The organism is Bifidobacterium sp. FKU, from assembly GCF_026016385.1.
GTDB classification, from domain to species: domain Bacteria; phylum Actinomycetota; class Actinomycetes; order Actinomycetales; family Bifidobacteriaceae; genus Bifidobacterium; species Bifidobacterium infantis.
Genome location: NZ_CP092888.1, coordinates 1,787,434 through 1,845,104 on the forward strand (window position 1 = coordinate 1,787,434; position 57,671 = coordinate 1,845,104).

44 protein-coding genes, 1 tRNA gene, 7 pseudogenes and 1 riboswitch (2 of these 53 only partly in view) are annotated in these 57,671 nt (G+C 60.1%); of the genes and pseudogenes, 21 read left to right on the forward strand and 31 right to left on the reverse strand.

Going from position 1 to position 57,671, the window contains the following annotated elements:
* The 3 genes from MMB48_RS08160 to glnA form a co-directional block, all read left to right on the forward strand.
* Nucleotides 1-753 carry the 3' portion of a dihydrolipoyl dehydrogenase family protein gene (locus tag MMB48_RS08160; protein ID WP_032744417.1) on the forward strand. The gene continues 738 nt to the left of window position 1, outside the view, so the window shows 753 of its 1,491 coding nt (coding positions 739-1,491); its start codon lies beyond the left edge, outside the window; it ends in the stop codon at nucleotides 751-753.
* An 83-nt stretch (nucleotides 754-836) separates the two neighbouring features.
* On the forward strand, nucleotides 837-1,619 hold the full coding sequence (locus tag MMB48_RS08165; RefSeq protein ID WP_032744418.1) for a DUF4191 domain-containing protein: 783 nt from the start codon (nucleotides 837-839) through the stop codon (nucleotides 1,617-1,619).
* A gap of 319 nt (nucleotides 1,620-1,938) precedes the next feature.
* Complete coding sequence (gene glnA / locus MMB48_RS08170) at nucleotides 1,939-3,375, forward strand: type I glutamate--ammonia ligase (protein WP_007051181.1); 1,437 nt, start codon at nucleotides 1,939-1,941, stop codon at nucleotides 3,373-3,375.
* 77 nt (nucleotides 3,376-3,452) lie between these two features.
* Here the strand turns inward: glnA and MMB48_RS08175 are convergent, their stop codons facing one another.
* The 9 genes and pseudogenes from MMB48_RS08175 to MMB48_RS08215 all read right to left on the reverse strand — a co-directional run bounded on the left by MMB48_RS08175 (nucleotide 3,453) and on the right by MMB48_RS08215 (nucleotide 14,893).
* The gene (locus tag MMB48_RS08175; RefSeq protein ID WP_014485062.1) at nucleotides 3,453-3,728 is read right to left on the reverse strand and encodes a glycoside hydrolase family 2 TIM barrel-domain containing protein; all 276 of its coding nucleotides are present in this window, start codon (nucleotides 3,726-3,728) and stop codon (nucleotides 3,453-3,455) included.
* Between the two features lie 107 nt (nucleotides 3,729-3,835).
* Nucleotides 3,836-4,924 (reverse strand): AEC family transporter, encoded by a 1,089-nt coding sequence (locus tag MMB48_RS08180; protein ID WP_032744419.1) that lies wholly within the window; start codon nucleotides 4,922-4,924, stop codon nucleotides 3,836-3,838.
* Between the two features lie 251 nt (nucleotides 4,925-5,175).
* Nucleotides 5,176-5,642, reverse strand: a pseudogene (locus MMB48_RS08185) (maltose acetyltransferase domain-containing protein); the annotation flags it as partial.
* 39 nt (nucleotides 5,643-5,681) lie between these two features.
* Nucleotides 5,682-6,227 (reverse strand): PadR family transcriptional regulator, encoded by a 546-nt coding sequence (locus MMB48_RS08190; RefSeq protein ID WP_032744505.1) that lies wholly within the window; start codon nucleotides 6,225-6,227, stop codon nucleotides 5,682-5,684.
* Between the two features lie 399 nt (nucleotides 6,228-6,626).
* Nucleotides 6,627-7,334: an endonuclease III domain-containing protein gene (locus tag MMB48_RS08195; protein WP_050496264.1), complete on the reverse strand. Its 708-nt coding sequence runs from the start codon at nucleotides 7,332-7,334 to the stop codon at nucleotides 6,627-6,629.
* Between the two features lie 245 nt (nucleotides 7,335-7,579).
* Nucleotides 7,580-8,938, reverse strand: coding sequence for an MATE family efflux transporter (locus MMB48_RS08200; RefSeq protein ID WP_032744420.1), 1,359 nt, complete (start codon nucleotides 8,936-8,938; stop codon nucleotides 7,580-7,582).
* 57 nt (nucleotides 8,939-8,995) lie between these two features.
* Nucleotides 8,996-11,584, reverse strand: a complete 2,589-nt coding sequence (locus MMB48_RS08205; protein ID WP_265074930.1) for an excinuclease ABC subunit UvrA — start codon at nucleotides 11,582-11,584, stop codon at nucleotides 8,996-8,998.
* Nucleotides 11,585-11,933: 349 nt separating this feature from the next.
* Nucleotides 11,934-13,691, reverse strand: coding sequence for a DUF4012 domain-containing protein (locus tag MMB48_RS08210; protein WP_032744422.1), 1,758 nt, complete (start codon nucleotides 13,689-13,691; stop codon nucleotides 11,934-11,936).
* Between the two features lie 407 nt (nucleotides 13,692-14,098).
* A complete protein-coding gene (locus MMB48_RS08215; protein ID WP_235685095.1) occupies nucleotides 14,099-14,893 on the reverse strand; it encodes an ATP-binding protein in 795 nt (264 codons plus the stop codon).
* Between the two features lie 199 nt (nucleotides 14,894-15,092).
* Here MMB48_RS08215 and MMB48_RS08220 point away from each other — a divergent pair, with 199 nt between their 5' ends.
* The gene (locus MMB48_RS08220; protein WP_032744424.1) at nucleotides 15,093-15,836 is read left to right on the forward strand and encodes a dioxygenase; all 744 of its coding nucleotides are present in this window, start codon (nucleotides 15,093-15,095) and stop codon (nucleotides 15,834-15,836) included.
* A 16-nt stretch (nucleotides 15,837-15,852) separates the two neighbouring features.
* Nucleotides 15,853-16,506 (forward strand): MarR family winged helix-turn-helix transcriptional regulator, encoded by a 654-nt coding sequence (locus MMB48_RS08225; protein WP_032744425.1) that lies wholly within the window; start codon nucleotides 15,853-15,855, stop codon nucleotides 16,504-16,506.
* Nucleotides 16,507-16,635: 129 nt separating this feature from the next.
* Here the strand turns inward: MMB48_RS08225 and MMB48_RS08230 are convergent.
* From MMB48_RS08230 to MMB48_RS08260, 7 genes and pseudogenes are all read right to left on the reverse strand, one after another.
* Nucleotides 16,636-17,100: pseudogene (locus MMB48_RS08230) on the reverse strand (MerR family transcriptional regulator).
* A 124-nt stretch (nucleotides 17,101-17,224) separates the two neighbouring features.
* Nucleotides 17,225-18,586, reverse strand: a complete 1,362-nt coding sequence (locus MMB48_RS08235; RefSeq protein WP_032744427.1) for an ATP-binding protein — start codon at nucleotides 18,584-18,586, stop codon at nucleotides 17,225-17,227.
* A 416-nt stretch (nucleotides 18,587-19,002) separates the two neighbouring features.
* On the reverse strand, nucleotides 19,003-21,168 hold the full coding sequence (locus tag MMB48_RS08240; protein WP_235685096.1) for an ABC transporter permease: 2,166 nt from the start codon (nucleotides 21,166-21,168) through the stop codon (nucleotides 19,003-19,005).
* Nucleotides 21,169-21,321: 153 nt separating this feature from the next.
* Nucleotides 21,322-22,023 carry an ABC transporter ATP-binding protein gene (locus MMB48_RS08245; RefSeq protein WP_032744429.1) on the reverse strand — a complete coding sequence of 234 codons (702 nt, stop codon included), beginning with the start codon at nucleotides 22,021-22,023 and terminating at the stop codon, nucleotides 21,322-21,324.
* On the reverse strand, nucleotides 21,996-22,619 hold the full coding sequence (locus tag MMB48_RS08250) for a TetR/AcrR family transcriptional regulator (RefSeq protein ID WP_032744430.1): 624 nt from the start codon (nucleotides 22,617-22,619) through the stop codon (nucleotides 21,996-21,998). The genes MMB48_RS08245 and MMB48_RS08250 overlap by 28 nt, the downstream gene beginning before the upstream one ends.
* A 399-nt stretch (nucleotides 22,620-23,018) precedes the next feature.
* Nucleotides 23,019-23,970, reverse strand: a pseudogene (locus MMB48_RS08255) (relaxase).
* The gene (locus tag MMB48_RS08260) at nucleotides 23,853-24,599 is read right to left on the reverse strand and encodes an integrase core domain-containing protein (RefSeq protein WP_168928607.1); all 747 of its coding nucleotides are present in this window, start codon (nucleotides 24,597-24,599) and stop codon (nucleotides 23,853-23,855) included. Before MMB48_RS08260 ends, MMB48_RS08255 begins: the two are co-directional and overlap by 118 nt.
* Before the next feature lie 16 nt (nucleotides 24,600-24,615).
* Between MMB48_RS08260 and MMB48_RS08265 the strand changes: the two are divergent.
* A pseudogene (locus tag MMB48_RS08265) lies at nucleotides 24,616-25,379 on the forward strand (transposase).
* A gap of 208 nt (nucleotides 25,380-25,587) precedes the next feature.
* Here the strand turns inward: MMB48_RS08265 and MMB48_RS08270 are convergent.
* On the reverse strand, nucleotides 25,588-26,631 hold the full coding sequence (locus tag MMB48_RS08270) for a zinc-dependent alcohol dehydrogenase family protein (RefSeq protein WP_032744431.1): 1,044 nt from the start codon (nucleotides 26,629-26,631) through the stop codon (nucleotides 25,588-25,590).
* 205 nt (nucleotides 26,632-26,836) lie between these two features.
* Nucleotides 26,837-26,906, forward strand: a riboswitch (Fluoride riboswitch).
* A gap of 62 nt (nucleotides 26,907-26,968) precedes the next feature.
* Between MMB48_RS08270 and MMB48_RS08275 the strand changes: the two genes are divergently transcribed.
* The 3 genes from MMB48_RS08275 (at nucleotide 26,969) to MMB48_RS08285 (ending at nucleotide 28,439) form a co-directional block, all read left to right on the forward strand.
* The gene (locus MMB48_RS08275) at nucleotides 26,969-27,505 is read left to right on the forward strand and encodes a fluoride efflux transporter FluC (protein ID WP_032744432.1); all 537 of its coding nucleotides are present in this window, start codon (nucleotides 26,969-26,971) and stop codon (nucleotides 27,503-27,505) included.
* On the forward strand, nucleotides 27,505-27,870 hold the full coding sequence (locus MMB48_RS08280; protein ID WP_010081079.1) for a fluoride efflux transporter FluC: 366 nt from the start codon (nucleotides 27,505-27,507) through the stop codon (nucleotides 27,868-27,870). The genes MMB48_RS08275 and MMB48_RS08280 overlap by 1 nt, the downstream gene beginning before the upstream one ends.
* A gap of 80 nt (nucleotides 27,871-27,950) precedes the next feature.
* Nucleotides 27,951-28,439, forward strand: coding sequence for a GtrA family protein (locus tag MMB48_RS08285; RefSeq protein WP_032744433.1), 489 nt, complete (start codon nucleotides 27,951-27,953; stop codon nucleotides 28,437-28,439).
* A gap of 84 nt (nucleotides 28,440-28,523) precedes the next feature.
* Here the strand turns inward: MMB48_RS08285 and MMB48_RS08290 are convergent, their stop codons facing one another.
* The 8 genes and pseudogenes from MMB48_RS08290 to MMB48_RS08325 all read right to left on the reverse strand — a co-directional run bounded on the left by MMB48_RS08290 (nucleotide 28,524) and on the right by MMB48_RS08325 (nucleotide 37,207).
* Complete coding sequence (locus MMB48_RS08290) at nucleotides 28,524-29,588, reverse strand: YeiH family protein (RefSeq protein WP_032744434.1); 1,065 nt, start codon at nucleotides 29,586-29,588, stop codon at nucleotides 28,524-28,526.
* Between the two features lie 169 nt (nucleotides 29,589-29,757).
* Nucleotides 29,758-30,576, reverse strand: a pseudogene (locus MMB48_RS08295) (LysR family transcriptional regulator).
* A gap of 136 nt (nucleotides 30,577-30,712) precedes the next feature.
* A complete protein-coding gene (locus MMB48_RS08300) occupies nucleotides 30,713-31,444 on the reverse strand; it encodes a DUF4391 domain-containing protein (RefSeq protein ID WP_032744435.1) in 732 nt (243 codons plus the stop codon).
* Between the two features lie 217 nt (nucleotides 31,445-31,661).
* On the reverse strand, nucleotides 31,662-32,861 hold the full coding sequence (gene tuf, locus MMB48_RS08305; RefSeq protein ID WP_012578201.1) for an elongation factor Tu: 1,200 nt from the start codon (nucleotides 32,859-32,861) through the stop codon (nucleotides 31,662-31,664).
* A gap of 172 nt (nucleotides 32,862-33,033) precedes the next feature.
* On the reverse strand, nucleotides 33,034-35,157 hold the full coding sequence (fusA, locus tag MMB48_RS08310) for an elongation factor G (protein WP_032744436.1): 2,124 nt from the start codon (nucleotides 35,155-35,157) through the stop codon (nucleotides 33,034-33,036).
* 32 nt (nucleotides 35,158-35,189) lie between these two features.
* Complete coding sequence (rpsG, locus tag MMB48_RS08315; RefSeq protein ID WP_012578203.1) at nucleotides 35,190-35,660, reverse strand: 30S ribosomal protein S7; 471 nt, start codon at nucleotides 35,658-35,660, stop codon at nucleotides 35,190-35,192.
* A 5-nt stretch (nucleotides 35,661-35,665) separates the two neighbouring features.
* Entirely contained in the window at nucleotides 35,666-36,037 is a 372-nt protein-coding gene (rpsL, locus tag MMB48_RS08320; protein ID WP_003813881.1) for a 30S ribosomal protein S12, read from the reverse strand.
* Nucleotides 36,038-37,033: 996 nt separating this feature from the next.
* Nucleotides 37,034-37,207, reverse strand: coding sequence for a helix-turn-helix domain-containing protein (locus MMB48_RS08325; protein WP_032744437.1), 174 nt, complete (start codon nucleotides 37,205-37,207; stop codon nucleotides 37,034-37,036).
* A 190-nt stretch (nucleotides 37,208-37,397) separates the two neighbouring features.
* On the opposite strand from MMB48_RS08325, the gene MMB48_RS08330 reads away from it, so the two are divergent.
* Both MMB48_RS08330 and MMB48_RS08335 read left to right on the forward strand, forming a co-directional pair.
* Complete coding sequence (locus tag MMB48_RS08330; RefSeq protein WP_050496265.1) at nucleotides 37,398-38,276, forward strand: Abi family protein; 879 nt, start codon at nucleotides 37,398-37,400, stop codon at nucleotides 38,274-38,276.
* Nucleotides 38,277-38,369: 93 nt separating this feature from the next.
* Nucleotides 38,370-38,531 (forward strand): hypothetical protein, encoded by a 162-nt coding sequence (locus tag MMB48_RS08335; RefSeq protein WP_155270631.1) that lies wholly within the window; start codon nucleotides 38,370-38,372, stop codon nucleotides 38,529-38,531.
* A gap of 76 nt (nucleotides 38,532-38,607) precedes the next feature.
* Here MMB48_RS08335 and istB read toward each other — a convergent pair.
* Nucleotides 38,608-39,385: pseudogene (istB, locus tag MMB48_RS08340) on the reverse strand (IS21-like element helper ATPase IstB).
* Nucleotides 39,386-39,572: 187 nt separating this feature from the next.
* A pseudogene (gene istA, locus MMB48_RS08345) lies at nucleotides 39,573-40,392 on the reverse strand (IS21 family transposase); the annotation flags it as partial.
* A 408-nt stretch (nucleotides 40,393-40,800) separates the two neighbouring features.
* On the opposite strand from istA, the gene MMB48_RS08350 reads away from it, so the two are divergent.
* Nucleotides 40,801-41,547 (forward strand): ABC transporter ATP-binding protein, encoded by a 747-nt coding sequence (locus MMB48_RS08350; RefSeq protein WP_032744438.1) that lies wholly within the window; start codon nucleotides 40,801-40,803, stop codon nucleotides 41,545-41,547.
* Nucleotides 41,540-42,304 carry an ABC transporter permease gene (locus tag MMB48_RS08355; protein WP_136527134.1) on the forward strand — a complete coding sequence of 255 codons (765 nt, stop codon included), beginning with the start codon at nucleotides 41,540-41,542 and terminating at the stop codon, nucleotides 42,302-42,304. Before MMB48_RS08350 ends, MMB48_RS08355 begins: the two co-directional genes overlap by 8 nt.
* 118 nt (nucleotides 42,305-42,422) lie before the next feature.
* On the opposite strand, the gene MMB48_RS08360 is transcribed toward MMB48_RS08355, so the two are convergent.
* The gene (locus MMB48_RS08360) at nucleotides 42,423-43,484 is read right to left on the reverse strand and encodes a bile acid:sodium symporter family protein (protein ID WP_032744439.1); all 1,062 of its coding nucleotides are present in this window, start codon (nucleotides 43,482-43,484) and stop codon (nucleotides 42,423-42,425) included.
* A 337-nt stretch (nucleotides 43,485-43,821) separates the two neighbouring features.
* On the opposite strand from MMB48_RS08360, the gene MMB48_RS08365 reads away from it, so the two are divergent.
* Both MMB48_RS08365 and MMB48_RS08370 read left to right on the forward strand, forming a co-directional pair.
* A tRNA-His gene (locus MMB48_RS08365) sits at nucleotides 43,822-43,897 on the forward strand.
* 123 nt (nucleotides 43,898-44,020) lie between these two features.
* Complete coding sequence (locus MMB48_RS08370) at nucleotides 44,021-45,046, forward strand: threonine aldolase family protein (protein WP_012578212.1); 1,026 nt, start codon at nucleotides 44,021-44,023, stop codon at nucleotides 45,044-45,046.
* Between the two features lie 146 nt (nucleotides 45,047-45,192).
* Here MMB48_RS08370 and MMB48_RS08375 read toward each other — a convergent pair whose 3' ends face one another.
* Together MMB48_RS08375 and MMB48_RS08380 are read right to left on the reverse strand one after the other, a co-directional pair.
* Nucleotides 45,193-46,353 (reverse strand): glycosyltransferase, encoded by a 1,161-nt coding sequence (locus tag MMB48_RS08375; protein ID WP_032744440.1) that lies wholly within the window; start codon nucleotides 46,351-46,353, stop codon nucleotides 45,193-45,195.
* 96 nt (nucleotides 46,354-46,449) lie between these two features.
* Nucleotides 46,450-47,640: a pyridoxal phosphate-dependent aminotransferase gene (locus MMB48_RS08380; RefSeq protein WP_050496266.1), complete on the reverse strand. Its 1,191-nt coding sequence runs from the start codon at nucleotides 47,638-47,640 to the stop codon at nucleotides 46,450-46,452.
* Between the two features lie 466 nt (nucleotides 47,641-48,106).
* Here MMB48_RS08380 and purT point away from each other — a divergent pair, with 466 nt between their 5' ends.
* The gene (gene purT / locus MMB48_RS08385; RefSeq protein ID WP_032744510.1) at nucleotides 48,107-49,444 is read left to right on the forward strand and encodes a formate-dependent phosphoribosylglycinamide formyltransferase; all 1,338 of its coding nucleotides are present in this window, start codon (nucleotides 48,107-48,109) and stop codon (nucleotides 49,442-49,444) included.
* Nucleotides 49,445-49,456: 12 nt separating this feature from the next.
* Here purT and MMB48_RS08390 read toward each other — a convergent pair whose 3' ends face one another.
* Entirely contained in the window at nucleotides 49,457-49,822 is a 366-nt protein-coding gene (locus MMB48_RS08390; RefSeq protein WP_029679175.1) for a VOC family protein, read from the reverse strand.
* Nucleotides 49,823-50,144: 322 nt separating this feature from the next.
* Here MMB48_RS08390 and purC point away from each other — a divergent pair, with 322 nt between their 5' ends.
* The 5 genes from purC to MMB48_RS08415 all read left to right on the forward strand — a co-directional run.
* Nucleotides 50,145-50,897, forward strand: a complete 753-nt coding sequence (gene purC / locus MMB48_RS08395; protein ID WP_032744441.1) for a phosphoribosylaminoimidazolesuccinocarboxamide synthase — start codon at nucleotides 50,145-50,147, stop codon at nucleotides 50,895-50,897.
* A 207-nt stretch (nucleotides 50,898-51,104) separates the two neighbouring features.
* Nucleotides 51,105-54,839: a phosphoribosylformylglycinamidine synthase gene (locus tag MMB48_RS08400; protein WP_032744442.1), complete on the forward strand. Its 3,735-nt coding sequence runs from the start codon at nucleotides 51,105-51,107 to the stop codon at nucleotides 54,837-54,839.
* 137 nt (nucleotides 54,840-54,976) lie between these two features.
* Entirely contained in the window at nucleotides 54,977-56,275 is a 1,299-nt protein-coding gene (locus MMB48_RS08405) for an alpha/beta hydrolase (RefSeq protein ID WP_032744443.1), read from the forward strand.
* Nucleotides 56,248-57,618: a hypothetical protein gene (locus tag MMB48_RS08410; RefSeq protein WP_032744444.1), complete on the forward strand. Its 1,371-nt coding sequence runs from the start codon at nucleotides 56,248-56,250 to the stop codon at nucleotides 57,616-57,618. Before MMB48_RS08405 ends, MMB48_RS08410 begins: the two co-directional genes overlap by 28 nt.
* On the forward strand, nucleotides 57,615-57,671 hold the beginning of the coding sequence (locus MMB48_RS08415) for a DUF6320 domain-containing protein (protein ID WP_032744445.1). 603 nt of this gene lie beyond the right edge of the window; the window shows 57 of its 660 coding nt (coding positions 1-57); its start codon is at nucleotides 57,615-57,617; its stop codon lies off the right edge, out of view. Before MMB48_RS08410 ends, MMB48_RS08415 begins: the two co-directional genes overlap by 4 nt.

Below are 57,671 nucleotides of genomic sequence, written 5' to 3' on the forward strand. Positions count from 1 at the left end.
CGTGAGCTCAAACGTCATGGCGTGAACATCATCACCCGCGCCAACGTCACCCACGTGGACACCGGCGCGAACCTTGGCGCCACCGTGCACTACACGCGCGAAGGCCAGGATGGCGAACAGAGCGTCTGGGGCGAAATCGCCCTTGTCGCCATCGGGCGTGACCCGATCACCGACCCAGCATGGGGCGTGACGATCGACGACCACGGACATGTCGCCACGGATGCGTACGGTCGCACCGACAAACCGGGCGTATGGGCGGTAGGCGACGTGACGGCCGGTCACGCGCTGGCGCATCGTGCTTTTGAGCAAGGCATCGTCATCGCGGAGACCATCGCCGGACTCAATCCCAAGCCGGTGGACGAAGCCACCGTGCCGCAGATCGTGTTCTCCTTCCCCGAAGCGGCGTCGGTCGGGCTCACCGTCGAACAGGCGCAGGCGAGGGAGGATCTCATTGAAATCAAGGAGACCAACTATCCGATGCTGGCGAACGCGCGCATGCTGATGAGCGGCACGGCCGGCTCATTGACCATCGTCTCCGGCTGCGACGCGGCCAACCCGGACACCCCGCGCGTGCTCGGCGTGCACATGGTCTCCCCGATGGCCTCCGACATCATCGCCGAAGCCGAACAGCTGGTCGGCAACCATGTGCCGCTCGCCGACGCAGCCCGCCTCGTTCACCCGCATCCCACATTCAGTGAAACGCTCGGCGAGGCGCTACTCAAGGCCGACGGACGACCATTGCACACACGCTGAGACCAACCAGCACAAGCAAGTTCGGACCAGCGCACCTGATAGGATATTGCCCAGTGTGTTTCGTCCCAACAAAGGAAGAAGTGATGGCGGAGAAGGACGCGAAGCCGAAGAAGCAGAGCACAATCAAGCAGATCATCCAGATCTACAAGTACACGGCTAAGGAAGACAAGGCCCTGCCGTGGCTTGAGGCCGGTGCTTTCCTGCTGCCTGTAGTCGTGACGATCATCATCGGTCTGATTGTCAAGTGGACCTGGCTGATCTGGATCTTCACCATGATCACCGCCATCATGCTCGGCATTCTACTGGCCACCATGATGCTCACCCGCCGCGCGGATGCAGTCGGCTACAAGCAGATTGATGGCAAGCCTGGTGCCGCCATCGGCGTGCTGAGCAACATGCAGAAAGCCGGCTTTGACTTCCCGCAGGAACCGGCGTGGATCGACCCGAAGACCAAGGATGCCATCTGGCGTGGCACTTCGATGAACGGCATCTACCTGATCGGCGAAGGCGAATACGGTCGCGTCATGAAGGCGATGGATCGTCAGGAACGCGATATCAAGGGCGTCACCGCCGGCTCCTCCATTCCGGTGTACCGCATCGCCGTGGGCCACGGCCCCAAGCAGGTGCCGCTGGCCAAGCTGCGTAACACGGTGATCAAGTCCAAGAGCTATGAGCCCACGCACCACAAGAACGCACTGATCGCCAAGATTCATCCGCGCCGTCGCTTCCTGCTGACCAAGGCCGAGATGGAAACGCTGAACGATCGTCTTCGCACGCTGCAGGCCAAGAAGGGCTATGCCATCCCCAAGGGCATGGATCCGAACCGCCCGCAGAAGATCTCCCGCCGCGCGATGCGCGGTCGCTGATCGGCAGCACACAACCAAATCGCACAGAAGCTCCGGAATCCGTTCAATCGGTTCCGGGGCTTCGTCATATGTCTCATAATCGCGTCCACTTACATCCACCTACGTCACCTGTCAATACCCACTGTCCACGTTGCGGACATCTCTACCTACTCCCCCGATAGCCTCCGTTTCCATTCTGTAATGATGTTTCGTTGAAATAACGCGCCTGCGCGATTGTCGGCCACAGTCACGAAACATTCTCGTAACCCAAGTTTCGAGCCGGCGAAACGCGCTATTTTACGATATATACCGTTATATCTCATACGAAAGGAGCGGTCCCGTGACCGAACTCAAGTCCAAGGAAGACGTCGAGGCCCTTATCAACAAGGAAGGCATCGAGTATGTCTCCGTCCGTTTCACCGATCTTATCGGCGTTCAGCAGCACTTCACCGTGCCGGCTAGCGAATTCCTGAAGGACGCTTTCACCGACGGCATGCCGTTCGATGGTTCCTCCGTTCAGGGCTTCCAGGCCATCAACGAGTCCGACATGAAGCTGGTCCCGGACGTTGAGACCTCTTTCGTTGACCCGTTCCGCAAGCACAAGACCCTTGACGTGGCCTTCTCCATCGTCGACCCGCTGACCGACGAGCCGTACTCCCGCGACCCGCGTCAGGTCGCCGGCAAGGCCGAGGCCTACCTGAAGTCCACCGGCATCGCCGACACCGCATCCTTCGCTCCTGAGGCCGAGTTCTTCATCTTCGACAAGGTGCGTTTCGAGAACTCCATGCAGCGCTCCTTCTACGAGGTCGACTCCATCGAAGCTCCGTGGAACTCCGGCGTTGACGTTGAGGAAGACGGCACCCCGAACATCGGTTTCAAGAATCGCGTCAAGAAGGGCTACTTCCCGGTTCCGCCGATTGACCACACCCAGGATCTGCGCGACGATATGGTCGCCAACCTGCAGAAGGTCGGTCTGATCCTCGAGCGTTCCCACCACGAGGTCGCCGGCGCTGGCCAGCAGGAGATCAACTACCGCTTCAACACCCTGCAGCACGCAGGCGATGACCTGATGAAGTACAAGTACGTCGTCCACGAGACCGCCGCTCTGGCCGGCAAGGCTGCGACCTTCATGCCGAAGCCGATCGCCGACGACAACGGCACTGGTATGCACTGCCACCAGTCCCTGTGGAAGGACGGCAAGCCGCTGTTCTACGACGAGAAGGGCTACGCTGGTCTGTCCGATCTGGCTCGCTGGTACATCGGCGGTCTGATCAAGCACTCCTCCTCCGTGCTGGCCTTCACCAACCCGTCCCTGAACTCCTACCACCGTCTGGTCCCGGGCTTCGAGGCTCCGGTCAACCTGGTGTACTCCGCTCGTAACCGTTCTGCCGCCATCCGTATTCCGCTGGCCGGCACCTCCCCGGCTGCCAAGCGCATCGAGTTCCGCGCTCCGGATCCGTCCTGCAACCCGTTCCTGGCCTTCTCCGCTCAGCTGATGGCTGGCCTGGACGGCATCCTGAACCACATCGAGCCTCCGGAGCCGGTCGACAAGGACCTCTACGAGCTGCCGCCGGAAGAGCACGCTGGCATCAAGCAGGTGCCAAGCTCCCTGGCCGAGGCTATGGACGCCCTGGAAGAGGACCACGACTTCCTCACCGCCGGCGACGTGTTCACCGACGACCTGATCGAGACTTGGATTGGCCTCAAGCGCGACGAGATCGACCAGGCTCGCCTGGCCCCGACCCCGCTCGAGTACGAGCTCTACTTCCACATCTGAGTTTGAGAGCTTAGCAACGTTGGGATTTCGCCATTGCTCTTCTCTTGTGGGAGTCTAATGGGAGTCATTCAGCGTAACTAGAAAGAACCTCGTGAAATTCGTTTTACGAGGTTCTTTAGGCTGGACATAAAGCCCACGGCCGCACATTCATCGATGACCAGGAAGCCCTCGCGGTCAGCCATCCTGAGGTTCTCTTCGCTATACGGGTAGTGCGAGGTACGGAAGGAGTTCGCGTTGACCCATTTCATGAGTTCGTAGTCGCGCTTGATGACGGCCGGATTCTCGCCGCGACCGTTGATAATGCTGTCTTCGTGGCGACCGAAACCCTTGAGATTATCTTTCGGCCAGAACAACAGAAAAATGGTTCTGATTCGTGGTAAAAAGAATAGCCAGCATTTATTTATGAATGAGATTCCAAGCGCCGGAGGCCCCCGGCATTCTTTTCATCGAAGGGGACAATTCAGAACACGACCGCCGACACAATCGTCAGGGAGGCCAGCGAGAACAGCGTGCTTACGAGCACGAAGCCGACCGCATACTCGGTCATGTTGTTCTTGCGACCGGTGAACATGGCGATGGTGGTCATGGTCGGCAGTCCGGCGATGACCGTGATCATCAGCACCATGTCATGGGTGATCGGCAGTTGCGGCGATGCGCCGGTCAGCGCGGTCAGTAGCGCATAGAAGGCGAGCGGGAATGCGATCATCTTGGCGACTAGGCCAGCATAGAGTTCGTAGCGTTTGAGGACGCCCCACCACTTGGTCAGTGCGAAGAGGCCGCCCAAGTAGATTAGCGACATCGGCGTGGCCATATTGCCGATGGTGTGCAGCGGCTTCAGGATGATGTCCGGCACCTTGACACCGAGCAGAATCAGAATCAGGGCGAGCATCACGCCGATGAAGGCGGGATTGACGAATCGTTTAAGCAGACCGAGGACGCGGGTACCTAGCGAGAGGCGGACGACGGCCGGAGAACCACCGTTTGCGGCATTGCTCGCCGAACCAGCCTCCCCCACCGAACCGGCGCCGTTCACCGAACCGTTCGCGACCGCCCCTCGCGCGCCAATCGCGTTGCCGTCAGTCGTTTCGACGACCGGCTCGCACAGCCATACGCCGTACGTCCAGAGCAGCGTCTGGTCGATGATCGACATCAGCGCCACGTAAATCGCGCCGTTCTGCGGCCAAAGTGCCATGATCAACGGAATGCCGATGAATCCGGCGTTGCCGAAAATAAGCGACGCCTGAAATACATGGCTACGCGAACCTTTGAGCCGCAACAGTTTGGCGACCAGCCAGAACACCAGGATGAGCAGCGCGTACATCACGGCGGTCAGCAGCATCACGCCCCAGTTGGCGGCAAGCTGCGCGCGGTCCGCGCCGTCGACGGCGTTCGAGAACACGAGCACAGGGATGAGCACGTTGAGCAGCAGCGAACACATGCCGTCCAGCGCCGTCTGACCATAGAACCGGAGCCTTACACATCCGTATCCGACCATCAGCATGATCAGGAATCCGACCAACTGGCCAATCATGACACCGAACTGCCCCATGCACACTCCTCTCGTTTGCTCTCCCGCGATTTCCTGTCACTGGTTCATATAGGCAGCCATCTGGACAGGCTCGGCGGCACACGCATCAGTATGTTCGATACCACCACATGCCAATCCACTTCTCGTTCAACCGTTCCCCGTGCTAATGAGCCGCCTGCCACCCCCGTGTTGCCGGTGCTGCGCGAGCACCGCTACATGTATTGCATTCCGGTGGCCCTCGGGCGCAACGTGTGGGTCGGCGCGAACGTGTCGATCCAGACGTTTTCGCCGATGTGGATCGGACACGAATACTGGGCGCCCCGGTAGCGCAGGTCCGGACGCACAGGATGGCCGGCGGCTACAAGCGTGACGTTGGGGCCGAGCATGGTGTGGGAGCCGATGAAGATATCACCATCGTCGACCAGCGTCAGGTTGAAGTTGGCGTAGCAGCGCTCGCCCCAGTACGTATTGCTGCCCCAGTTCGCGTACACCGGGCCTTCGAGGTACAGGCCCTCCCCGCAGCGCCGAAGAACGCCTGCATGAGTTCGGTACGGCGCTTCGGGTGGGTCAGCGGCGTGGCGTTGAGTTCGAGCTGGAGGTCGCGCTGGGCGGCCTGCAGGTCGAAGAAGCCATCCACATCGTCCGGCAGATAGACTTCGCCGGAGAACATGAGCGCCATTTTCTCACGCGTGGCGTCATCGATCATCGGCTTGGCGATCGGCTTGCCTTCGGTCATCATCGTCTCCTGTTAGTTGCTGCGGCGACTGTGCCAGTCGAACTATTGTGCCACAGACTCGTCTTCGATACCCAGCATTGAGCGCAACCAGTCGAGCTCGGCGGCGATTTCGGCGTCATGCACGGCGATGATGCCGCGGCGGTAGGGGTCATCGATCTGCTCGATGGAGAGCGGGTTGCCGGCGTCGCAGTAGAAGAAGTGCACGTCATGGCCGTTCAGCAGGTCGTAGCGGCGGCGCAGCACCGCGTCACGGTCTGATTTATCCGGAACAACACCAAGGAAGGTGAGCACGACGGTCCAGCGGGTGATATCGGTGAGGTTGAATCCGCCGGTGTTGCGCAGTTCCTCGATGAGTTTGTTGCGGCCAGCCTCAAGCAGGGTGAATACGCGGCGCTGACGGCCATCGCGGATCTCAGACTGTTCGGAAATCAGGACGGCTTCGACGAGCCGGTTGGTCGCCGGATATACCGTGCCGTCGCTGAATTTGCGCGCGTAGCCCTGCAGCTGTTCCATCTTCTTGCGCAGTTCGTAGCCGCACATGGATCGTTCGCTTAAGAACCCCAGAATCATCATCTCAATCAAGCTCATGATCACCAGTCTACCTCGTTTCGACACGCCACGTTTAGATATATGTCGTTTCGATGTATAGTGTATCTCAACAGCAAGAAATACCTCGAAACGAGATATATCGAATTAAGAGTAAGCGCAGTAATCGTTCATTGAAAGGAACCATCACCATGAGCAACATCACCATCTTCGGCGCAGGCAACATCGGATCCGCCGTTGCGGACATCGCCAATCAGACCCCGTGGACCGGCGGTTTTAAGGTTGTCAAGTAAGCGGCATATCGCAGCGAATCATTCTCAATAAGAAAAGTGTGAGGCAAACGCACAATACCAATCAATCGCACATTCGACGGAATGGCATCGGACCGCCGTTCCCAGGATTTGGATGTGCGATTGGCGCTGTGCGAGCCTCACACTTTTCTTATTGAGCACCATTTTGTGTGAGGCTTACACCCAAGAACGACTCACTTTTTGCCGCGTCATCGCGGTATGCCTTGCCGAACTCGTCGATAAGCCCATGGAACTCCTGCAAATCCCCAACGCTGAGGCTCGTGCTCAGCACCACGGGCGAATAGGCCTTGTGGAATGCCGGATAGCCGCCCGGCACGTCGAATCCGAGGAAGGCGAACAGCCGCCGCGCGTAGGTATCGGCCACGAATGTGCGGCGCGAGAACACGTACAGCATCAGATCGTCGGCCGTCTCGCCGCCAATACCAAATAATCCAAGCAACTCGGCCCGTAATTCGGCATCGGAAATAGCCGCGGCACCCTCGGGCGCGGCCCCGCAACGCTCCACATACCACCGACTCAGCGACTGTACGGTCTTGGATTTGTTGACATAAAAGCCTGACGGTCGAATCAGTTCCTGCAAACGCTCCGGCTCCATGGCCGCCAACGCATGGGGTTCGAGCACATCCTCCGCTTTCAACGCCGCAAGCGAACGATCCACATTGCTCCACGCTGTATTCTGCGTCAGCACCGCGCCCACCATAATCTCGAACGTGGTCTCCGCCGGCCACCATCCGGTCGGGCCGAGTGCGTCAGCCATGGTGCGGTACAGCGATTCGATGCGCTCCGGCACAGGCCACTTGTGTGCCTGGTTGGCTTTCATACGTTTCATATTCTGCATTCAGGCTCCGTATTAGCCATCCGCCATTCATTTATTAGGTCGATTATGCGTTCATTAGGTCACTTGTGATGAACACCGCCTTCAAGAATGGCTTCATTCCAATGCTCATTATCTCATGCTAAGCAGGGCACCGACCTAATGAACGCATAATCGACCTAATGAACGCAACGGTAAGGAAAAACTACAGAGATTCAGCGAGATATGCTCGGTCCACCTGGTCTGGAAGTCGAAAATCTTGATGACATCTACCGCAATTCGTGCAGGATTCGCCGCATGAACGGGATGGTGACCACGAATGTCAGCACGTCGGACACCGATTGGGCCATTTCCACGCCGAGCACGCCGAACATCATCGGCAGAATCAGCACGATTGGCGCCAGGAACAGGCCTTGCCTGCACAAGGCCAGGAACGAGGCGATGCCGGTGCGGCCCATGGTCTGGGTCATCATATTGCCCATCATGTTGAAGCCATTGAGAATCACCGTGCAGCATTGAATATGCAGCGCTGCCACGCCCACCGCCACCACGGCCGGGTCGGAACGGAAGATCTCGACCAGTTGCGGCGCGAAAATCCACAGCAGCGCTGCCAACGCCACAAGCACGCAGGTGGAGAGCCGCACGCAGAACCAATATCCCTCTTTGACTCGCGCGAACAGGCCGGCACCGTAGTTGTAGCCGCACACCGGCTGAAAGCCTTGGCCGAGACCCACGATCACCGAATTGGTGCCCAACATAATGCGCATCACGATAGCCATGCCGGCGATGGCCGCGTCGCCGAACGGGTTGGCGGCGATGTTCACGCAAGTCACGGAAATCGAGCCGGCGCCTTGGCGGATCAGCGAAGGCAGGCCTCCGCCAGCCACTTCGCGCATGAGCAGCACATCCGGCTTGCAATTGCGCAGGGACAGTTTCATCACGCCGAATTTGCGGCTCATCGTGGTCAGAATCGTAAAGCTCACCGTCTGGCAGATGGCGGTGGCCAGGCCGGCACCAAAAATCCCCAGACCGGCCACGAAAATGAACAATGGCGCAAGCAGGAAATTCAGCAATGCGCCGGAAACCAGCCCGATCATGCCGAACGTCGATTGCCCTTGGTATCGCAGCAGTCCGTTGAGCGCGAACGAACCGCACACGCAGGGTGCGGCGACCAGCAACGGCGTCAGATATTGCACGGCGTATGGGGCAATCGTCGAGGTCGAGCCCAGCATGACGACAAGTGGCCGCAGGGTCAGCAGCCCGATTGCGGCAATCACCAAACCGGAGATCACCGCGCCCGCAAAGCCCACGGCCAGTAGTCGGGAGGCGCGATCATTGTTCTGCTTGCCGAGTTCGCGACTCATCGAGTTGCCCGCGCCGTTGCCGAAGAAGAAGCCGAGCGCCTGCATCACGGTCATGATGGAGAACGCGATGCCGATAGCACCGGACTGCGCGGTGCCGAGCTGACCAATAAAGAACGTGTCCGTGAGATTGTAGGCGGTGGTCACCAAGTTGGAGATGACGGCCGGCAAGCACAGTTTGAGAATCAGCGGCTTGACCGGCTGCCCGGTCATCTGCCGATATTTCGCGTCCGCGCTTGCGCGTCTAATGCCATGAATCTGCACCATGGGCGGCTATCCTACTCGCGCAGGGTCCTATGCAAAGGCACGTGACCGCCATACGAGTCAGCGCAGATACCGCCCGGTGATGCTGTTCGGATTGGCCGCGATTTGTTCCGGCGTTCCGGTGGTGACGATGCGTCCGCCGCTTTCGCCGCCGCCCGGACCCATGTCGATGATCCAGTCCGCATTGGCGATCACGTCAAGGTCATGTTCGATGACCACGACTGTTGCGCCGCTCGCCACGAGCCGGTCGAACACGCCCAGCAGCACGCGCACGTCGAACGGGTGCAGACCGATGGTCGGCTCATCGAACACGAATACCGCGTCCGATTGGGCCTTGCCCATTTCGCTGGCGAGTTTCAGCCGCTGGGCTTCGCCGCCCGAAAGCGCCGGCGTCGGTTCGCCGAGCGTCAAGTAGCCGAGTCCCAAGTCGTGCAGGGTGGTCAGACGTGCGTGAACCTTCTTGAGGTCGCTGGTCACGGCCAGCGCCTGGTCCACGCTCATTGCCATGAGTTGAGGCAGGCTCAGGGAAATGTTGCCGCCACCCTGATCCGTCGCCTCACTCAATTTTTCCTTGGCAGCTTTGCGCTTATCCGGGACCTTCATCTTCGCCGCTTTGCCCTTAGCCGCTTTAACCGCACGCCGAATCGCGCCGGCTTCGGGCGCATACCGGGATCCGCCGCAATCCGGGCATTCGATGGTCACGTCCGGCAGGAACTGCACGTCGAGTGAGATCGAACCGGTGCCGTCGCACGTGGGGCAACGCAGTCGGCCGGTGTTGTATGAGAAATCGCCAGCCTTCCAGCCGCCCGCCTTGGCGCCGTCCGTGCGGGCGAAGGCGCGGCGCAATTCGTCGTGAATATCGGCATAGGTGGCCACGGTGGAGCGCACGTTTGCGCCAATCGGCGTGGCGTCGATGAGATTCGCGCGACTGATGCCCGCGGTCTCAAGCTCGCGCACGTGTTCCGGCAACAGCTCCCCCGCCGCCTGCGCTTTGAGTGCGGGAATCAGCGATTCGAGCACCATCGTGGTTTTACCGGAGCCGGAGACGCCTGTCACCGCCACGAGCCGGCCGCGCGGAATATCAACGTCCAGCGGCTTGACCGTATGCAACTGGCTGGTTGTCATGCGGATGTGGCCAAGGCTGAACACCTGTGATTCAGCCACACGCTCACGTATACGCGCGCTCACCTGATCAGATAGGAACGGCGCAATGCGACTACTGGGATTCGCCGCCACCTCGCCGACCGTGCCTTGCGCGATCACATGCCCACCTTCGGCACCGGCGACCAGCCCCATTTCAATGAGATGGTCACACGCCTTGAGCACACGCACGTCATGGTCCACGACCACCACGGAATTGCCGTCCGCCACCAAGTCATACATCACGCCGAGCAGCCCGTCCACGTTCGAGGGATGCAGACCGATGGATGGCTCGTCGAGCACATACAGCACGCCGGTGGTGCGGTTTCGCACGGCCCGGGCGAGCTGCACACGTTGGCGTTCTCCGGTCGACAGTGTGGCGCCGGCGCGATCAAGCGCCAGATAGCCGAGCCCCAGATCCAGCAGTCGTCGGGCCACGTCTAGGAACGATTCGCAGATGTTGGTGGCCATCGGCCGCATGTCGGGGCGCAGGGATTCCGGCACTCCGCGTACCCAATCCGCCGCCGCGTCCAAGGTCATCGCGCCGGCTTCGGCCAAGTTCAGCCCGCGCACGTGCGGAGCCCGGGCGACGGCGCTCAGTCGGGTGCCACTGCAGTCGGCGCACGGCCCCTCCTTGAGGAACCGGGCCACACGCTTCAGGCCCTTCTCGTCCTTGGCTTTGGCGAGCGCATTCTCCACCGTGTACGCGGCGTTGAAGTAGGTGAAGTCGAGTTCGGCGAAATCGTCGCCTTTCTTCGGCTTGTAGAGGATGTGCTTTTTGACGGCTGGCCCGTTGAATACGATGTCGCGTTCTTCGGGCGTGAGCTCGCTGAACGGCACGTTGGTGCGCACGCCCATCGCACCGCACACCTGTTTCATGAGGTCCCACATGAGCGAGCCCCATGGCAGCACAGCGCCGTCGTCGATGCTTTTCGACTCGTCCGGGACCAGGGCCGCGCGGTTTACTTCGCGCACGATGCCGGTGCCGGAGCAGGTCGGGCAGGCGCCGGCCGAGTTGAAGGCGAGCGATTCAGCACCGGGCGCATGGAATTCCTTGCCACAGCTGACGCAAGTAATGGGCAGTCCGGCCGCCACGTTCAGCGTGGGCTCGTTGCGCGCCCCGCAATGCGAGCACACGTGCGAGGCGACGCGGGAGAACAGGAGTCGCAGGCTGTTGAGCAATTCGGTCATCGTGCCGAACGTCGAGCGGATGCCGGGCACCGTGGGCCGCTGGTGCAGGGCCAGCGCGGCCGGCACGTGCAGCACTTCGTCCACCTGGGCGCGGCTGGCCTGGGTCAGTCGACGGCGCGTGTACGTGGACAGCGCTTCCAAGTAGCGCCGCGAACCTTCCGCATACAGCACGCCGAGCGCCAGAGAGCTTTTGCCCGAACCGGAGACGCCGGCCACGCCCACCAGTTCACCCAGCGGAATGTCAATGTCGATGTTCTTGAGGTTATGCACGCGCGCCCCGCGCACCTCAATCGCCTGCGGCCGTTGATTGTTGGTCATACTCGGCATTGCTCCGCCGCCGCGCTATCTGACCTCTGTTCAAGTGTCACGCCGTCACCTCTTTCTCGACTTCGCCCTTGGCTGCCGCCGCCTGAGCTTCATGGTCTCCAGTATCATCACGGCCAACGACGGCGGCCGAACGCCGGACGAGAATCTTTCATCTTGGGCACCGTCCGCCACCTGCAATTCGAACTAGCTGAACCAGCGTGACGATATTGTCGGCTATCGATCTGCCGTGATCGTAATGGACATCGTCGTCCGGAAGCACGTCACCGGTTCCGAGAGGAGTCGGCGGCGCGCTTTCATAAGGGCACACAATCCCAAGATCACACCCACAGATCAATACCGATCAATACTCGTACGTGATCGCGGGGTCGCCGATGGTCGGCGTCTGATCCAGTTTGAGGTTGGCCGAGCCGGCCGCGGTGGTCACGTCGTATTCGATGGTCACCGTGTCCTGAGGCGCCAGGGAGATGTCGTCCATGTAGGTCATATGGTCCTTGGCCTGCACCTGTGCGAAGGAACTGCCGTTCGACGCCGACACGTTGCTGACCTCGCCTCCGGCCGGCGTGTAGATGACCACGCGGTTCACCGCCACGCCTCCCTTGGCGTTCGCCGTGATGTATTCCGGCAGGGATCCGGCCTCGCCCGGCTGCAGGGTGTTGGTGAACGAATACGTAACGTGGTAGGTGTTGTCGCCGGTCCTCTTCACCGTCGACTTGCGCTGGATGTACCAGTCCATCTTCGAGGCCTGCATCTCGTTGGAGTAGACGCCGGTCACCGGGTTCTTCGCGTCGTTGGTGATCTCGCCGGTGACGCCGGCGCTGCGCAGCACCGCCTGATCCTCCTCGTGGAACGACCAGAAGTACAGGTGCCGCTGCTCGGCCATCCGGAGCATCGTCTTGGCGACGGTCATGAGCTTCTGCGTGTTCATGTCGCTGAACAGGTGGGCGACCGCCTGGGCGGCGGTCTCGCTGAAGTACTGGTCCTGAGCGGAGGGCGTCAGTTCCTTGTAGGTGCCGTTGAGCAGGAATTCGGCGGTGTTCGACCCGTTGAGCACGCGCCCGTCGGACAGAGTCACGTCGCCGGTGGCGCCGATCATCGCCTGCAGCGCGACGGGGTCGAGCGACATCACGCCGTCGGACGATCCGCCGAACGGAGCCGCCTGCCAGAACTTCTGGGCCATGGACGCGACGCGCGGGAAGTCCGGCGTGGACGAAAGATTATGAATGACTTGACCGAAGTACAGTCCGCTGTACAGCGTGCCGTCACCGTCCTGGTTGACGTCATCCAACGCGGCGTTGGAGGGGAACTCGGCATCCGCGTGGAACTCCCCCACCGCGATCTTGCCGTTGTCCGCGCTGAAGGAACCGGCCGAACCGATCAGGCCGCCGGTTCCGCGGATCTCGGAATTCGTCTGGGCAAGCAGCACGTAGTTGCGGGCGCCGTTCGCACCGAGGAAGTTCGGCAGCATGTTGAGCATGCCGCTCAGGTTTTCGGTCACCTGCGCCAGGGCGGCCATCTGCGTCTTGCCGTTCTGCAGCGCGTTGTTCACCACGCCGAGTTTGGCGTCGGGAAGATCCTGGATCGTCCTGGCCTGCGATTGCACGGACTGGTCGACCGTGGCAAGCTGCTGCGCCGCGGCGATGATCGGCTCCATGTTGAGCTGCCCATCGCCACTGGAGAGGCTGGCACCGGTCAGTGTGGTGACGACCTTGCCCAGCTGGGGCAGCGTGGTCTGCGCGAAGTCATCGATGGTACCGATGGCGGTGCGCGCCGTCTTCACGTCACCGCCGACCACGGGCATCTTCTCCGCCAGCGTCCACAGACCGCCGCTGACATCCTGCTTGGCGGCGGCCGCCTCCTTCTGGATGTAGCTCACGTCGGACAGCGCCTTGACCATGTCGTCGGTGGAACCGTCCTTGATGACCTTGGCCGCGTTGACGACATTGTTGAGGTGCGCTTTGGCGCTCATCGCCGACTTGTACAGTTTGAATCCGCTGAAGCCGGCCGCCGCGGCGCACACGACCAGCAACAGCAGCACGACGAGCAGCGCGTTGCGAACGCGATGGGTTGTCCTGGTGACCGTGCGTGCGTGTGATGGCATGGGCTACTTCCTTACGTTATGACATGTATCGATACTGGCTGGCTGCCCGGTTACGCTTTCGCTGGACGGGTAGCCCGGCGGACGGCACGTAGCAGTGCACGACGTGCACATCGCGTATGATGCCGGGGGTTGTCAGCGCGGCTGACTGGGGTGGCCACGGACCGGTACCTGGACTTGCAGCTGCCCTCCGGCGATGCGTGTCACCTGCAGCGGGGAACGTCCACTGCAGTTACGGCTATTACCGGCCAGCCGACAGCAATCGCTGGTTTAGTTGTTGGTCTTTTCCGGCTGGTCACCCGTTCCCATGAGCTGGCATGCACCTTTCAGCGAGTATCTCTCCTACCGCATGCCAGTCTACCCATGCCCGCGGGATAACCCAAAAGGCCTTGCAAGAATACCGAATTTCTTTACCTTTGGCCCTGATCGTTCGCCGGCTCGACCTCATCCAACCGGCCGATCCCCGGAGGCGGAACCAGCGGAATCCTCGTGACCGGGAATGCAATCGTTCCCGCTTGCGCGATGGCGGATGCGCGCAACGCCAACGACGCATCGACAAGCCACTGTATGGCACTCTCAAAATCCTTGCCACGTCCACCAGCTCGCACCACGCCGTATACGAACTTCTTGTTCTCTTTCGCCAACTGGGAAGGAATTGAATCCCATACTTGATTGAGACGAAGCGTGGTGACGGCGGGACTATCACGCATATCAACATGTTTGGAGAAATCGTCACGATAATCGGAGACCAGACTATTCTGCAATTTACGAACCGACGTGAAGTCAGGATTCGGCAGAGTACTGGCGAACGCTTCAACGATCTCCGGCATGCCTCCTGTATACATGAAATACCGCAGCCAAGTCATGACCCTGTCATGCATTACGCTAATTAGTGGAAAATCCTTGGACTCAAGCATTTCGGCCAAGGCATACTGTTTGCACGCATACAGGAATTCAACAAAAGACATAGGATACAGCTTGAGTCTACTGACCTTGCCAACCGGGAATGAAAACCCAAGATGCATGGCGATGCCAAGCGCCGATCCAGTGGCCAAGACGTCATACTCCGGGGCGGCTTCATTGAACATCTTCAGCGAAGTCATCGCCCTCGGCACCTCCTGTACCTCATCGAAAATGACGAGCGTATCCTCGGGAGTGATCCTAGTTCCGGACTCGATCGACAGTGCGGGAATCAGCCGTTCCACACTCAGATCCGCATCAAACAACATACGCATGTTGGCATTGTCGAAAAATGCGACACAACAGCAATACGTAAGGTACTTGACAATCTTTGATGGAGTCGTATACTCATATCTGTCAGGTACTTGACATAATTACTGAAGAGGATGAAAAAGACATACGACCAGCGACGCTTCGCTCGCTCCCTCATTAAAGGAGACCGGCATGAACATCACACATGACATGAGCAACGACCTCACCGAATACGACCCGGAATCCCGTCAAGTAGACGGACCGAACCCCATCGAAAACCGCATCAGCTCCTCCGCGGCCCGTGTTCCCGACATCATCAGCTGCACTTCCGGCATCACCGTCCAGGGCCGCCAACTCCACTCGTTCGCGTTCACCACGGACGCGGCCATCATCCGCAACACCAATGCCGACGCCATTCTCGCCGTATATCCGTTCACCGGCGAACCAGTCATCACCCAGGCCCTACTCACCGTGGCCCAGGCCCCGCTGTTCGTCGGCGTGGGCGGTGGCACCACCACCGGCCCGCGCGTCATCCAACTCGCCATGATGGCCGAGATGCAGGGTGCGGCGGGCGTGGTGCTCAACGCGCCGGCGCCGCCCTCCACGGTGTACGACGTGGCGCGCATCACGAACACCCCGGTCATCGCCACGGTCCTGACCTGCGATGACGAATTGGACGAGAAAATCGAGGCCGGCGCCTCCATCATCAACGTGGCGGCCGGCCGCAGGACGCCTGACGTGGTCCAGCAGATCAGGCAGCGTCACCCCTCCATCCCGCTGCTCGCCAGCGGCGGTTCGACCGACGAGTCCATGGCCGAAACCATCGTGGCCGGCGCGAACGCGCTGACCTGGACCCCGCCGAACGCGCAGGAGATGCAGCGCTCGATGATGATGCGCTATCGCGGCGAATCCACCGGCGACAACATGCAGCACTGACGTAAGGATTCCGAACATGAGCAGCACCAGCAACAACGCCGCCGTAACCGGAAACGACGCGGTCGACGACGTAATGGCCACGAGTCAATCGGCGGAGAACGGCACAAGCCACAACACCGCCGACGGCGATATCAAGAACGATGTTCTCAGCAGTTTCATCAGCATTGGCCGCATCATGGCGTATCGCGCGATACACAGACGGCTCGTCTCCCCCGGCGCCAAATCGCCGCGCGGCGAACATGCTTTCGACCCACGCCGTGGCCAAGGCCGCGTCTTGGCCACGCTCAGGGAATCCGACCAGACCAGCCAGAAGGACTTGGCCGCGATGTTCGGCATGAGCCGCCAGGCCATGGCCGAACTGTTGAAGAAACTGGAGGCCAGCGGCCACATCAGCCGCCGTCCATCCAGGCGGGACAGCCGCGTCATGATGGTCAGCCTCACCAACCAGGGCCGCAAGGCCGCCGATCTGCTGGGCAAAGCGCCCGACCAGACCTCCTCCATGCTGGACTGTCTCAATGAAACCGAGCTACAAACCCTACACGGCTACCTGCAGCGCATCATCGACACCTCCTCCGACGACCTACCGACCTCGACCGCCGAGGATGTCAAAAAGTGTGAGCTGCTTATCGAACACCTCAAGCGCAGGCGAATGCCGGCCGACCGCGCATAGTTTGCGAACAGCCCGCACGACTTGTGGCCGCATAAGCATGCGGCCGCACAACAGTCCAGCCGCACAGTCATCCAGCCGCCCCTACAAACACGCCCGATTCACCATTTGCACGACATCTTGCACCAAACCCTACTTTGAAATGCGGTATTTTGCACCAAAACCCCATTTTGAAATGCGGCATTCTGCACATACAAGGCAGAAAATGCTACTCCCATAAGGGATATTGATTTTCATCGACGAAGTGCAAGAGGCACCGGATGTAATGACCACGTCAAGTTTGATGTACCGGCGTCGCAATTCGGCGATTTGACGTTTCACCACATGTTGCTGATTGCGAAAAACAGCAAGTCGTGATTCGAGCGTGGCATCACCTTGCTTAGTCATATCAACAAAATCCTTGATCTCTGCGAGACTCATGCCCGTGGATTTCAGACATTCAATGAGATCAAGCAATTCAAGATCGCCGTCATCGAAGCATCTCCGTCCGAAACCAGTTCAAGCGATACCGGGCAAAAGACCTTGGCCGTCATAGTAGCGCAACGTATGTTCGGACAGCCCAGTCTTTCGCGACACCTGACCGATGGAATATCCCATGCCAACTCCTTTCCCTGCAGTCGAGCCAGTGTGAGTCCAGCCATATTCACGGATGTCCTATGCGGAACGGACACTCTTCGACTGCCTGAACCTTGCAGCCCAAACATGCATCAATCAGCACAAATCACAGACAGTGGGCCATATACAACGGCAGCTTGATGCGTTCTCCATCCACTTCGAGTTGGCGGGGATGCAGAACGTATTCCTTGCCCAATCGTTGGGCATACCTTTTGCGGAATTTGTCGAGCGAAGACACACCGTATCGTTTCGTGGATTTCACTTCGATCGGGCTGATGCGAGGTTTCATCGCGGCATTATCGTATTCCCGAACGATGAGGAAGTCTATCTCCATGGTTTTCGAGGCATCCGTTCTATCCGAGCGCGAGAAGAAATACAGTTTGCGCCCATTAGCCCGGAATTGCTGAGCCACCGCATTCTCCACCAGCATTCCTTCGTTGAGCGAAAGCTTATCGAACAGAATATCCCGGTACACATCATCCGGCGTTGTCTCTCGATCGGCAAACGCCTGCGACACCAGCAAACCGGTATCCGCCATATAGCATTTGAATGAATCGTTATCTTCGTACAATCCCAGCCCCACCAAAGGGTCAGTCGAATTACGGCACAGGTTCACCAAGCGGGCGTCTTCCAACCAGAAGAACGCCGAATCGTATTCACGAGATCGAGCCCCCTTATCGACCGATGCCAGAGTGAATCGTTTCTCATGCTTGGACAGCTGCCCTGGAATCTGAGCGAAAATGCCCCGCACACGGCCGGCATCGCCATTGGCGAACTTGCCGATATCATCACTGTACAGCTGCAGGATGCCACGCTTGATCAAATCCACCTCGCCAAAATCGCGCTGCTCGACATGATCGGCAACCGCCTGCGGCATACCGCCCACCAGCAGATATTCGCGCCACAGCCTCATCCCCCGCTTATGCAGAGCATCAGGCAACGGGACCAGACGCTCGAACGATTTACGAATCGTTTCAGCAAGCAGCTCCTCCCCCATAGCCCAGCAGAACTCCTCAAAATCGAGCGGCCCCATATCCATTTTCCGTTCCTCGGAGGGAATGACGATATTCGCCACATTCCTCTTGATGGAGATCAGCGAACCAGTTTCCACATAGTCATATCGGCCATCCGCAACCAGATATTTGACGAGCTCCCTCGCCGCCGGATACCGCTGTACCTCGTCGAAAACAATCAACGATTCACGCTCATACAGTCTTGTGCGGTAATACGCAGACAACAGCATGAAAAATGTGTCAAAGTCATCACGCTGGTTTTCGAAGATGTCGCGAACGTCACGCGGCAAACGCGCGAAATCGATGAGAATATATGACTTGTACTGAGTGCGGCCGAATTCCTCGACAATGGTACTTTTGCCCACGCGGCGAGCGCCTTCGATGAGAAGCGACTCACGCCCACCCGCTTTTTGTTTCCATGCGATCAGCTTATCCAGCATCTTGCGCTTCAACATGAGCAATCACCTCATTACACGAAAACAACAGTATGGACATATGCTATTTTACACGAAAACAGAAGTATAGAGGTAGCCGATTCTACACGAAAACAACGGTATAAGGACGCAAGCCGAACCGGCTCACCCCCCCAATCCCCCCATCACACCGTCGGCCTGTTTGATTGTGCGATTTTGTGCGAATGGCTCACACGGTTCTTAGTGAGAACCGTTCGCTGCGTACCTGACCCTAGAACCGGATCAGCGCCTTGATGACCTTGCGAAAGAAGTTCGGCATTCCGTTCCGAATTGTTTGACGATTAGATCAGCCGATGTGTTATTCCACTGTGATACGGTGTCGATCACCGGCAATCTTCGGATTGGCACGGAGATTCCTGCAGAGCTGATTCCTATAGTCATAGATTCCTCTTTTCTTACTATTCGACGCTTTTCAGCGCGGACGAGAGATCGATGTTGGCGATTCGTTTCGCGATGACGAGTTCGATAATCAGCATGTTGCATAACACGAACAGGGCCGACAACGCGATGTATGGTGTGGGAAGATATGCGAAAAATTGCGCGTCCTTGGAATCGGCGACGGACACATATGCGTTCAGGAAGCCTATGCCCAGGGGGATGCCGAGGGTTGTGCCCAGAATCCAAGTGACGAAGCTGTCTTTGAGCATGATGGACCGGATTTCCTTGATGTGGAAGCCGAGCACTCGCATGGTTGCGTATTCCCGGTATCGTTCGGTGTAGTTCAGTGTGCCGATGCTGTACAGGATGAACCATTCCAGCAGTACCGCGAAAACCATCAGCAATGTCAGGATGCTTTGGAAGGTGTCCAGCACTTTGTTGGCCTGCGCCTTGTCCCATGCGAGGGAGTCCACCCGCTGCACCGCCGGATGGTTATCAACGGAACTGGGCACGCGGCCATTGACCATGATGCTGGTGGGGTGGAACGTTTCGCCGAGGTTCTTCCAATATGCTGAACTGAGGTATATGCCTTGCGGACTGCTGACGCGCACGATGTCGATAACGGTCATGATGACCGGTTCTGACATGCTGGCCGAGTCGACGCTAATAGTGTCGCCACTGGTGACTCCGAGAGCTTTCGACAGTCCTTCAGAAATGTACGCACCATCGGTTTGCGTAGTGATTGGCATAGATTCGCGCTTGTCGTCACGTGCCGTGAGGAATATGCCGGGTGTGGCGATGGACATGACGGATGACTGTTCGTGATGCGCCGTTGTAACAGTGATGGGCAGTTGTTCGAGGCTTTGCGCGTTATCCGGCAAGCCGCTCATGATTGTGTCGTAATCTGTGTCGGTATATCCGTTGGCAAGCTGGATTTGCCGACCGTAGCGGAATACGTCGCCATATGTCATATCGTTGGTGGCGGTGAGCGAGAGACGCACACCGAAGCTTGCCATCACCAGAACGGTCGCGCCGATAATCGCCACGACGGAGATGCCTTCTTTGACCATGGAACGTGATTTATCCCGCATGATCCAGTGCCATTGCCAGTGTTGTTGGCTGTCGCGGCGCGGGTTGCGCGGTGTTGATCGCATGGTGCCGACGCCGCGCATGGTGTTCGTGTCTAGGATCATGGCGGGCGTCAGGCGGGTGATGCGGAATGCTGGAATGATGGAGGCGATGCTGCTGACGATGATGATGCCTAGCATCATGAGCCAGCTGGCGTTGTCGATGCGGACCTGCCAATGGGGAAGATTGAACAGGAACCGTTGTTTGTCCAGAAACAGCCGTCCCAGAAGCGCAGGTCCGAGGAACAGGCCGAGGAGGGCGCTGGGAAGCGTTGCGATAATCGCATATATCTGATATCCGAAGATCAGGGCGCTGCGAGATATGCCCAGCGCTCTCATCAGTCCCAATGAGCTGCGCTGGCTGTTGACCAGTCGGCTGATAGTGGTGATGGTGGTCAGCGTCACCAATACAATCATCAACGTGGAGAACATGTACGACATGCGATACATGCTCGCGGTTTTGGCTTGGAACTTCGAAATCTCGGTTTTGGCGTCGCGGCCTTGCACGCTGACGGCTGCGTTGCCTAGCGTGTCTCGAACGGAACGGGCGATGCAGCCGGTATCGCAGCCAGGTTCGGCTTTGACCGCTATGCTGTTGATGCGGCCCAAAGCCACGGGCAGCGATGCACGATTAGTGTATGCGTACCCGTAGCGGTCGTGATTCGCCACCATGTCGTTCATTGGGCTGGTGTAGCCGATGTACTCCGGACTGGCGATGAGGCCCCGTACAGTCAATGCGATCGGGGACTTGTTTACATTGATGGTGACTGTATCCCCGGTGCTGATGTGATTGGCGTCGGCGAAGTTCTTGTCAATCCAGATGGAGTTCTTTTTCTTAGTGTCGAATTGTTCGCCGTCATTGACGAGTGGGCGGGACACTTCGTTGGAGTCTTTGAGGTTGACGGTGAGCAGCTTGTTCGCTCCGCTACGTTTCATCGAGGCGGTGACGATCAGCGATCCGTCGGCATGCGACACGTGCTTGGCATTGTTGACTTCATCGGTGAGCGTCGCACCCGCGGATCGCACGCTCACCCACGCATCGGCCAAGTTGGTTTGCATAGACCATCGTTCGAATTCGTAGCTCATGCCGTGGGCCGCAGACAACAGTCCTGAGAAAACGAATAGGGTAAGGAACACGAGCACTGCTATGGCGCTTAGGGACATTGCGTTGGTTCTGCAATCCCTCAGTATTTTCTTGAGCATAGAAGACGCCTACCACTGGATTTGGGTAATGGATTCCGGATTGTTGTTTCGCTGCACGGATTCGGTTTTGCCGTCTTTGATGGTGACGACCACATCGGCGATTCGCGCAATCGATGAATTATGCGTTACCACAATCACGGTTTTGCGGTATTGGCGAGACATCCGCATCAGAAGTTTTAGGACCGACTGTCCGGTTTTGGAATCCAACGCGCCTGTAGGTTCGTCGCACAGCAGCAGCTGCGGGTTCTTGCACAGGGCTCGCGCAATGGCCACACGTTGGAGCTGGCCGCCGGACAATTCTTGTGGGAAGGCATGGATTTTCTCGCCGAGACCAACGTCGGAGAGGACGGCTTGCGGATCGAAATTCTTTCCGCCGAAGCGTGCGACCATTTCCACATTTTCTAGAATGGTGAGGTTGGGGATGATGTTATAGAATTGGAACACAAAGCCGATGGAGTTGCGGCGATACTGTGTCAAGGCGCGTTCCCTCATGTCGGATATATCAGTGCCATCGACTGTGATGGAACCTGATGTGGGTGAGTCCATGCCGCCCAACATGTTGAGCAGCGTGGACTTTCCCGCGCCGCTCTGCCCAAGGACCACACAGAAATCACCCTCGTCGAGGGAGAAGCTGACATGATCCAAGGCCATAGTCTGCACGTCATTGCTGTTGTATTGTTTAGTCAGATTGATGACGTCAATGAACGACATGGTGTTTCTCCTTGCATAAGCTTTAGGATCCCGACTAGCAGTCGCTTGATGGACTGGAAGGTCGGCGTATCCGGTATGGTGTCGGGATTCGCAAATTTCTCACGCAGAATGCCGTTGAGCCCGTATACGATGAAGCATGACAGCTCATGCACATCCACCGCGGCCTCACGCGACGCGACGCCTTTCCTTTCCAGCAATTCGTTAATGATGTGTTCCGCCATAGGAATCTCTTCCGTCATCATGGTCATGCTGATGGTATCTAGAATCTGCTTGTTATCACCATGGTCCAGAAGATTGCGATACCTGTTGAAGTCGCATTCCACTGATTCGATGAGACGGTCAATCTTCCGTTCGGGATCGAGTGTTTCGTCGCGTACGATGCTCCATCGCTGGTCTAACTGCTGCTTGACGATGTGCTGCATGGCCGCTTCGTAGATATCCTGCTTTGACGCGAAATAGTAATAGAACAGGCCGGGGCCCGACGCGTCAGCCTCCTGAATGATGCTCCGGATGGACAGGCCTTCATACCCTTTCTCCAAAAGCATGCGTGAAGCTATGCCAATCATCTGCTCTTTGCGTTTGTCGTACTTAAGCATCCAAGCTCCCTGTCCCGCACATTAATTGAACGATGTTCAAAAACACTACTACGGCACCACAGTCACGTCAACGCATTGGCTTTATTTCACGCCCTTCTCTCCGCTGTCAGCGTAAATAGAGATGGAAATCGGCGACCGCTGCACAAGCCGAGAGGTGATCCAGCAACCACCGATTATCTTCCGCGCATTCATCGCAACAGTTCCCGACAGTGGGCGCACGAGCAAGAGACACGCTACGAGCCACCCCCTCTAGGCCGCTCCGCGTGCCAGCGTCCTGTAACGACGGACGGCTCGACGTCCAACATTCCCATTACGCGACTGCCGTCTCACCTTCGCCTACAAACAGTCCACTGGACTGACTGCTTCACGGCTCAATCGTCTGAGGAGACAGCTCGCCCATTATGGACAATGAATCAACGTCCTCTGGCTTTCGTTCATGTCCGTGGCCGTTATCCACAGGCCGTCCTGCGTAAGCCCGTAGCGTTCGCGCAGCATGTCGAACGTGTGCAGGCCCTCGCTCATCGCTGCCCGGTATTCGTCGTCGTCCGCCGCGCTGTTGAGGTTGGCGGCGATGGCGAACGCTTCGGATACGAGGCGTTCCATGTCGTGCGTGGACAGATTCTCCGGGTGTCTTTCTCGTCCGCCGTCGAGGAAGGGCGGGCGGTTCTCCATCGCGGCGCGCCATTCCTGGACGGCGAGGCTGCGGCTTCTGGCATCGTCCGCCCAGTCGTCGCGCAGTCGTTTCAATCGCATGTCGTCGCCGAGCTCGAAGGCGTTGAACCGTTCCGTCCACCCATCCGTGCTATGCCACGTGATCCGGTAGCCGACCACCTGGCCGGGGTCGGTGAACGAGTCTTTGGCGGTTCCCTTGCGCAGCCTGGGGTCGATGGAGAAGCCTTCCCTGCGCACGCGGCGTATGAACTCGTCCTCGCTGCGCGACGCCTTGGCGCACGTGGTCGTTGCCGTTGGCGGACAGTCCGTGACGGACCGCGAGCCATGTGACGCCCTGATCGTCGCCACCGTCGATGATGTTCATGCGCGTCAGATAATCGCGGATGACCGACTCCCATTCCTGATCGGTCAGTATGCCCTGGCCGGCCTTGATGGCGAGCGAGCAGTGCCACACGCGCTTCCTGCCATGCTCTCGTTCGGGATGGTTCTTGCCTCGCATGTCGGGCGGGAACGGATCGCCCTTGCGTCCCCTGACGCGGTAGCGTCGGTCGAACCTGCGGCCTATCTCCGCATACGACGCCGCCGGCTTGCCATCCATGTCAAACGAGGGAAACATGTCGCCGCTCGCGCACACGAGATGCTGGTCGGTGTGTTCATTGCGCCGTCCCTTGCCGAACAGGTAGCGTGGATTGGCAACGGCGTGTTGGACTGTTCCTGGAGGGTTTTCCCTTGTCTGGTGAACTCCATGGGACTCATGTATCCGAGGGTCGAGTGGAGCCGCTGGTGGTTGTACCACCACACGTACCGGTTGACGTCCGAGCGCAGTTGTTCCACGCTCGTGTACGTGTTGGCGTATATGAGCTCCTTCTTGATCAGCCGGTCGGTGGATTCGACCACCGCGTTGTCGTAGGGCGTGCCCGGCCTGGAAAGCGAACGCGTGATGCCGAACACGTCGAGCATTCGTTCGATGCGTTCTCCGGTGAACTCGCCGCCCCGGTCGGTGTGGAGCACCTCGATGTCGCCCAACGGGAAGCGCAGCGTGGCGAATGCGGCCAGCACAAGTTCGGGGTCGTGTCTGACGCCGACCGAATGCCCGGCGATCTCGCGGTTGGCGAGGTCGCCGGGCAGGCAGACGTACGCCCACGAATTGCCGACCATCACATAGGCCGGGTCGGAGGCCAGGTGGGTGCGCGGCTTGTACCCGTCGAACTCGCGGGCCGACAGGTTGGGCGCCGGGCCGTCGTAATGTGGGTGCGGCGCCGGACGTCCGGACTCCTCCGAGTCCACGGCGACCGGGAAAACCTTCATGACGGGAGGAACGATGATGACCCCGGACGACATCGACGTGTGGGTCGGCCTGGACGTGGGCAAGAGCGCGCACCACGCGCACGCCCTCGACCGGGACGGCGACACCCTGTACGACAAGCCGGTGAGACAGGACGAGAAGGCCATCCGCTCGATGCTGGAACACCTCTCCAGGCGCGGCCGCGTGTTGTGCTGGTCGTGGACCAGCCCAACACCATCGGCTCCCTGTCTCTGACGGTGGCGCGGGACATGGGGATCGCGGTCGCCTACCTGCCCGGCACCGGCATGGCCGAGACCATCATCCCCTCCATCGCCCGCGACATCAAGGCCATCAAGGACCGGCGGCGCGAGGTCGGGCGCCAGGTCGAGAAGCTCCTGGAGGACCACCCTCTTCTCACGGTCCCGGCGTCGATGCCCGGGATAGGCGTCAGGACCGCAAGCAGCATCCTGCTCGGCATCGGCGGCGACATCGCCAACTTCACAAGCGCGGCCCACCTGGCCGCCTACGCCGGCATCGCACCGGTCACCGGCCAGTCCGGCACCAGCATCAAGGGCGAGAGACCGGCAAGGGGCGGCAACAAACGACTCAAGAACGCACTATGGCAGTCCTCGTTCGTCGCCGGCACCAAACATCCTCCCTCGATCGCCTACTACAAGCGCAAACGCGAACAAGGCAAACACCACAACGCCGCCATCATCTGCCTCGCCCGCCGACGCTGCGACGTGATCTACAGCATGCTCAAGAACGGCGCCCTCTACCAGGAACCAGCCCTCGCCGCCTGAACCGGGCCACACGGGAAAGGACGCCGGACGCCACCGGCAGGGCGAAGCACGCCCACGACAACCAACCGGAAACCAAAACGCCAGCCCTACAGAGTTGACAAAAACATAGGAACACCCCCCCATCACACCGGCGCCCTGTTTGATTGTGCGATTTTGTGCGAATGGCTCACACGGTTCTTGGTGAGAACCGTTCGCTGCGTACCTAACCCTAGAACCGGATCAGCGCCTTGATAACCTTGCGCTGGTCCATCGCCTCGTAGGCGTCCTGGATATGGTCGAGGTCGTACTCGGCGGTGAACACGCGACCGGGGTTGATTTCGCCCTTGAGCACCGCATCCAGCAGACCGTCATCGAGGTCATAGTGGCGCACGGGAGCCGGGCCGCCCTTGATGCCGATGTTGCCGTACAACGTGCCTTCGGCGCTGATCTCCACGTCGTGCGGCAGGCCCACACGACCAATCACGCCACCGCGGCGAATCAGTCCAATCGCCGTGTCGAACGACTGCTTGGAGCCCACGCATTCGAGCACAGCGTCGGCGCCGTAGCCATCGGTCATCTCCAGCACCTTGTCGATGGCGGCCTGGTCACGCTCCGGCACGATGTCGGTCGCGCCAAATTCGCGGGCAAGCTCCGCTCGGTCTTCGTGGCGGCTCATGGCGATGATGCGTTTCGCACCGCGCATCTTAGCGGCAATCACACCGCACAGGCCGACTGCACCATCGCCCATGACCACGGCGGTGTCACCGGGCTTGACCTCGGCAGAAGCCGCCGCGTGATAACCGGTGGACATCACATCGGAAATGGTCAGCAGCGATGCGAGCTGCTCATCGGAATAATCTTCCGGTGAACCGGGCACCTTGACCACGGTGCCGTCCGCCTCGGGCACACGCAGGTATTCGGCCTGACAAGCGGAGAAGTAGCCGCCGTGCGGGCACACGGATTCGAAGCCGGCCTTGCATACCGGGCACTTGCCGCAGCTGTACGGGAATGGCACGACCACGAAATCACCTGGCTTAACGGATTCGACCGCCGCGCCAACCTCTTCGACCACACCGATGGACTCGTGACCCACCTGGCTGTGCGCGGCCTGTCCGCTCAGCCCACGGAAGAACCACAAATCAGAGCCACACACGCACGTGCGCACCACACGGATCACGATGTCATCATCCTGTTCAAGCGTCGCCTTCGGCACTTCTTCCACGGCCATCTTGCCAGGCTCCACGAAAATCGCAGCTTTCATGGTTTCAGACATACGTTCATAACTCCTTGTTTTCCGGCATCGAGCGCTTAAGGCTCGTTATCCTCGTGTTCTATTAAACAATAATCGCCTTGCATTAACCAATAGCCATAAACCATGTTTCGCCATACCCATGAGGTATGGCAACAACCGAGCAATTCACTGCGATAGGCCAATATCCGAGATACGCTCACTGTTCGATTCGTCGCCATGAGTAATCTGGAGATTCGGCGATGGGACCCGCCTGAACTTGTTTCGAACCGCACACTGCTGATAGTTCCTACACACGATTTGACATTGCATGAAATCGTTGTGTCTTCAGCAGGATTCAGCGGTTTCAGGAAAGGCTACTATGGGTTCGCAATCCCCATCCGCAGATGCCCGGCCGGGCACGCGCACGGCCACTCCTCCGGCGCACAAACTCCCCGATATCCATCTTGATATTGTGTTGGTCGTCGTCTGCGGCGGTGCCATCGGCACCGCGATTCGCTATGCGTTCGCGCAGATTCCCGCAGCCGGCAGCTTCCATACCGGCACGTTTGTGGCCAACATGCTGGCCTGCTTCTGCTATGCGGGTCTGACCGCCTATTTGGCCGGCTCTTCCCGGTTCGACACGCGTGCCAAGGAGCTCACCAGCCGTGGGCTCGGCATGGGCGTATGCGGCGGTTTGTCTACGATGTCGACGTTGGCATTGGAAGGCTTCACCGCGATTCGCGACGGTCAGGTGGCGGCCGGCATTGCCTATCTACTGGTGACGTTCGCGCTGGGTCTGGTTTGTGCGTCTGCCGGCGTGTGGGCAGGAACGCATCTGGCCGGCTCCTCGAACGCATCCGCCGAAGCGTCCGCTGATACGAATGCCGCTACGACCAGCAAGGGAGGTAAGGCGTGATGACCGTATTCCTACCAATCTTGGTCTGCCTGTGCGGCGGCGTAGGCGCCTCCTGCCGCTATCTGCTTGACGCGACCATCAAAACGTATTGGCAACGCGCATTCCCGCTGTCCACATTCACCATCAATCTCATCGCCGGATTCCTGACCGGTCTGGTTGCGGCGCTGGCACTGGGCGGGACACTTGATGAACCGTGGCGGCTGGTGCTGGCCACCGGTTTCCTCGGCGGATTCTCCACGTTCTCGACCGCGATCAACGAAATGGTGACGCTCTTCCACAAACGCCGCTACCCCACGGCAACGGCCTATCTGGTGCTGTCGCTGGGTGTGCCGGTCGTTGCTGCGGCCTGCGGTTTTCTCGTCTGACCGCCACGACGATTCCCGACGCGGTCAGCGGTATCATTGCGAGGTCGAACGTCACAGGTACATCCGGGAGGTATATGGGCATGGCGAACAATGGAGCGGATGTGAAGCACAATCAGGGCGCGGACGTCACGAATGCCTCGGCCACAACGAACACTGCGGAAAATACCGTGGGCACGGCAACCCCGAAGCAAAATGGACTCGCCGTGTTGGGCAAGTATATGGGTGTTTCCGCCACGCAGACCATTGTGGAGTATGCGACGTTCGCCATCCTGCACTTGATCGGCGTGTCCTCGCAGATCTCCAACGGTATCGCCGTGGTGTGTTCGGCGACCTACAACTTCGTGATGAACCGCAACGTGACGTTCAAATCGTCAAGCAACTTCACCCGTTCCGTGGCGCTGTTCGTGCTGCTATGGGGCTGGTTCGCTGTGGCGTTCGTAATCATGGTGGTAATCGCCTTCGCCATCATCGGCATGCAACGTGCGATGTCCTCAACGACTAGGCAGAACACTCATGGCAATCATCACGACAACATCCTCAGTCAACGCGGATACCATCGCGCCGACTGATTGCACCGACATATCACGACAACGAATAGGAGGCATATGACTCATTCATATGCCGCTTATTCGTATTTCAGAGCACTTATCAGATCAGAAGAACAGCACCGCGACGCCTGCCGCGAAGCACATGAGCAAGATCGAGGTCAGGAAGCTGGCGAGCATCGGCTTCTTACCCTTGGAAGCGATGGCCTTGAAGTTCACGTTGATGCCGAGCGCGGCCATGGCCATGCCGAGCACGATGTACGCAAAGTCCACGAGCTGCGGGGTGATGGAGGCGATGAGCGGCACGAAGGTGCCGATGATCGAAGCGCCGATAAAGCCGAGCATGAACCACGGGAAGGCCACGGTCTTCTTGCCGGTGTTCTCCACCTCAGAGTGCTTCTTCTCCCACCAGATAGCGATAATGATGGCGGCGAACACGAGCATGAGCACGCGGGAGAGCTTCATGATGGTGGCGATGTCCACCGCGCCGAAAGCGTCGCCGGCGGCGACCGCATGGGCGATTTCGTGCAGGGAAGCACCGGCGGTGATGCCCAGCTGGTCCTTGGTCATGCCGGTCAGCGGGCCGAGCGCGATCTCCAGCAACGCGAACACAGTACCCATAATGGCTACGATGGCCACGGCCATGGTCACGTCGTTGTCCTTCTCGTCCTGCTTGTCCTCAGACACCTTGATGGAACCGGCCAGACCCATGACGGCGGCCGCACCGCAGATGCCGGTGCCACCGGCGGTCAGGATGGCGAGCATCGGGTCGACACCGAGCTTGCGGGCGATGGCATAGCACACGATGATGGTCAGCGTGACGACCACAGCGGCGATCGGCAGACACTTGATGCCCTGCGTGAACAGCACGGCGAGGTTGAGCTTGAAACCGAGCAGGATGATGCCGAGGCGCAGCAACTTGTTGGAGATCAGGCCAGCGGCGTCCTTGACGCCTGCCTTGCGGCCATCATTGGAACCGACGTAGGCACTGCGGATCGGGAACTGGATGATCATACCGATGAGCAGCGCGATGATAAGCGCGCCGAACAGGCTGAATCCGGGGAACTGCTTGAGCCAGGAGGCGAACAGCGAAGCCAGCAGAGTCAGAACGCCAATGAACAACATGTCAATGGTGGTAATGCGCTTCCACCATTTTGTACAGAACTCTCTCATGGTGTCTATTGAATCTCAAGCGTTTACATCGGTCAAATCATTGCTACCAATACATATCATCGATTTTGTCGATACCTAATTGATCTCCCTCTGATGAGGGAGGTGGCCGCCGCAGGCGGACGGAGAGAGAGAAACAACGTTCGCGACCTCCCCTCAGTCGACTATCTGACTACCCGCGCAGCGCAGCAATAATCATCTCCGCCAACTCCCGCTGATCGTGCGTCAGACCGGATCTCGGCACCAGCGCATAGAACCGCCGCACAAACTCATCGCCAAGCTCCCGCTGCACCGGCACGCCCGCCGGCACGGCGGCTTCCGAAATCAACGACTGCCCGAACCCGGCGGACAGCGCCGCCACAATCGCCGCATTACTGGACACTTCCATCGTGCGTGCAGGCACAACCTGAGCGGTCTTGAAATACAAATCCGTGTAATACCGCACGCCGGAACCGTGCTCGCGCACCATCCACACGCCGTCGGGCTCCCCCGCCAACACCAGCCGGTCCTCGCACAGGGTGACGCGGTCCACCGAATCGTTCACGATCGGCTTTTCCACCACGCCGAGCTGCACGGCCTTCATGCTGACCCGTTCGAGAATCGCATCCGAGTTCATCACGTGTACGGCGAAGTCGAAACTGTCCATGTTCCGAGCCATCACCGGCAACGCCTTCGGCAGCAGAATCGCCGCGGTCGTGTGCGAGAACGAAACGGCCAGCGGCTCACGCGCCTCCTGCACGCGGGCGATCTGCTCACGCGTATCCCGCCATAATCCGTCGATGCCGATGGCGGTCTGGTACAGCATCCGCCCGGCCTGTGTGGGCGTCACGTCGCTTTTCGCATTGCGCACGAACAGCGGCGCGCCGACCATCTGCTCCAATTAGGCGATACGCGACGACACCGTCGACTGCGACACCTTCAGTTCGTCGGCAGCCAGCGTGAACTGGCCCACCTCGTATACGGCGACCAGGGTTTCGAGCAGAGGGAACATGGTTTAACTGTACGCTGTATGATGCACGAATATTTCAATTAACTTGGGCGTAGCCCTAGGCCACGGACCTGAACCACCCTCAGTCTCGCTTTGCGAGCCAGCTCCCGCCAGCGGGACCCCAATGGTTTTCATATCACTATGCTTCGCGCAGTTTTGCGAGCTGTGTTTTGGCCTTGTGGAGCTTGGCATAGATTTCATTGCGCTGAACAGGATTCTTGACGCGCTGATGGTCGCGGGTGAGCTTGTCCACTTCGGATTCGAGCCGAGCAATTTCAGTATGGCGAATGATGCGCGCATCCAGATTTTCGATCTCCGGCGTGCCCAGAATGGTCTGTGAGCACAGCGAGGCCCACAGCTCATCAATAGTAGAGCCGGCCAGCTCCAGCTGGGCCTCCCCCGCCGGCTGCCAATCGCCGGCATATACCCGATAGATCGGCGTGTGGCCGGCACGCCCCGGTATCGCCCGACGCACGGCGAACGCACATTCCTCACGTGTGCTGCCCTCGAACGGCACGTCGCGTACGCACACGAACACGATGCCCGATTTACGCTGCCCGGCAATCAAATCGATGACCGCGTTCGATATGCCAGTGGCTTTGGCCGTAAGCTTCAGTCCGATGACCAGCACTTCCGGAACCAGTTTGCCGTCCGCAAGCCCAGTGTTAATCGACCGGACCAACGCCAGCATGGTGATGGATTCAATCTCATTCACAAACCGCTGCTTAAGCTTGCCGGAAATCGGCGCTTTGCCCACGAACAGAGCCTTCGGCAATATGCCCTTGGCCTCCGGAATCGCCGTGGAAACAGGCAGTCCCAGTGAAATTGCGGATACGGAACCACAGTGAGCAGCCTGTGCACCAGTCATCATCGACCTTCTTTCCCGGCCTGCCATCAGTGTCATACCGGGCAACAACCCTCGCAGTGCAGCAGTCCGTTTATCTATTGGAAAGCAATACTAGCGCATCCAGGCCGGAAGTCGTGGTACATATCCATACCTGCTGCGGTTATAGGAAATCCCCTCCGAGTTTCCTCGAAGGGGATTTCCTATAACGCTAGTTCAAGCGAAGATTCTTGTCTGATGAAAATCAGGCGAGGATCTTGGTCACACGACCGGAGCCAACGGTGTGGCCACCTTCACGCACAGCGAAGGTCAGGCCTTCCTCCATGGCGATGGGCTGAATCAGCTCAACGGTGAAGGTGGCGTGGTCGCCGGGCTGAACCATCTCGACGCCTTCCGGCAGCTCGATGACGCCGGTGACGTCGGTGGTGCGGAAGTAGAACTGCGGACGGTAGTTGGAGAAGAACGGCGAGTGACGGCCGCCCTCGTCCTTGGTCAGCACGTAGACTTCGCCCTCGAACTTGGTGTGCGGGGTGACGGAGCCTGGCTTGGCCACGACCTGACCGCGCTCGACATCCTCACGGCCGAGGCCACGCAGCAGCAGACCGGTGTTATCGCCAGCCTCGCAGGCGTCCATGGTCTTGTGGAAGGTCTCGATGGAGGTGACGGTGGTGGTCTGGGTCGGACGGATGCCGACGATCTCGACCGGGGTGTTGACGGCCAGCTGGCCACGCTCGACACGACCGGTGACGACGGTACCACGGCCGGAGATGGTGAAGACGTCCTCGATCGGCATCAGGAACGGCTTGTCCAGGTCGTGAACCGGGGTCGGGATGTAGTCATCGACGGCGGCCATGAGGTCCTTGACGGACTGGACCCACTTCTCGTGGTCCGGAGCGTCGTCGTGCAGGGCGCCGTAGGCGGAGGTGTGGATGACCGGGCAGTCGCGATCGAAGCCGTTCTCGTCGAGGAGGTCACGGACCTCTTCTTCGACGAGCTCGATGAGCTCTTCATCGTCGACCATGTCGCACTTGTTGAGGGCGACGAGGATCTTCGGGACGCCGACCTGACGGGCGAGCAGCACGTGCTCGCGGGTCTGGGCCATCGGGCCGTCGGTGGCGGCCACAACGAGGATGGCGCCATCCATCTGGGCAGCACCGGTGATCATGTTCTTCACGAAGTCGGCGTGGCCCGGGCAGTCGACGTGAGCGTAGTGACGCTTCTCGGTCTGGTACTCGATGTGGGCGATGTTGATGGTGATACCGCGGGCGGCCTCTTCCGGAGCGGAATCGATCTGGTTGAAGTCGTACTCCGGGTTGACATCCGGGAACTCCTCGTGCAGCACCTTGGAGATGGCGGCAGTCAGGGTAGTCTTACCGTGGTCGACGTGGCCGATGGTACCGATGTTAACGTGCGGCTTAGTACGCTCGTACTTTTCCTTTGCCATTACTTTTGTCCTCCTGGACGTCTCGTGAGTTTCCTGCGCCCTTTCGCACAGGGACTCGCTTATTCTACTGGGTTTCTGGGTTATGTGCCACTTTGAAGAGCCAGAACCCAGTCAGCGGTATACGATACTACCGCTGACTGGAGACACTGGCTACTTCATGCAGTGGCGCGTGTCACTCGCCGCGCTGGGCCTTGATGATCTCCTCGGAGACGCTCTTCGGCACCTCGTCGTAGGAGTCCATCTCCATGGTGAACATGGCGCGGCCCTGGGTCTTGGAACGCAGGTCGCCGATGTAGCCGAACATCTCGGACAGCGGGACCTTGGCGTCGATGACCTTGACGCCGACGCCGTCGGTCATGGACTGGATGTTGCCACGGCGCTGGTTCAGATCGCCGATGACTTCGCCCATGTACTCTTCCGGCGTGCGGACCTCGACCTTCATGATCGGCTCGAGAATGACCGGCTTGGCCTTCGGGGCGGCTTCCTTGAAGCACATGGAGCCCGCGAGCTTGAAGGCCATCTCGGAGGAATCGACCGGATGCATCTGGCCGTCGGTGATGGTGGCCTTGACTCCCACGACCGGGAAGCCGGCGAGGATACCGGATTCCATGGCCTCCTTGACACCGGCCTCGATGGGGCCGATGAATTCGCCGGAGATGTGGCCGCCGGTGACCTGGTTCTCGAACTCGAAGGTCTTGCCCTCGGTGGTGTCGAGCGGCTCGAAGTTCATCAGGACCTTTGCGAACTGGCCGGAACCACCGGTCTGCTTCTTGTGGGTGTAGCCCTGGTCCATGACGGCCTTGCGGATGGTCTCGCGGTAGGCGACCTGCGGCTTGCCCTGGTTGCACTCGACCTTGAACTCGCGGCGCATACGGTCGACAATGATGTCGAGCTGGAGCTCGCCCATGCCGGCGATCAGGGTCTGTCCGGACTCTTCGTCGGTCGTGACCTGGAAGGTCGGATCCTCTTCGGCCAGCTTGGACAGGGCGATGCCCATCTTCTCCTGATCGGCCTTGGTCTTCGGCTCGACGGCCACCTGGATCACCGGATCCGGGAAGGTCATGGAGTCGAGGGTAATCGGGTCGTTGATGGAGCACAGGGTGTCGCCGGTGGTGACGTTCTTCAGGCCCACGAAGGTGTAGATGTTACCGGCGTCGGCGCGGTCCATCGGGTTTTCCTTATCGGCGTGCATCTGGAAGATCTTACCGATGCGTTCCTTCTTCTCGCGGGTGGAGTCGAGCACGGAGTCGCCCGGCACGACGGAGCCGGAGTAGACGCGCACGAACACGAGCTTGCCGTAGAACGGGTGGGTGGAGATCTTGAAGACCAGAGCCGAGAACGGATCGGTCTTGACCGGGTGACGGTCGATCTCGACGGACTCGTCGCCGGGCTTGTAGCCCTTGATGGCCGGCACGTCCTCGGGGGACGGCAGGTAGTCGACGACGCCGTCCAGCATCGGCTGAACGCCCTTGTCCTTGAAGGCGGAGCCGCAGAAGACCGGGAAGGCTTCCTTGGCGATGGTGAGCTTGCGCACGCCGGCGCGGATGTCTTCCTTGGACAGGTCGCCGTCCTCGAAGAACTTGTTCATGAGTTCGTCGTCGGCTTCGGCGGCGGCTTCCACGAGCTTCTCGTGGTACTCCTGGGCCTTGTCCTTGAGATCGTCCGGGATCTCGGTGGTGTCGTACTTGGCGCCGAGCTCCTCAGTGCCGTTCCACACGTAGGCCTGCATCTCGACCAGGTCGACGACGCCGGTGAAGTCGTTCTCGGAACCGATCGGCAGCTGCATCACGATCGGGGCGGCGCCCAGCTTCTCCTTGATGGTGTCAACGGAGTAGTAGAAGTTCGCGCCCAGCTTGTCCATCTTGTTGATGAAGCAGATGCGCGGAACGCCGTACTTATCGGCCTGACGCCACACGGTCTCGGACTGCGGCTCCACGCCCTCCTTGCCGTCGAACACGGCGACGGCGCCATCGAGCACGCGCAGGGAGCGCTCCACCTCGGCCGTGAAGTCCACGTGGCCAGGGGTGTCGATGATGTTGATCTGGAACTTGTCCTTGGTGTCGTGGGACTGACGGCTCCAGAAGCAGGTGGTGGCGGCGGACTGGATGGTGATGCCACGTTCCTGCTCCTGCGCCATGAAGTCCATGGTGGAGGCGCCGTCGTGGGTCTCGCCAATCTTGTAGTTCTTACCGGTGTAGAACAGAATACGCTCGGTAGTGGTGGTCTTGCCGGCATCGATGTGAGCCATGATGCCGATATTGCGGACGTCGTGGAGGTCCGAAATCTCTTCAGCCATCTTTTTCCTTAGTTTGTGCTCAGGGCGAGTGATTACCAACGGTAATGAGCGAAGGCCTTGTTGGCCTCTGCCATCTTATGAGTATCCTCGCGGCGCTTGACAGAAGCGCCGAGGCCGTTGGAGGCGTCCAGGATCTCGTTGGCGAGACGCTCGGCCATGGTCTTCTCACGACGGGCGCGGGAGAAGTCGGTCAGCCAGCGCAGCGACAGGGTGTTGGCGCGGTTCGGCTTGACCTCGACCGGCACCTGGTAGGTGGCGCCGCCGACGCGGCGGGAGCGGACCTCGAGGGACGGGCGGATGTTGTCCAGGGCGCGCTTGAGCACGGCCACCGGCTCCTGTTCGGTCTTCTCCTTGACCATGTCGAGCGCGGAGTAGACGATGTCCTCGGCGATCGACTTCTTGCCGTCAAGCAGAATCTTGTTGATGAGCTGCGCCACCACGGTGGAACCGTAGATCGGATCGGGCAGCACGACGTGCTTCTTGGAAGGTCCCTTACGTGACATATTACTTACTTCGCCTTCTTTGCTCCATACAGGGAACGACCCTGCTTACGGTCCTTGACTCCCTGGGTATCGAGCGCGCCGCGCACGATGTGGTAACGCACACCCGGGAGATCCTTCACACGGCCGCCGCGCACGAGCACGATGGAGTGCTCCTGCAGGTTGTGGCCCTCGCCCGGAATGTAAGCGGTGACTTCGATGCCCGAGGACAGGCGCACACGGGCGACCTTACGCAGAGCCGAGTTCGGCTTCTTCGGGGTGGTGGTGTAGACACGGGTGCACACGCCGCGACGCAGCGGGCTGCCCTTCAGGGCCAAAGTCTTGGACTTCTTCGGCTTTGCCTGACGTCCCTTACGGACGAGCTGTTCAATAGTAGGCAACTTGAATTCTCCGATTCAGTGGTTTCTCTTGCTTTTGTGTGACCGCCGCACTGCGCCCACACTTTTCAGCACACTCGCTTGGTATCCGCCTGTTGGCGGCACCCGACGAATCGGAAAAGATAGCCCAGTCCACCGGCCCGATGGCCTCCGCCCCTCCCGTCGACGCATTGCTGCGCGCGATCAACGGTTTGAAGGATATCCCAACTCGCTCGCCTGTCACATAAGGCGCGCTGTTGGCACACACGAATATTTATATTACGATTCCGCCGGACAACGACGCGCCGAGGGATGGCGCGGGTCCTCGGACAACGAACGCCCCCGCGCGAACCTTGCCGCGCGGGGGCGTCGCCCAAGAGGTTACATCATATCTCTTCTCGCCACATACCACCTGCATACCATTGACGTTCAGCACGCCCTTCGTGCTCTTCCATATACGATGGGAACCTCCGGCGGCCCGGCCTCCTTGCCGTACTACCTTGCCGCTTTCCTCACCATCGATTCTACCAAAACCACCCTGGCGAAACGCGAGCCCCGTTGTCTATTTAGAGGTGCAACACCGCTGTTGATCCTGCAATTCCCGCAGTTCCCCGGCCATGCCCATCCGAATCTCGCCGCGTTCGGGCGGATACCGGCGGATCATGCCGTTCCTGTTCTCGTCGCCTCCCCGCCGCCGGCTGGAGTACGGGTCGGCGAAGCACGTGTCCATGCCCGGCCCGTCGCGCAGGCGCGTGCGGCGGGCGAACCCGGCGCCGTCGTCGCACGTGACGGCGACGCGCGCCGGCCGGCGGCGGACGCTCGGAGATGGGAACCCGTCCGGGAATCGGGAAACGCGACGTCCTCCCGCCGCCACGCCCGCGCCGCCACCCGCGACCACAGGCGTTCGCATGACGGGCGGTGGCGCCTGCGTGGTTTGGCGCGCCTGCGGCCGGCCTTGCGCCGCGCGGGGCCCGCGATGTAGCAGCGGCCCGTCTTCGGACGCTTCGGCCGGTACGGCCGTCAGGACTCGCTCTCGTTGGACGGGAACCACGTGTTGCGCTTGATCTCCCTGCTGATGCTGGACGGGCTGCGTCCCGGCAAACGGGCCATCTTCCTGACGCTCGTGCCGTTGCCGGCCTCGATCCGGATGACCTGGCGCTCCTCTTCCGACAGGTGCGAATATACTTCTCCCATGGGTGCGACATCCCTTCGGACCGGTTATCCGGACGATCTCCAATCCAACGGGTGTTGCACTTTCATTTAGACAACGGGCCACTTGCTTCTGTGCACCGGTTGATATATTGTTTATGTCAACAGTAGCCTCCAAGCCTCCTAACAGTGCTCAAATCCGGGGGCTCTTGTTTTATCCATGGGAGGCGGAGAGGTGCGTAAGCAGGCCAAGTCGGTGTTCGAGATGATCGAACTGCTCAAGCAGCGCGGCCTGACCATCGATGTGCCCGACATGCCAGGCATCCTGTTGGACAATAACTACTATCGCCTGTCCGCGTATTTCCGACCGTTCCAGAAGGATCCGGCGAACGGTGACAATGATTTCCGACCAGGTGCGAAGGTATCCGATTTCCTTACTCCCTTTATGCTGGACGACCAGTTCCGCCGCCTTATCCTTGAGGGCACCTCGCGTCTGGAACTGACACTCCGTGCGCGCCTCGCCTACAACCTGGCGCTGAACGGCGACGCCTACAACTATGACGAGCCGGATTCCTATCGTGACATCGCGTATCCGAACGGCATGTTGAAGCGAGACTCCCTGATCTCGAACATCAAGGGCTGGGTGTCCCGTTCCCACGAGGTATGCATCCGCCACTACCGCCACCAGCACGAGCAGCCACCGGTGTGGGCCGTGGTGGAGGTGCTACCGTTCGATACCTTGTCCAAGATGCTCCAGTTGCATCTGGACATGGATGCCGTGGCCAAGACAGTGCTCTCGCTGGGATTGTGCAAGAACCGCCGCCGTGCCTCGGAAATCGTGCACGCGATGGTTTACCTGCGCAACCTGTGCTCACATCACTCTCGCCTGTGGAACCGCGAGATGGTGATCACCCCGGCGGTGCTCAAGGACATGAGGGCGGCGTTCCCGGAATTTGCATACGAAGACAAATCAGTTGGCAACTCGCTGATTGTGCTCATGTATCTCGTTGACCGTATCAACGGCGACCGGGAATACTCGCACAGAATCCTTGATTTCCTGGCACAGGATGATTCATACCGGCATGGCATCCTCCATCCGCTGCACTGGGACTAGAGCCGAGACAACAGCAAAGATCTGGACTGGTCCGCTAACCATCTAGGGTGTGTTTACGCTATTTAGGTTTTGCGTGATAATTGTCGTATGTGTATGCCGGGGTATGACGTCACGCTTGACCGGTTCATGAGGGTCGCGCATCCGTTGCCGCGTCGGCGCGGCAACGTGTCGGTCGGCAACCACACGTTCGTCAACGCCCTGCCGTGGATGCGCCGTGTATTTCGTCAAATCGAGGTGGACGCTTTCAGCACTTAATCTGGACACGGTCGGCGTTCAACTTGAACGCCGTCGGCGGCTGTTTCCTTGTTTTTTTGTTGTTTGTCTGGTTGGCTTACTTCATGAGGGAGTGTCTGTTCCGGTAGGATTCGCCGTGGAAACGGATGATCCCGCCGTGGTGGACGATGCGGTCTATGACCGCGGCGGCCATGTCCCCGTCTCCGAACACGTCGCCCCACCCGCCGGACTCGAGGTTCGAGGCGGAGATGACGCTGCGGGTCTCGTAGCAGTCCGCGCCGGCCTGGAACAGGAGCCTGGCCCCGTCGATGTCGATGGGCAGATGGCCGAGCTCGTCGATGATGACCAGCCCGGCCCTGCCGATCGCCTTAGGCTCTTGGTCGAGACGGTTCTCGTCCTTGGCCTTCCTCAGCCGCATGACCAGGCTCGAGGCGGCGAGGAACCTGACGGGGATCATCCGCCGACAGGCGAGCACGCCGATCGCGATGGCCAGGTGGGTCTTGCCGCGGCCCACGTCGCCGTAAAGCACGAGGTCCTCGGCCCGTTCGACGAACTCCAGGCTTTCCAACTGCTCGCGGCCCCGGTCGGCGGGGAACGAGGCCATGCCCCCGGTCGTAGCCGTCCAGGGTCTTGTTCCAGGGGAAGCCGGCCTGTCCGGGCAGCCGCCACCGTTTGGATCTGGCCCGGCTGGCGTTCTCGGCCTCGAACAGGTTGGCGAGGAAGCCGAGCTGGCCCGGGGTCGCGTTCTCGATGGCCTTCCCGAGCACGCTGTGCGTCAACGGCAGGTTGCACGCCAAGGCCGTGACCTGTTCGGGCGTGGCCCTGGCGACCACTCTGCCGCCGCGCTTGCGCGGCTGGCCGTCGTGTGTGCTCATGCCCGTCCTCCATGTATTTGTCATGGTGTTTCAGATCCTGGCCGCCCGAGGAGCCCTTGCCCTCGAGGACGCGTCGGGCGCATGTGGCGATTGCGGCCCGGTCGATGGTCCGTCCGGCGTCGATGACGGTCTCCACCGCTTTGACGATGGCCGCGAACCCGCATTCGGCGGCCACGACGCGGATGTCGTCGAGCCACACGCGGACCGACGCCCGGAAGCTCTCGTCCGACGGCATCGGCGCCATCGGGTCGCGTCCCGCGAAAGCCGACCGCGTTCTCCACGCCGCCCTTCCCGTGGTCGGAATACGGGTCGCGGAACCGGGGCCCGAACCCGTAGCGCGCGCGGAACAGGGAGAACAGGCGGGTCCGGGCGGCCGTGCCGTCGGCGTTGCGGTGGCCCACGCCGACGGCGTTGTCGAACACCACGACCCCGGGCGCCATGCCCGTCCTCTCGAACACCTCCGGCAGACCCCGGCACACGCATTCCGCGGTCTCGCCCGGCAACGCCGCCACCCAGCGCATGTTCGAACACGGGAACGACACCGCCGGTAAACGCACGACCCGTTCCACGCCCGCGACCCCGGCCCGGGCTCGGCCGAAATCGACCTGCGCGCTTCCCGGCGCCCACTTCGATTCGGCGAAGCCGTCCGACCGCGCTCGATGCTCCTGCCTCCAACGCCTGACCCGGCGCTGCACCGACGAGTACGGGCCCGTGAACCCGCATTCCCCCACAAGCCGCTCGTACACGCGGGCCGCGGCACGGCGCCGCTTGACCGGCATGCGCGGGCCGGCGGCCGGCCATCCGTCCACGACGGCCGCGTACCCGTCGTCGACCAGCGATCCGCCCGCGCGGGCGCCGTCCGACGATTCGGGTGAATAATCGCCGCGGTTGGCGTACTTGACCACGGTCGTGCGCGATACGCCAAGCCTTCGTGATATCTCCTTGTGGCTCAGGCCTTGGCGGTCGAGCTGCCTGATACGCCGTCGGACACGCACCGGTGTCGTCATTTCCTTTCCTCCCGAGAACCATCGGTTTGGTTGACGGGCACTCGGGAATCCATCAAGGAACCGGACGATGCCGGTGTTCTCGTTCCACCGGCATCACCGCCGCCTGCAATGTTCAAATTGAACGCTCACGGTGTACAGAAACAAGTGCCGACGCCGAACACCTTTATTCGATCACATACACTCCTCTTCCGACAGGTGCGAACATGCTTTCCCCATGGGTGCGACATCCCCTCGGACTGGTTTTCCAGACAATCTCCAATCCAACGGGTGTTGCACTTTCAATTAGACAACGGGACGTTCAACTGGAAGCGCTTGGTATGATAGGGGAATCGGCATAGTCGTGGCCGCCATTTTCGGATTCGTACTTTATTTGTCTGTACGGCGGAGCAATAAGGATGGAGAAAAGTGATGGATGAGCGACCATGGGTTATTAAAGTGGACTCGTTGTCTAAGTACTATGGGAAAGTATGCGCAATTCGCGATATGTCTTTCGAGGTCCCTCAAGGCTCAGTTACTGGATTTGTTGGCCCTAACGGCGCAGGCAAATCTACCACGATGCGTTGCATACTGGGGCTAACAAAACCCTCGAAAGGGTCGGCCAGTGTGTTTGGAACCGACTACTCCAAACTCCAGAATCCTGCGCGTCGAATTGGCTCAGTTTTGGATGCATCAAAGCAACATCCAGGTAGAACCGGGCGTAGTATATTGCTCGCAGCGGCAGATGTTCTCGGCATAGCGTCTTCCAAGATTGAGTTTGCTTTGGAGTCTTGTGGACTGACAAGCGCCGAGAGCAGGCGGCGGATCGGTACCTACTCTTTGGGAATGAGACAGCGTCTAGCGTTAGCTCTCGCCATATTGCCCGAGCCCGAGCTTCTTATTCTGGATGAGCCGATGAATGGTTTGGATCCAGAGGGAATTCATTGGATGCGGAGCTTCCTTAGAGACTTTACCCAAGCTGGGGGAACTGTTTTCCTAAGTTCACACTTGTTAGGTGAGATGGAGAAAATTGCTGACAGTGTTGTTTTAGTCGGTAAGGGGCAGATAATTGGGTCGGTGTCAATTAGTGATCTAAAGAGGGCTGGTAAAGGCTTGGAAGAGTTCTATTTGGAACAAACTGCGAGTGTCTCTCGGGGAAGTGTGGTTAACAATGGCTAATAATCTTAATGATCATGTCAAACCTGTTTCAGATTCAAAGATGTCAGGCACTATAAAATCTGAACTGAGGAAAGCTTTTGGTACTCGTGCGAGTATAGCTATAACCTTGGTCACCTTGCTGTTGACCGTTGGAATGAGCATTTGGTCGGCTGTATTGCTGGAAGCCGGGGAGTCTTGGTACATACCTTTCAAACAGGTGGCGAGTCCTCTAATCACTATAAGCCCACTCCTAATCATTCTTTTGGTTTGTGAGGAGTGGGATAAGGGTAGTGCGCTAGTAACTTTTACGCAGGTTCCCAAGCGGTCTCGAATTGTGATTGCTAAAACTGTGGTAGCGGTCTTGATTTTCTCAGCTAGTTTTGCCGCTTCATTACTACTAACATTGATTGTTTCAGTTACTACATCGAGTATTCATCATTTTAGTCTAAATTGGAAAGCTTCACTATCGGGCTTTCTAGCTCTTGCGCTACCGTTGTTGGTGAATATGGGTCTGGGGCTCGCTATGGCTTTATTCTCGCGATCTACCGTAATTTCAATCTCATTGTATTTCATCATTCCTCCGGTCACAGTGATGCTATCGCAGATAAATTCCATATCAGAATATGCTAGATGGATTTCGCTGGGACACTCGTCTTCAATTTTTGTAGCCGGTCTAACCCCTCAAACTTATTCTCAGATTGTTGTTTCAGTGATTTTCTGGATAGTTCTGCCGTTCGTACTAGGTTTTGTGAACATCTGCAGACGAGATATTTCATAGCCCTAACTTGATGCACTTTTGCCGAAAAAACATTGAACATAAACACGAGACCACCCTACCGGCGGACACGCCGCGAACGCCCGGCCCGCCGAATTCGCCGCGCCGGGCGACGGCCTTCTCAGGCGACGGACGGGGCGGTCTTGGCGGCATCGGACGGACGGGCCGCGTCGACGACGTTCGCCGCGGAGCCCTTCTCGCCGTTGTCGGAATCCCAATGAATCTCGTGCCGGTCGTCATGGTTGCGCCACCAGCTGGACAGGATGGAGCCGGAGATGTTGTGCCACACGGAGAAGAAGGTGGACGGCACGGCGGCGAGCGGGTTGGACGCGAAGGAGGTCAGGGCCAGCGTGGCGCCCAGGGCGGAGTCCTGCATGCCGACCTCGAACGTGATGGCCTTCTGCTGCGCGTAGCGGAAGCCCTTCGGGTAGATCCTGTACATCAGCTTCGAGAAGCCGAAGCCCAGCGAGTAGCCGCACAGATTATGCAGGATGACCACCGGGATGGCCATCAGGGAGCTGGCCACGAACAGCTTCGGGCCGTTGGCGGCGACGACCACGCCGATGATCAGCAGGATGGCCACCTGAGACACGATCGGCAGGGCCACGGTGACCTTCTCGATCTTCTTGCCGAAGACCATGTGGCAGATCACGCCGAGGGCGATCGGGAAGAGCACCACCTTGACGGCATTGAGGAACAGGGATTCGACCGGCACGCTCACATACTGGGAGGCCAGCAGCTGCATCAGCAGCGGAATCATGAACGGGGCGCACAGGGTGGAGAGGATGCCGATGGAGACATCGAGGGCCACGTCACCACGGGACAGGTAGCTCATCACGTTGGAGGAGGTGCCGGACGGGCAGCAGCCGACGAGAATCACGCCCACGGCCAGCGGGCCGGACAGGTGGAAGATCGCGCACAGGGCCACGGCGACGAGAGGCATGATGACGAAGTGGGCCACCGTGCCGACGATGACCATCATCGGCTGGGTGAGGATGCGCTTGAAATCGTCCAGCGTCAGGGTCAGCCCCATGCCGAACAGCACGATGCCCAGCATGTAGCCGGTGTACGCCTTGCCCCACAGGCTGGCGGCCGGCACGAAGTAGTTGAAGACGGCCCAGACGATGACGATGACCGTAAACCACTTGGTCAGCCAATCTGCAAAGGCTTTAACCTTTTCCATGGTGTTTCTCTTCCCTTGTTCGGTGTAGGTAACATCGCATGAAACTAGGCGTGTCGCGGTTGATATGAAACATAATGCTCACATTGTGAACGCTCACGTAATCATCTCTGCAATCCCCAGTCGCACCATCACGCCGTTGTGTGCCCCTGACTTTTCATCAATCGCCACACAAGACCCACTCGTCCACATCCCACCATTTGAGACAGCCCACAGCCTGGCCCCAAGAATGAAACCAACCACTTGATTCCATCGCGACACACCGATGAGCACACATCCGCAAAGTTGTGTATAGTATTCACCTGTTGTGCGAATTCAGCTTGCTGAATACGACACTATGGTGGCCATAGCTCAGTTGGTAGAGCATCTGATTGTGGTTCAGAAGGTCGCGCGTTCGAGCCGCGTTGGCCACCCCAGTAAAACCCTTCCGTTCGCGGAAGGGTTTTGTTTTTCCCTGAATTCCCCGCTCCTGCCGGGAACCACCGCGTTGTACACTCGGGCATATCCAATTCACCGAACATAAGGACAAAAGGTCCGTCATGCTGTCTTTTGAGAACGATTACTCCCGCGCCGCCCATCCCGCAGTGCTTGAAGCCGTGGCTGAAGCCAACAACCATCTGTATCCGGGCTACGGGTCCGACGAACTGAGCGATCAGGCCAAGGCCAAGATCCGCGAGGCCTGCGGCCAGCCGGACGCGGATGTGTGGTTCCTCGTCGGCGGCACGCAGACCAACCAGGTCGTCATCGACACCATCACCCCGGCGTATGCAGGCGTGGTCGCGGTCGCCTCCGGCCATCCGAACGTGCACGAGGCCGGCGCCATCGAGTTCTCGGGCCACAAGGTGCTTACGATTCCCCAGCACAACGGCAAAATGGATCCAACCGAACTGGACGAGTTCTGCAAGACCTTCTATGCGGACGGCAACTACGAGCACATGGTGTTCCCTGGATCCGTGTACGTCTCGCAAAGCACCGAATATGGCACCATCTACTCCAAAGCCGAACTGCAGGCTATCGCCGATGTGGCGCATAAGTACGATATGCCGCTGTTCGTGGATGGCGCGCGACTCGGCTACGCGCTGACCGCCACTGGTTCCGACATGACGCTCACGGATCTGGCGACCATCGCCGACGTGTTCTACATCGGCGGCACCAAGGTGGGTGCGCTGTTCGGCGAGGCCGTGGTGTTTACCAAGCACAACACGCCGAAGCACTTCCTGACCCGCATCAAGCAGCACGGCGCCTTGCTGGCCAAGGGCTTCGTGCTGGGCGCGCAGTTTGACGCCTTATTCACCGACAACCTGTATTTCAAGATTGCCCGCAGCGCCAATGAGGCGGCCGATCGTATTCGCGAGGCCCTGCGCGCCAAGGGCTACATGCTCACTTTCGAAGCGCCCACCAACCAGATTTTCGTGACGATGGATCAGCCGACCATCGACCGTCTGGAGCGCGAGGTCAAGCTCGGCTTTACCGAGAAGGCCGACGACACGCATACCGTGATGCGCATCTGCACCAGCTGGGCCACCACGCATGAAGAGGTCGATCAGCTTATTGAGGTGTTGTAAAACCCTTCGCTAATCTCTCTCTCCGTCATCGCTTCGCGATGCCACCTCCCTCATCAGAGGGAGGTTTTTTCGTAGCTCCCGCCGATGAGGGAGCTGGCCGCCGCAGGCGGACTGAGGGAAAGACCTCTCCGCAAACGAGAAGGCTCCTACTCCCCTATCGCCTTGCGTTCCATATCCACGAACTTGTGGACCGAGGCTTCCACGGAATAATGCGCCTTGGTGTATTCGGCGTATTTCTCGCCCCATTCGGCGCGCTCGGCCTGATGTGCGATCCACCAATCGATGCGTCGGGCCAGCAGGGCCGCGTCCCGCACGGGGAACAACGACTCGTCGATCAGCGCGAACTGGCCGGCCGCCGACAATTCGGACGCGGCGATCACCGGCACCAATCCGCACGCCATCGCCTCGATCACGCTCACCGATTCGATGTCGGCAATCGAACAATGCACGAACAAATCGCCCGAACGCAACAAATCGGGCATATCGGCGTGCTTGTGGAATCCGATATCGGCCTTGCGCGCCAGCAAACGCCCGGCGCGGAACTTGAGATACTGCTTGAGCGGCCCAGTACCGGCGATCACCAGCTGAATATCGCCGGCGTGGCGGGACATCGACACCGCCTTGATCAGCGTAATCTGATCTTTCTCGCTGGCCAGTCGGCCAGAAGCGACGACACGGAACGGCACGGGAGCCGAAGCATCCGGATCGGCCGGCTTCTTCGGTGAATACACCGGTGAATAACCATTGGAAATCACGTGCAACTTGGCTTTATACCCGTGCGCGCGCAACAGACTCGCGGTCATTTCGGTGGGCACATGGATGTGGTCAATGTGCTTGTACAGCCAGTGCTTGAACAGCCAGTACAGGAAGCTGGAAATACCGGGAATGCGACGTAGCGGGCCGGCCGAATACAGCACGTTCTCCGGCTGCAGGTGGAATCCGGCAGTCACGGGAATGCCCATTTGGTGGGCGACTTTAGCGGCACGACGGCCGAATTTGAACGGCATATAGATATGCACCACATCCACGCCTTGGAAGGCGGTGCGGAACAACGTGTCGCTGGGTTCGGCGAATTGCATGAGCTGCTTGGCGGCCACCCACGAGACGAGCGGCACCTTATTCACGCGCGCCGGATATTCGGGCGCCCCTATACCGACAAGCCTCACATGATGGCCTTGCCGCTCCAATTCCGCAGCCCATTGCAAGGCCGAATTGGAGGTGCCGTTGCCCTGATTGCCCACCGTATCGACCACAAGAGCGATAGTCAGCGGACGATCAATGCTCTCTTCAATCCCGTTTTCGCGCATTGCCTCATCCTAAACCACCGCGCGGCAATGACGTCGGCCGCGCTGCCTGAACGCGTGTGAAATGGTATGGGCTGCCGCATTTTGCCCAATATTGAATCACGCGCTTCGCAGCGCACGATCGGCGCGGGCCACGGCCTGGAACAACTCGGCGGTGTGCTTGAGCAGACTGATGCGCACCCAGCCTTCGCCCGCCTGACCGAAGCAGACCCCCGGCATCAGCGCCACGCCGGCCGTGTTGAGCAGCCAATCCACGAATGCGGCGGAATCGCCATGCCACCGCACCGGCACGCGCGCCCACGCGAACAGGCCGCCTTGGGCCTCGGCCACCGGCAGACCAGCCTGGGTAAACCCGTCACGCACCACTTCAAAACGATGCTGATATTGCACAGCCAGCAGCTTCACCGTGCTCTGATCGGATTCCAGCGCCACCGCACCGGCCTGCTGAATAACGCTGGAAGCCAACACCGCAGTCTGCCGGTGTACGGCTTTGACGGCAGAGAGGACTTCGGCGTTGCCCGCCACGAATCCACCGCGCCAGCCGGCCACCATATACATCTTGGACAGCGAGCCAAGTTCCAGCGCCACGTCCAGCGCGCCCGGAGTCTCCAGCAGGCTCAGCGAGCGCACGTCGCCGAATTCGAGCCCCGCATAGGCGAAATCGTTAAGTACGATGAATCCGTATTGCTTGGCCAGGCGCATGGCCGTCTCATACAGCTCGGGTGTTGCGGCCGCGCCGGTCGGATTGTTGGGATAGTTCAGAATCAGCAGTTTGGCGCGAGTCCATAGCGCTGGGTCCACCGCATCCAAGTCGGGCAGGAATCCACGGCTCGGGTCAGCGGGAATCGTCTCGAACTGGCCACCGGCCACTACTGTTGAGCCCTCGTACTGTGGGTAATACGGGTCGACCGCCACCACCGTATCTCCCGGATCGACCAGCGCCTGGATGACGGTGGTGATGCCGACGGACGAGCCGGAAGTCGCCAGCAGCTGGGTGGCGGGGTCCACGGTGACGTTGTGCTGGCGCGAATACCAGCCGGCAATCGCATTCAGATATTCCGGAAGCCCATCAAATGGCGGGTACCGGAACAGGGAAGGATTGTGGGAAGCGTGAGAAAGCGCGTCCTGTACAAAGGATGGCGGCCAGCCATCGGGATTCCCTTTGCTCAAGTCGATGATATCCTTGCCGGCGGCGACGGCTGCTGCAGCGCGTGCGTCCGCCTCAGCAAAAGGATTGCCGGGCAGACTAGCCGCCCGTCGAGAAATCAGAGCCGCGTTCGACGTCGGCATGTCGCCCTCCCCCTTCGACTATTGCCAGCGTGCCGGCTTGTAGCCTGAAACGCCGGAACCGACACGCCGCTATTCGCTATATGTCACATCCAAAAATGTTGGCCCGACCGCCCCATACTTCATCGGCCGGTGATTGCTAAGGTACGACGGCTCTGTTACACACGCAATGGCGTGTCTATACGCAGTATTTATGGCGGGTTACGGGCATCTGAATCTTCATGGGGCGGTAACCTGCCCATGGGGCGGTATTTACCCCATGGGGCGGTGAAATTCCCATGGGGCGGTAAGGCAAAACGGCTTAATTCCGCGGTTTCACAAAACCAACAAACCGCCCCATGGACTCATTACCGCCCCATGGACTCATTACCGCCCCATGAAGCCGGATATTCCGCCCGTAATTTTGGCCGCGCGAGGCACTTCGCTCACGCGACATACCGAAATCATCGCGTCATGGCAGAATGTGGGTATGACTGAAAACGCCGTGAATACTGCCGTGACTTCCGCCTCCTCTCCCGCAATTCCCGCCGAGACTTCCGCCGTTCCCCCCGCAACTCGCACAGCCAACCGACCGCTGGGCACACCGCTGGGCAAGCACCCCACCCGCGTGCTGTTTTTGGGCGCTGGCGAGCTGGGCAAGGAGGTCACGCTTGAACTCATGCGACTGGGCGCATGGGTGTGTGCTGCTGACTCCTATGCCGGCGCTCCGGCCCAGCAGGTGGCGCATGAATACCGCGCGTTGGATATGGCGAATGCCGCCGAATTGCAGGCATTGTTCGATGAAATCAAGCCGGACATCATCGTGCCCGAGGTAGAGGCCATCGCCACCGATGTGCTGGCCGGTGCTGCGGCCGCGGGCACCCAGGTGGTGCCGAGCGCCGAAATCGCCGCGATTTGCATGGACCGCGAGCGCCTGCGCGTACTGGCCCACGAAGAATTGGGCTTGCCGACTACACCGTATCGTTTTGCCGGCTCGCTGGAAGAGCTGCGCGCCGGAGCTTCGGAGGTCGGCTATCCATGCGTGGTCAAGCCGGTGATGAGCTCGTCTGGTCACGGCCAGTCGGTGGTGCGTTCCGCCGACGCCATCGATGCCGCTTGGACCGAAGCGCAGGAGGGCCGCCGCGCCGCCGATGAGGGCGATGTGTCGCGCGTGATCGTTGAGGCGCTTGCCCCGCTGGAGCGTGAGCTGACGGTACTGACCGTTTCTTCGTCCGCCGGCATTGTGACGTGCGCGCCGATCGGCCAACGTCAGGAGTCCGGCGATTACCGCGAGTCCTGGCAGCCGGCTACCGAGCCCGATGGTGAGGCCGAGCGGGCGCGCGACATCGCACGTACCGCCGTTGAAGGCTTGGTGGCCAAGGCTCAGGCGACCGGCGAGACCGGTTGGGGCGTGTTCGGCGTGGAATTGTTCGTGCTCACCGACGGCTCGATTCTGTTCAACGAGGTCTCCCCCCGTCCGCACGATACCGGTATGGTGACGATGACCTCCCAGCGTCTGAGCGAGTTCGCCCTCCATGCGCGCGTGATCCTGGGTCTGCCGATCACCCCCGAGCACGTGGCACTCACGATTCCGGCCGGCTCGGTGGCGGCAAGCCATGCGATTGTGGTGGCCGGCGACGGTGAGGCCGAGTTCACCGATGTGGCCGCTGCTCTGGCCGAACCTGGCACGGACCTGCGCATTTTTGCCAAGCCCGAAGTGCATGGCCACCGTCGTATGGCTGTGGCACTGGCCGTCGGCGAGTCCGAAGCCGACGCCCGTGCCAAGGCCGGCCGTGTTGCCGATGCGTTGACGATTACCGTGGAGTAGTCCACGGCCTGATCAGCTCAGCATGGCCTCAATATTATTGCCGTCCGGGTCGTGGATGAACGCGGCGTAATACGTGGGGCCATAGTTCGGGCGCGGGCCCGGAGCGCCGTTGTCGGTACCGCCAGAGGCGAGACCGGCCTCATGGAACGCCTTGACGGCGGCCTCATCCTTGGCGCGGAACGCCACATGAGACGGCACCACCGGGTTGCCGTCCTTCGGAGACTCCAGCCAAACGCTGTCGCCATCCTCGTCATTGGCAAAGCACACGGCGGTCGGGTATGCCACTTTCTTGACGTAGCCCAGCGGGGCCAGCAGCTTCTCGTAGAAATCCGCGTACTGTGCGGCGTCGGAAACAAACAAACCAATATGATCGATCATGACGAACCTCCTTGCACCATTTCGTCACTCCCATTATCGTGCGTGCGCGGCCGTACACTCACGTTTTGTCTATTGACGAACATCTGAGTGTCCGCGCGCTTGCGTAGATACTGTTACGCCGAACGACTATGCGACCGGCAATGAGTCGATTGTCGGACCAATACCGTCCGCCTCCGCCATCCCAACAGCGTATGGCCGTTCGATGCAGCGACGTATGATGCGCTGGCCGCATCGTAGCGTCATGCTGAGTGTTGTTGTAGCCCTCGATTGGTACCCTTTTACCGTTAGTTCACCCAGAAATTCCACTCCTGAAAGGTGAGTCATGGAGAAGCTGGAAAAGCTCTACGAGGGCAAGGCCAAGCAACTGTACGCAACCGACGATCCAGAGGTTCTGTGGGTCGAATACAAGAACACCGCCACCGCTGGCGATGGTGAAAAGAAGGAAGACTTCACCGGCAAGGGCCGCCTGAACAACCTCATCACCACCATCATCTTCGACCTGCTCAAGAAGCGCGGTATCGACAGCCACCTCATCAAGCGAGTGAACGACACCGGCCAGCTGGTGCGCAAGGTGAACATGTTCCCGTTGGAGATCGTGCTGCGCAACGTGGCCGCCGGCCACTTCTGCTCCCGTCTGGGTGTGGAGGAAGGACTGCCGCTCAAGGAGCCGGTGCTTGAGTACTTCCTGAAGAACGATGATCTGCACGATCCGTTCGTCAACAACGATGACCTGGTAGCCCTCGACGTATGCACTCGCGAGGATCTCGCCGAGATCGCCCCGCTGGCCCGCAAGATCAACGAGGCCCTGATCGAGATCTTCGCCAAGATCGACGTCAAGCTGGTCGACTTCAAGATCGAAATGGGCCGCGCCACCGACGGCACGCTGCTGTTGGCCGACGAGATCACCCCGGATTCCTGCCGTCTGTGGGACCAGAAGGACCACTCCGGCAAGGTCGAGCACCTCGACAAGGACCTGTTCCGCCGTGGTCTCGGCAGCATCATCCCGGCCTACGAAGAGATCGAGGAGCGCCTCGCCGAACTCGCCAAGTCCGAAGGCATCGCAGTCGCCGAATAAGTCGTTTAGGTGCAGGTAGCAGAACATACAGCTGGCTCCCCTCTCTGAGGGGAGCTGTCGCCGATAGGCGACTGAGGGGAGGTCAAGACGTTCACCGCCATGACAACTCCCCTCAGTCAGCTCCGCTGACAGCTCCCCTCAGAGAGGGGAGCCAAGTTCTTTTACCGCACTTCTTCAATTTTTCAATAATTTCAAGAAAGGATTTCCATGGTTTTTCGCGTGTACGTGGAAAAGAAGCCCGGCTTTGATGTCGAAGCCCAGCAGCTTGCGGGCGAACTGCGCACAATCCTCGGACTGAACGGCCTCAAGGCCCTGCGCATCGTGAACCGCTATGACGTCGAAGGCATCTCCCAGAAGCTGTTCGACCAGACCGTGCCCACCGTGTTCAGCGAACCCCAGGTGGACAATGTGGCCTACGATCTGCCCGACTTCGCCGGAGCCAAGGTCTTCGCCACCGAGTTCCTGCCCGGCCAGTTCGACCAGCGCGCCGACTCCGCCGCCGAGTGCATCCAGCTCATCTCCCAGGGCGAGCGCCCGACGGTCCGCTCCGCCAAGTTGTACGCGCTGGAAGGTGACCTGACCGACGCCGACGTGGACACCATCAAGCATTACGTGATCAATCCGGTCGAGGCCCGCGAGGCCAGCCTGGAGACCAAGGAAACCCTGAAGACCCAGGTGCCGGTGCCCGGCAAGGTCGAGACCATCGCCGGTTTCAACGAGATGGACGCCGAAGCCGGCCAGAAGTTCATCGACGAGCGCGGTCTGGCCATGGACCTGGCCGACCTCGAATTCTGCCAGAAGTACTTCAGCGAGGAGGGCCGCGAACCCACCATCACCGAGATCAAGGTGATCGACACCTACTGGTCCGACCACTGCCGTCACACCACGTTCGGCACTGAGCTGGACGAAGTGACCATCGATGACGCCACCGTCAAGGCCGCCTTCGAGCGTTATCTGGCGATGCGCCACGAGCTCGGCCGCGACACCAAGCCCGTCTGCCTCATGGACATGGGCACCATCGGCGCCAAGTGGCTCAAGAAGAACGGCATCCTTACAGGCCTTGACGAGTCCGAGGAAATCAACGCCTGCACCGTCAAGGTCAAGGTTGACGTGAACGGCCACGACGAGGACTGGCTGTTCCTGTTCAAGAACGAGACCCACAACCACCCCACCGAAATCGAACCGTTTGGTGGCGCGGCCACCTGCATCGGCGGCTGCATCCGCGATCCTCTGTCCGGCCGCTCCTACGTGTATCAGGCGATGCGCGTCACCGGCGCCGCGGACCCGACCGTGCCGGTCTCCGAGACGCTGGAAGGCAAGCTCCCCCAGCGCAAGCTCGTGACCACCGCCGCAGCCGGCTACAGCTCCTACGGCAACCAGATCGGTCTGGCCACCGGTCAGGTCGACGAGATCTACCACCCCGGCTACGTGGCCAAGCGCATGGAGGTGGGTGCGGTCGTGGCCGCCACCCCGGCCGACCATGTGCGCCGCGAAACCCCGGCCCCCGGAGACAAGATCATCCTGCTGGGCGGCCGTACCGGCCGTGACGGCATCGGTGGCGCCACTGGTTCGTCCAAGGCGCATAACGTGGAATCGCTCGAACTCGACGGCGCCGAGGTGCAGAAGGGTAACGCTCCGGTGGAGCGCAAGCTGCAGCGTCTGTTCCGCTGCGGCGATGCCTGCCGTCTGATCAAGCGCTGCAACGACTTCGGCGCGGGTGGCGTGTCCGTGGCGGTCGGCGAGTTGGCCGACGGCCTGTTCGTGGACCTCAACACCGTGCCCAAAAAGTACGAGGGCCTGGACGGCACCGAGCTGGCCATCTCCGAATCCCAGGAGCGCATGGCCGTGGACGTGGCCGCCGAGGACGTGGACGAGTTCCTGGCCTACGCCCGCGAAGAGAACCTCGAAGCCACGGTGATCGCCACCGTGACCGAGGACCCGCGCATGGTGATGACCTGGAACGGCGACAAGATCGTGAATCTGTCCCGTGAGTTCCTGGCCTCCAACGGCGCTTCCAAGCACCAGACCGTGCATGTCGAGGCACAGCAGTCCTACGAGACCCCGTGGGGCGAAGGCACGCTGGCCGAGCGCATGAACGAGCTGGTCACCGACATCAACGTGGCCTCCAACAAGGGCCTTTCGGAGCGCTTCGACTCCACCATCGGCGCGGGCACCGTGCTCATGCCGTTCGGCGGCAAGCGTCAGCTCACCCCGAACATGGCCATGGTCGCCAAGCTGCCGGTGTTCGGCGAGACCACCACCGCCTCGGCGATGGCGTGGGGCTTCAACCCGTACATCATGTCCAAGAACCAGTTCACCGGCGCCTACCTGTCCGTGGTCGAGTCGCTGGCCAAGCTGGTCGCAGCCGGCTTCGAGCATGAGAAGGCCTACCTGAGCTTCCAGGAGTACTTCGAGAAGCTGCGCGACGAGCCGGAACGCTGGGGCAAGCCGGCGGCCGCCGTGCTCGGCGCGCTGATGGCCCAGGTGGACCTGGGCGCCGGCGCCATCGGCGGCAAGGACTCCATGTCCGGTTCGTTCGAGGATCTCGACGTGCCGCCGACGCTGATCTCCTTCGCCGTGGCCGTGGGCAACATGAAGCGCGCCACCTCCCCCGAGTTCAAGGACGCCGATCACCGTATCGTGCGCATCGCACCGCGCTACCTGGCCGACGGTCTGACCCCGGACAAGGATGCGCTGCTTGAGGCGTTCTCCGTGATCGAGGAGCTCACCGACTTCCACGATGCCCTGGCCGTCTCCACGCCGGGCTATGGCGCCACCGCCGAAGCCCTGTTCAAGATGACGCTCGGCAACCGCATTGGCGTGACTCTGAACGACAGCATCGCCGTGGACGACCTGTTCACCCCGGCATATGGTTCGTTCATCGTCGAGCTGGCAGACGATGCCAAGCTTCCGGCCGTCTCCAATTTGGTCGAGATCGGCGAAATCGGCACCACCACCTCCGAGTACGTGTTCAAGGCCGCCGGCGAGACGCTGGACCTGGACGCTGTGCAGGAAGCTTGGGAGTCCGGCATCGAATCCGTGTTCCCGTACCGTTCCAAGGGCGAGGACAAGGGCGCGACCGTCGAGACCATCGACTTCCACGCGCCGAAGAAGACCGTGTACGTCGGCTCTTCCGTGGCCAAGCCGCATGTGGTGATCCCGGTGTTCCCGGGCAACAACTGCGAGTATGATTCCGCCGCCGCCTTTGAGCGCGCCGGCGCCGACGTGACCACGCTGATCATCAACAACCTGACACCGGCCGCCGTCGCCGAATCCACGCAGGCGTTGGTCGATGAGATCAACAAGAGCCAGATCGTGATGATCCCGGGCGGCTTCTCCGGCGGCGACGAGCCGGACGGTTCCGCCAAGTTCATCACCGCGTTCTTCCGCGCGCCGGCCGTCACCGAGGCCGTGCGTGACCTGTTGAAGAACCGCGACGGCCTGATGCTCGGCATCTGCAACGGCTTCCAGGCGCTCGTCAAGCTGGGTCTGGTGCCGTACGGCGACATCGTGCCGATGACCGACGCCTGCCCGACGCTGACCTTCAACACCATCGGCCGCCACCAGAGCCGACTGGTCCGCACGCGCGTGGCCTCCGACCTCTCCCCGTGGCTGTCCAAGACTTCGGTCGGCGACATCCACACCGTGGCCATCTCCCACGGCGAGGGCCGCTTCGTGGCCTCCGACGAGGTACTCGCCCAGCTCAGGGCCAACGGCCAGATCGCCACGCAGTACGTGGACGAGACCGGCACCCCCGGCATGGACCTAGATGTGAACCCGAACGGCTCGCTGCTCGCCATCGAGGGCATCACCAGCCCGGACGGCCGCGTGTTTGGCAAGATGGGTCACTCGGAGCGTTCCGGCAACGGCCTGTACGTCAACGTGCCCGGCAACAAGTACCAGCCGATCTTCGAGGCCGGCGTGGAATACTTCGCCGCCTGATAATCGGCGCGTATCGCGTCTGATACGGCACACAGGGAAGGAACTCTCGGGTTCCTTCCCTTTTTTGTTCATGCCGGTCATGGGCTAAGGTTGGGGTGTTCGCACTACCGAATCCGCCGCTGAAAGGACCTGTCGTCATGCCGATCAACGAGGCATTGTTCGCCGCGATGAAGGCCGCCAGCTACATCAAGCCCAACGCGGGCAAGTCGTACAAATTGCAGCGCGTGGCGGAAGAGCTTATCGCCAAGCAGGCACCCGCCAATCCGAAATGCCGTGTCGAGGACGCCTTCGCGCCTATGGCGGATGGATATGCCGTACCATTGCGAGTGTTCACGCCGCTGGTCGCCTATGGAGCGCCCCTGCCCGAAGCCCTGGAGGGATCTTCCGCCAATGGCACGCCAGTGGCCTCGGCAATATCCGCGATTCTGCCCGCCGTATTACCCAAAGTCCTACCCAAAATACCCATCAAGGAAAGCACGTCGAGCGGCAACACCGACGGTATTTCCGGCAATGCCAACACGGAACTTCCCTCAGTCACGCCGCGTGGCACGATCCTGTTTTTCCACGGTGGCGGTTGGACCACAGGCGGCATCAACCTGTACACGCAGGCTTGCGCGCATATGGCCGTACGTCTGCAACGCCGTGTGATCTCGGTCGGGTACCGGCTGGCTCCTGAATACCGCTTCCCTACTGCTGTTGAGAATTGCTATGAGGTAGCCCGGCAGCTGTTTGCTGGGGAATTGCCGATTTCTGGGGTGGGTGGTTCTGTTGATGTTGACCACCCCCAGTCGGCTGCGCCGACAGCCCCCACCGGCGGGGGCGATATATCTGCGACAATCCCAGCACCGGATCCCGACAGCATCGTGCTGTTTGGCGACAGCGCGGGCGGCAATCTTGCGGCCGCCGTCTCGCTCATGGCCCGCGACCGCGGCGAGTTCATGCCGCGCACGCAGATGCTGCTTTACCCGGTGGTCGGCAACGACTACAATCCCGAGACCAGCCCGTTCGAATCGGTGCGGACCAACGGCACCGACTACATCCTCACCGCACAGGACATGGCCGACTACATCGACATGTACCGTTCGTCCGTGGCCGACCTGACCAATCCGTATTTCGCGCCGCTCACCGCGCATGACCTGAGCAATCAGCCGCGCACGCTGGTGTTGTCCGCCGAATACTGCCCGCTCAGAGACGAGGACGAAGCGTACGCCCGTCGTCTGCAATTGGTGAACGACAACGTCTCCTGTTACAGGATTCACGATGGCATCCACGGCTACCTACTCAACACGTCGGCCGTGGGACTGGTGGCCACCACCTACCGAATCATCGAGCATTTCCTCGACGGCACACCGCTGGAACCGGCTCCCGGTACCGGCACCACCGCCAACGCACCGGAGGGAGGCGACGCGTGGCAAGACGTACTTGGTACCGACTAGACAACATCGGCAAGTTCTACTCCTCCCAGGCTGGCCGCTCCTCGCAGACCGTGTTCCGCTATTCGGCTGAGCTGGAGGACGACATCACCCCGGACATCCTGCAGCACGCGCTCGACCATGCCATCGCCCAGTTCCCGAGCTTCAACGTGCACCTGCTCAACGGCATGTTCTGGCATTACCTCGAACAGTCAGACGGCCGGCCGCTGGTGGAGCCGGAACATCTGCCGATATGCTCGCGACTGCATTACGGGCCCAAAAGCATGCTGTTCCGCGTGAGCTATTTCCGCAATCGTGTCAATCTCGAGGTCTCGCACATCATTTCGGACGGTCGCGGCGCCATCAACCTGTTCAAGTCACTGCTGCACGCCTACATCGCCGAGCGGTACGACGTGCCGGGCGTGCCTTCGGATTACGACGGTTCGGATAGCGACAAAGCCGAAAACAGCTTCGACAAATACTACGAGAAAGACAAGGCCGGCGCCGCGCCCGGCACGAAGATCTACCGGCTGTCCGGCCCTATCGACCGGGACGCGACCACGTTCATGGAATATCACGTCAGCGCCAGCAAGGTGCTTGGTGCAGCACATCAGTGCGGAGTGAGCCTCACCTCCTACCTCATCGCCGCGATACTGTGCGCGATTCGCGACGTCATGCCCTCGCGCGCCCGCAATCGCGCGATTCGCGTGGATATTCCGGTCGACTTGCGCGCCTTCTTCAGGTCGGAGACCGTGCGCAACTTCTACGGCATGACTTACGTGGCGTACACGCCGGCCGATATCGAAGCCGATGAGGACTCCGCGAAAACTTCCGCAACGAGCCCAGACGTGACCGGCAACGGCCAGCAGTCCGCCGCCCGCACCGCGCACGGCAACGGTATGGGTGGGTTGCTGACCGATGAGCCGTTGGCCGACATCGCCCGCCATGTGCAGGAGCAGCTCGGCCATGCCACCAGTCGCGAGCGCGTCGAATCGCATATGAACCGCATGATTGCGCTGGAAAAGAATCCGGTGCTGCGTCTCGCGCCCTCCCCTGCCAAGGACTGGGTGCTGGAGCTGGCCCGGTTCATCACCGACCGCGAAACCACGACCACCGTCTCGAACCTTGGCCGAGTCACCTTGGACGAACGACTCGCGCGCCATGTGCGTTCGGTGAACTTCCTCACCACACCGGCCAGCCTGAATTTCACGGTCTGCTCGTTCGGCGACGACCTGAGCATCGGCATCTCCACCATCTACCATGATCTGAACGTCATCAAGAACCTGTGTCGGATTCTCGCCACGCAGGGCATCAGCGGCCGTATGAACATCGCTGGCGTGCATGTGGAGAAAGGAGCGTCGGCATGAAGCATTGCGATGCCTGCAGCGTCAATTTCACCGGCGATATGGCCCGTTGCCCA

What these genes read in the sequence shown, in the direction of transcription:
- MMB48_RS08200 (WP_032744420.1), bottom strand. Translation starts at nt 8,938, where the DNA reads ATGGTGCAGATTCATGGCATTAGACGCGCAAGCGCGGACGCGAAATAT.
- MMB48_RS08400 (WP_032744442.1), top strand. Translation starts at nt 51,105, where the DNA reads ATGGTTTTTCGCGTGTACGTGGAAAAGAAGCCCGGCTTTGATGTCGAA.
- MMB48_RS08290 (WP_032744434.1), bottom strand. Translation starts at nt 29,588, where the DNA reads ATGAGAGAGTTCTGTACAAAATGGTGGAAGCGCATTACCACCATTGAC.
- MMB48_RS08325 (WP_032744437.1), bottom strand. Translation starts at nt 37,207, where the DNA reads ATGGGAGAAGTATATTCGCACCTGTCGGAAGAGGAGCGCCAGGTCATC.
- MMB48_RS08380 (WP_050496266.1), bottom strand. Translation starts at nt 47,640, where the DNA reads ATGCCGACGTCGAACGCGGCTCTGATTTCTCGACGGGCGGCTAGTCTG.
- MMB48_RS08195 (WP_050496264.1), bottom strand. Translation starts at nt 7,334, where the DNA reads ATGCAGAATATGAAACGTATGAAAGCCAACCAGGCACACAAGTGGCCT.
- tuf (WP_012578201.1), bottom strand. Translation starts at nt 32,861, where the DNA reads ATGGCAAAGGAAAAGTACGAGCGTACTAAGCCGCACGTTAACATCGGT.
- purT (WP_032744510.1), top strand. Translation starts at nt 48,107, where the DNA reads ATGACTGAAAACGCCGTGAATACTGCCGTGACTTCCGCCTCCTCTCCC.
- MMB48_RS08275 (WP_032744432.1), top strand. Translation starts at nt 26,969, where the DNA reads ATGGGTTCGCAATCCCCATCCGCAGATGCCCGGCCGGGCACGCGCACG.
- MMB48_RS08375 (WP_032744440.1), bottom strand. Translation starts at nt 46,353, where the DNA reads ATGCGCGAAAACGGGATTGAAGAGAGCATTGATCGTCCGCTGACTATC.
- MMB48_RS08180 (WP_032744419.1), bottom strand. Translation starts at nt 4,924, where the DNA reads ATGGGGCAGTTCGGTGTCATGATTGGCCAGTTGGTCGGATTCCTGATC.
- MMB48_RS08355 (WP_136527134.1), top strand. Translation starts at nt 41,540, where the DNA reads ATGGCTAATAATCTTAATGATCATGTCAAACCTGTTTCAGATTCAAAG.
- MMB48_RS08250 (WP_032744430.1), bottom strand. Translation starts at nt 22,619, where the DNA reads ATGCTTAAGTACGACAAACGCAAAGAGCAGATGATTGGCATAGCTTCA.
- MMB48_RS08270 (WP_032744431.1), bottom strand. Translation starts at nt 26,631, where the DNA reads ATGTCTGAAACCATGAAAGCTGCGATTTTCGTGGAGCCTGGCAAGATG.
- MMB48_RS08210 (WP_032744422.1), bottom strand. Translation starts at nt 13,691, where the DNA reads ATGCCATCACACGCACGCACGGTCACCAGGACAACCCATCGCGTTCGC.
- MMB48_RS08260 (WP_168928607.1), bottom strand. Translation starts at nt 24,599, where the DNA reads ATGAAGGTTTTCCCGGTCGCCGTGGACTCGGAGGAGTCCGGACGTCCG.
- MMB48_RS08245 (WP_032744429.1), bottom strand. Translation starts at nt 22,023, where the DNA reads ATGTCGTTCATTGACGTCATCAATCTGACTAAACAATACAACAGCAAT.
- MMB48_RS08205 (WP_265074930.1), bottom strand. Translation starts at nt 11,584, where the DNA reads ATGACCAACAATCAACGGCCGCAGGCGATTGAGGTGCGCGGGGCGCGC.
- MMB48_RS08235 (WP_032744427.1), bottom strand. Translation starts at nt 18,586, where the DNA reads ATGTTGAAGCGCAAGATGCTGGATAAGCTGATCGCATGGAAACAAAAA.
- MMB48_RS08225 (WP_032744425.1), top strand. Translation starts at nt 15,853, where the DNA reads ATGAGCAGCACCAGCAACAACGCCGCCGTAACCGGAAACGACGCGGTC.
- MMB48_RS08165 (WP_032744418.1), top strand. Translation starts at nt 837, where the DNA reads ATGGCGGAGAAGGACGCGAAGCCGAAGAAGCAGAGCACAATCAAGCAG.
- MMB48_RS08350 (WP_032744438.1), top strand. Translation starts at nt 40,801, where the DNA reads ATGGATGAGCGACCATGGGTTATTAAAGTGGACTCGTTGTCTAAGTAC.
- MMB48_RS08280 (WP_010081079.1), top strand. Translation starts at nt 27,505, where the DNA reads ATGACCGTATTCCTACCAATCTTGGTCTGCCTGTGCGGCGGCGTAGGC.
- MMB48_RS08300 (WP_032744435.1), bottom strand. Translation starts at nt 31,444, where the DNA reads ATGATGACTGGTGCACAGGCTGCTCACTGTGGTTCCGTATCCGCAATT.
- MMB48_RS08405 (WP_032744443.1), top strand. Translation starts at nt 54,977, where the DNA reads ATGCCGATCAACGAGGCATTGTTCGCCGCGATGAAGGCCGCCAGCTAC.
- MMB48_RS08190 (WP_032744505.1), bottom strand. Translation starts at nt 6,227, where the DNA reads ATGAGCTTGATTGAGATGATGATTCTGGGGTTCTTAAGCGAACGATCC.
- MMB48_RS08285 (WP_032744433.1), top strand. Translation starts at nt 27,951, where the DNA reads ATGGCGAACAATGGAGCGGATGTGAAGCACAATCAGGGCGCGGACGTC.
- MMB48_RS08240 (WP_235685096.1), bottom strand. Translation starts at nt 21,168, where the DNA reads ATGCAAACCAACTTGGCCGATGCGTGGGTGAGCGTGCGATCCGCGGGT.
- rpsG (WP_012578203.1), bottom strand. Translation starts at nt 35,660, where the DNA reads ATGTCACGTAAGGGACCTTCCAAGAAGCACGTCGTGCTGCCCGATCCG.
- MMB48_RS08370 (WP_012578212.1), top strand. Translation starts at nt 44,021, where the DNA reads ATGCTGTCTTTTGAGAACGATTACTCCCGCGCCGCCCATCCCGCAGTG.
- MMB48_RS08360 (WP_032744439.1), bottom strand. Translation starts at nt 43,484, where the DNA reads ATGGAAAAGGTTAAAGCCTTTGCAGATTGGCTGACCAAGTGGTTTACG.
- MMB48_RS08335 (WP_155270631.1), top strand. Translation starts at nt 38,370, where the DNA reads ATGCCGGGGTATGACGTCACGCTTGACCGGTTCATGAGGGTCGCGCAT.
- MMB48_RS08390 (WP_029679175.1), bottom strand. Translation starts at nt 49,822, where the DNA reads ATGATCGATCATATTGGTTTGTTTGTTTCCGACGCCGCACAGTACGCG.
- purC (WP_032744441.1), top strand. Translation starts at nt 50,145, where the DNA reads ATGGAGAAGCTGGAAAAGCTCTACGAGGGCAAGGCCAAGCAACTGTAC.
- MMB48_RS08220 (WP_032744424.1), top strand. Translation starts at nt 15,093, where the DNA reads ATGAACATCACACATGACATGAGCAACGACCTCACCGAATACGACCCG.
- fusA (WP_032744436.1), bottom strand. Translation starts at nt 35,157, where the DNA reads ATGGCTGAAGAGATTTCGGACCTCCACGACGTCCGCAATATCGGCATC.